The sequence below is a fragment of the Streptomyces sp. NPDC046821 genome (assembly GCF_040645335.1).
Lineage (GTDB): Bacteria > Actinomycetota > Actinomycetes > Streptomycetales > Streptomycetaceae > Streptomyces.
On the sequence record NZ_JBEYYB010000025.1, the window covers coordinates 1 to 55,437 of the forward strand.

The following is a 55,437-nucleotide window of genomic DNA, read 5'->3' on the forward strand; positions in this document are numbered from 1 at the left end:
CTGTTGAGTTCTCAAGGAACGGACGCTTCCTTTGTACTCACCCGAACCTTGTTCGGGCTTTCCTCCGGGCAGTTTCCCTTCGGTCTTGCGTTTCCAACTCTACCAGACTGTTTTCCGTTCCGTTCCCGGTTCGGAATTCATTTCCGGTGGCCGTTGGGGGCCTTTGCCTTTCGGCGTGTTCACTACGTTAACCGATTTCCCGGGACTCGCATAATCGAGGCCTGCGGATTCAAATTCAGACATGCGGACATGCTGAATAAGCCCCCGCCAAGGGGAAGTCGTAGGTAGTGGTTTGGCCGTTCACGGGTCCGACAGATTGTCGTAACCGGGTTGAGCGGCTCGGGCCACATTACGGACCTCCACATAGGTGCGTCAAGTTGAGCGACGGCGTGGCGTGTGGGGTCGATATGGGCTCACGGTCGGGTCGTTGACGGCCCAGAAGCGCCAGGGGTGGACGCCGCCCTCGCCGGAGACTCCCGTGCGGGGGCCGTTCCTCACCTGGTCGCGCGGTGTGGGGGTGCCGGTGAGGATCGCGAGCGGGGCGTCCGGGGAGGCGCAGACGTCCGTCCCGTTCAGTACCCGGTCCACGTCGAGGGCGGTGGCCAGGCGGGCCGGGCCCTTGGCCAATTCTTTGTCGTTTCTGGCTGATTGTCGGCGTTTGCGCGCGAGGTCGGCGCCCTTGGTGATCTCTCCGGCGCGGAGCAGGACTCCGCTCGCGGTGTCCTCGGGGCCGCACACCAGGTTCAGGCAGTGCCACATGCCGTAGGTGAAGTAGACGTACGCGTGTCCGGGCGGGCCGAACATGACGCCGTTGCGGGCGGTGCGGGAGCGGTAGGCGTGGGAGCCGGGGTCGTCCGGGCCGGCGTACGCCTCTACTTCTGTGAGGCGCAGTTCGATCGGGCCTTCGGGGGTGTTGCGTACGAGGACGCGCCCCAGGAGATCGGGGGCGACCTCCAGTACAGGTCGGTCGAAGAAGTCCCGTGTGAGGGGCGTACGGTCAGTGGCCGCGATCATGCCGGACGAGGGTAGTGCAACGGAGATGCGGGTGGGTCGCGCGGAACCGGCGGGCTGTCTGTCGCGTTGGTAGAGATCAAGGGTCACCGCAGGAAGAGACGGGCCACAGGGTGTGGCACGGGGAGGAGTGGCGTACATGGGGTTCAAGCGGCTGCTGGCGAGTCTGGGCGCGGGCGGGGCGTCGGTCGAGACGGTGCTGACCGAGGTCAACGTGGTGCCGGGTGGCGTTGTCCAGGGTGAGGTGCGGATCCAGGGCGGATCCGTGGACCAGGACATCGAGGGGCTCTCGGTCGGGCTGCAGGCGCGGGTCGAGGTCGAGGGTGGTGACCACGAGACCAAGCAGGACATCGAGTTCAACAAGGTGCGTCTCGGTGGGGCGTTCCAGCTGCAGGCGGGCGCGGTGCACGCAGTGCCGTTCGGGCTCGAGATCCCGTGGGAGACGCCGGTCACGACGATCGACGGACAGCAGCTGCGCGGCATGAACATCGGTGTGACGACGGAGCTGCAGATCGCGCGCGCCGTGGACTCCGGTGACCTCGACCCGATCAACGTGCACCCGCTGCCGTCGCAGCAGGCGATCCTCGACGCCTTCATCGGGCTCGGTTTCCGCTTCAAGAGTGCGGACATGGAGCGTGGGCACATCCGGGGGACGCGGCAGAGGCTGCCGTTCTACCAGGAGATCGAGTTCTACCCACCGCAGCAGTACCGCGGGCTGAACCAGGTGGAGCTGAGCTTCGTGGCGGACGACCGCGAGATGGACGTCGTCCTGGAGATGGACAAGAAGCCGGGGCTGTTCAGCGAGGGCAGCGACACGTTCCGGTCGTTCGTCGTGGGGCATCACGACTTCCAGGGGACGGACTGGTCGGCGTATCTGCACCAGTGGCTTTCCGAGGTCGGCAGCAAGCGGAACTGGTTCTGAGCCGAGGGGTGTGTGGTGGCCGGTGGCGGTGTGGGGCCGTCGCCGGCCGGGCTGAGGCATAGGCTCGGCTCCCAGAGTTTTCGCCGATCAGGAGGTGCCGACGTGACCGACCTCAAGAGGCCGCCGCTTCCCCATGACTTCCATCCGCAGGTGCCGTCGTTCACGGTGGCGAGCGAGGACGTCCAGCCGGGGGCGGTGCTCAAGGACGCTCAGGTCTACGCGGCGGGGAACACCTCGCCGCAGCTGCGGTGGGAGGGCTTCCCCGCGGAGGCCAAGAGCTTCGCGGTGACGTGCTTCGACCCTGACGCGCCGACGGGCAGTGGCTTCTGGCACTGGACCGTGTTCGACATCCCGGCCTCGGTGACCGAGCTGCCGGCCGGTGCGGGCAGCGGCGCGTTCAAGGGGCTCCCGTCGGGTGCGGTGCAGGTGCGCAACGACTACGGGTCGAAGGATTTCGGGGGTGCCGCGCCGCCGCCCGGTGACCCGGCGCACCGTTATGTGTTCACGGTGTACGCGGTGGATCAGGAGAAGCTGGGTCCCGATTCGGATGCCTCGCCGGCGGTCGTCGGGTTCAATCTGCGCTTCCACACACTGGCGCGTGCGCAGGTGATCGCGGAGTACGCGGCTCCGGCAAGTTAGCGTTCATCGGCTGTTAGCCCGTCCCCGGTCATTTGGTGACCGGGGACGGGCATTTTTTATTGCGTTGTCCATCGCGGCGTGCGCGGCCAGAGTTGGTCCCAGCCCGCCGCTGGGTGGGCCGGGGACGTACGGGAGGTGGGCGAGATGCGGGACACGCTGGTACTGAACGCCAGCTTCGAGCCGTTGTCGACGGTGACGTTGAACCGGGCCGTCGTGCTGGTACTGCAGGACAAGGCCGTCGTCGAGCAGGCCCACCCCGGACTCCGTGTGCGCGCGGCCGCCGTGGACATACCGGTGCCGCAGGTGATCCGGTTGTGCCGGTATGTACGAGTGCCGTTCCGAAGACGCGCTCCGTGGTCGAGGCGGGGTGTCCTGGTGCGTGACCAGCACCGGTGCGCGTACTGCGGGAAGCGGGCGACGACTGTGGACCACGTGGTGCCGCGGTCGCGGGGTGGCGCTGACTCCTGGCTGAATACGGTCGCCTCGTGCGCGGAGGACAACCACCGCAAGGCGGACCGGACGCCGGAGCAGGCGGGGATGCCGCTGCTGCGGGAGCCGTTCGAGCCGACGCCGGCGGACGCGATGCTGCTGACGCTCGGCAAGTCGGAGCGGGACGCGCTGCCTGCCTGGCTGTCTCGTACGGCGGCTGCTGCCTAGCGGGCAGCGTACGGAAAGCGGAAGAGCCCGCCTCCGGGGTTGCCGGGGCGGGCTTCTTCGTAGGGGGAAGCGTCAGTCGATGGGGGGCTGTTCGCGGCGCGGGGCGGCGACGGGGGCCGAACCTCCGCCCAGCGAGCCGAAGTTGCCCATGGCGCCGGACAGGCCCTTGAGGGCGTCGCCGATCTCGCTGGGAACGATCCAGAGCTTGTTGGCGTCGCCCTCGGCGATCTTCGGGAGCATCTGGAGGTACTGGTAGGAGAGCAGCTTCTGGTCGGGGTCACCGGCGTGGATGGCCTCGAAGACCGTACGGACGGCCTGGGCCTCGCCCTCTGCGCGCAGGGCGGCGGCCTTGGCCTCACCTTCGGCGCGCAGGATGGCGGACTGCTTCTCACCTTCGGCGGTGAGGATCTGCGACTGGCGGATGCCTTCGGCGGTGAGGATCGCGGCGCGCTTGTCGCGGTCGGCGCGCATCTGCTTCTCCATCGAGTCCTGGATGGAGGTGGGCGGCTCGATCGCCTTGAGCTCGACGCGGTTGACGCGGATGCCCCACTTGCCGGTGGCCTCGTCGAGGACGCCGCGCAGGGCCGCGTTGATCTCCTCGCGGGAGGTGAGGGTGCGCTCCAGGTCCATGCCGCCGATGATGTTGCGCAGCGTGGTGACCGTCAGCTGCTCGATGGCCTGGATGTAGCTGGCGACTTCGTAGGTCGCGGCGCGGGCGTCGGTCACCTGGTAGTAGATGACGGTGTCGATGTTCACGACCAGGTTGTCCTGGGTGATCACCGGCTGGGGCGGGAAGGGGACGACCTGTTCGCGCAGGTCGATGCGGTTGCGGATCGAGTCTATGAACGGGACCACGATGTTGAGTCCGGCGTTCAGTGTTCGTGTGTAGCGGCCGAAGCGTTCGACGATCGCCGCGCTCGCCTGCGGGATGACTTGAATGGTCTTGATCAGGGCGATGAAGACCAGCACCACCAGAATGATCAGGACGATGATGATCGCTGACATCGCGTCTCCCGTACCCTTCGGCCGTCGTAATTCCCGGCGGGTCCCGCCGGAAGATCTAGAGGATCTTGCTGGTCGAGTCTGTCAGAACGGGCTCTGCGGCGTGGGGAGTTCAAGCCACCTCCCCGAACGCCTCACCATGATCACACGATGATGACCGTGGCTCCCTCGATGTCGACGACGTCGACCTGCCGGCCCGGCTCGTAGCTCTCGGCCCCGTCGAGGGCGCGGGCGGACCAGATCTCTCCGGCCAGCTTGATGCGGCCGCCGTTGCCGTCGACCCGTTCGACGACGACGGCCTGTTTGCCCTTCAGCGCGTCGATTCCGGTGGCGAGCTCCGGTCGTTGGGTCCTGTGGCGGTTGGCGACGGGCCGTACGACGGCGATGAGCGCGACCGAGACGGCTACGAAGACGAGGACCTGCGGGACGAGGCCGCCGCCGAGGGCGGCCGTCACGGCGCCCGCGACGGCTCCGGCCGACAACATGCCGAACTCCGGCATCGCGGTGATGACCAGCGGGATTCCGAGCGCGGCCGCGCCGACCAGCCACCACACCCATGCGTTGATGTCTGCCACATGGTCATGGTAGGACCACGGCCCTTCGCGGGACAGAGGGCCGTGGGACGGGCGGACGGGGCGTCAGCCGAGCGGGAGGCCCTGCGCGCTCCAGCGTTCGCCGCGCTGCTCGACGACGAGCGGGAGGCCGAAGCAGAGCGAGAGGTTACGGGACGTCAGCTCAAGCTCCAGGGGGCCGGCGGCGAGCACCTTGCCCTGGCGGATCATGAGGACGTGGGTGAAGCCGGGGGCGATCTCCTCGACGTGGTGCGTGACCATAATCATCGAGGGGGCGATCGGGTCGCGGGCGAGGCGGCCGAGGCGGCGCACCAGGTCCTCGCGGCCGCCGAGGTCGAGGCCGGCGGCGGGCTCGTCGAGGAGGAGGAGCTCGGGGTCGGTCATCAGGGCGCGGGCGATGAGGGTGCGCTTGCGCTCGCCCTCGGAGAGCGTGCCGAACTTGCGCTCGAGGTAGTCGCTCATGCCGAGGCGGTCGAGGAAGGCGCGGGCGCGCTGCTCGTCGATGTCCTCGTAGTCCTCGTGCCAGCCGGCGGTCATGCCGTAGGCGGCGGTGAGGACGGTCTGCAGGACGGTCTGGCGCTTGGGGAGCTTCTCCGCGAGCGCGATGCCCGCGACGCCGATGCGCGGGCGCAGCTCGAAGACGTCGGTGCCGGGCTTGCCGAGGGTCTCGCCGAGGACGGTGGCGGTGCCCTGGCTGGGGTAGAGGTAGCTGGACGCGACGTTCAGGAGGGTCGTCTTGCCCGCGCCGTTCGGGCCGAGGATGACCCAGCGCTCTCCTTCCTTGACCGACCAGGAGACCTGGTCCACCAGAGCCCGGCCCTCGCGGACCACGGATACGTCCTCCAGCTCCAGTACATCGCTCATGAGCGCGTTGTCTCCCATTGCAGTCTCGGCTGTCGCGTGCGTCTGTGGACGCATTCCCCAGGGGAAAACCTACGCCACCGGCCGACCGGTCCTCTCCATCGGCCGGTATTTAGGGTGGGGCCCATGCTTTCGGAACCACGCTCAGGTCGGCTGGCCGCATGGGGAAATGCCATGCTTGCCGGGTTTGTCGCTCCCGATGACGCGGCGCTCGCCATAGTGGGCGAGGACGCGGTGCACCGGGTGGAGGGGTTGCCGGGCGAGTCGGGGCCCGTGGGGCTGACGCTCGCCCTCGGGCGGCTGCGCGCGCTGGGGGCGACCGGGCTACGGGTGGCGCTGCCCGCGCCGGGGCATCCGCTGGGGCTGAGCGGTCCGCCCGAGTTCAACGCGCGCGCCCTCGAGGCCGAGGAGGCCGTCGTGTGTCATGGCGCCGCGCTGGGGCTCGTGCCCGAGGTGTACGAGGCCGGGCCCGACGGCGACGTCCATGTCGAGGTCGTCTGGCACTGCCTGCCCGTACGGGAGGCTCCGCCGGCCGATGTGCCGTCCCTCGGGGAGGCCGAGCGGGAGCTGGCGGAGGCGCTGCGGGACGCGACGGCCGTGCTGTCGCGGCTCGACGTGGCCGGTTCGGGGCCGGTGGCCGAGGCGGCGGTGGACGCGTACCGGGCGCGGGCGGAGCGGGGGCGCGAGGTGCTCGCGCCGGGCTATCCGCCGCGTGCGGTACGGGTGTTGGAGCTGGCGCAGCGGGTCGGGCTGCTGATCTCGGTGGCGTACGAGAGCGGGCACGGCGGGGCGGTGAGCGCGTCGGAGATGGCGGCTCGGGCGGAGGCGCTGCGGCCGGTGGAGCGGACTGCGCGGCGGGCGCAGGTTGCTGCGTACAACTCTTTTGTGGAGGAGAGGGAGCGCGGCGGGCGGTGATGGGCGCGGCGGGGGTGCGGGGGTGCGGGGGTGCGCTCGGGGCTCGCATGGCGGCGGCGCCGAGTACCCCAGCGAGGGAGCGCTCCGTGCCGGGCTGTGTGGCTGGGCGAGGCGCCGAAAGGGCCCCGCGGACTCGTGTCCGTGGGGCCCTTTCTGAGGGGGGCTCAGTTGTTGGCGGCCTGGTTGCCGAAGGCCGGGTTGAGGCCGCCGATCAGGGTGCCGGTGTTGCCCGAGACGTTGACCGGGACGTGGACCGGGACCTGGGCCTGGTTGCCCGAGCCGACACCCGGGGACTTGACGGCCGCGCCGGCCGCGTCCGAGTCGGCGAAAGCGGCTCCGGCGGAAGCGCCCGCGGCGATACCGGCGACGGCGACGGCCAGGGCGGCCTTCTTGGCGATGTTCATGAGAAGTATTCCTCCAGCTATGACGATGCGTACCCCGGCCAGGGGGACGCTCGCTGTGAAACGTGCAGGTGGGACGGATGACACGGGCGGAGACGGGGATGCGCCCGATCGGATGATCAACTCGACTGCCGACCCCGGGGGAAACGGAGGGAAAACCAACCGGCCCCCGGTGGATACCGGGGGCCGGAGGTCGCTGACGGACGCTGGGTCTACGTCAGTGGTTGACGGCGAGGTTGCCGAAGGCCGGGTTCAGCAGGCCGATGACGTTCACGGTGTTGCCGCTGACGTTGACCGGGATGTGGACCGGCGCCTGGATCACGTTGCCCGAGACGACGCCGGGCGAGTGCACGGCCTGGCCGCCCGCGTGCGCGTCCGTGGCGGAGGCCATACCGGCACCGGCGGCCACCAGACCACCGGCAACCATGGACACGGCCGCGATCCTGTTCAGCTTCTTCACTTCTTGACCCTCCTAGGCGATCACCGCGACGAGACCGCCGCAGCACGCACTGGAGAACGCCGGAGCCTCCGGCAGGTTGCGCCATCCGGGGGACATACACCCGACGGTATGAATCTCAGCCTGGAGCGGAACCTTCCGTATTTTCATTCCGGAACCCCTGTCACCAGGAGTCCGGGACGCCCTCGGTCAGCCGGCCGCCCCATGCCGTACCGCCCAAAGCGCCGCCTGCGTGCGGTCCGACAGGTCGAGCTTCATCAGGATGTTCGACACGTGGGTCTTGACCGTCTTCTCGGAGAGGACGAGCGCACGGGCGATCTCCCGGTTCGAACGGCCGTCCGCGATCAGGCCTAGCACCTCGCGCTCCCGCTCGGTGAGCGAATTGCCTCTCCCCTGACCGCCGTTGGTCTCCTCCTGGGAGAGCAGCGCGCCGGCCACCTCGGGCTGGAGCAGCACGTGGCCCGCGTGCACGGAACGGATGGCACCGGCGAGGGCGTCCGGGTCGATGTCCTTGTAGACGTATCCGGCGGCGCCCGCGCGCAGGGCAGGGACGACGGTGCGCTGTTCGGTGAAGCTCGTGACGATGAGTACGCGCGCGGGGTTGGCCAGCTCGCGGAGGCGGCGCAGGGCCTCGACGCCGTCCATCCCGGGCATCTTGACGTCCATCAGGACGACGTCCGGCTTCAGCTCCTCGGTACGGGCGACGCCCTCGGCGCCGTCCGACGCCTCCCCCACGACCTCGATGTCGTCCTGGACCTCGAGGAACGTGCGCAGCCCCCGCCGGACGACCTGGTGGTCGTCGACCAGGAGCACCCGGATCCTGTTGTCACCCACCGGGGACCTCCATCTCGATCGTGGTGCCCTTGCCGGGCTCCGATTCCACCGTCAGAGCGCCGCCCACGCCACTGGACCGGTCACGCATCGAGACGAGGCCGAGGTGGCGGCCCGCGTGCCGTACGCCTTCCGGGTCGAAGCCGCGGCCGTCGTCGGTGACGCGCAGGACGGCTCCGGGGCCGCGCTTGCCCAGTGTCACGTGGACGTGCTCGGCGCCCGAGTGGCGCAGGGCGTTGTGCAGGGCCTCCTGGGCCACGCGGAGGATGGCCTCTTCCTGGGCGGCGGGCAGGGCGCGTATGCCGTCGCAGTCGAAGGTGACGTGTGCCGAGTGGGCGCGGTCGAGGACCTGGCTCTGCGTGCGCAGGGTGGCGATGAGGCCGTCCTCGTCGAGTGCGGCGGGGCGCAACTCGACCACTGCGGCGCGGAGTTCGTCGGCGGCCTCGGCTGCCAGCTCGGCCACGTGGTGCAGTTCGCCCTTGGCGCGGGAGGGGTCGCGGTCGACGAGGGCGGTGGCGGCCTGGGCGGTGAGGCGCAGCGAGAAGAGCTTCTGGCTGACGGCGTCGTGCAGTTCGTGGGCGAGGCGCGAGCGCTCCTCGGCGATGGTGAGTTCGCGGCTGCGCTCGTACAGGCGGGCGTTGGTCAGGGCGATGGCCGCGTGCTGGGCGAGGATCGTGAGGAGTTCCTCGTCGTCCTCGGTGAAGCCGCAACTCCCTTGCGGCTTCGGGCACTTCTTGTTGGCGAGGAAGAGGGCGCCGATGACCTCGTCGCCGTCGCGGATGGGCAGGCCGAGGAAGTCGGACATGTCGGGGTGCGCGTCGGGCCAGCCCTCGAAGCGCGGGTCCTGGCGCACGTCGGCCAGGCGCTCGGTCTTCGCGTCGCGGAGCATCGCGGCGAGGATGCCGTGCTGGCGCGGGAGCGGGCCGATGGCCTTCCACTGGGCGTCGCTGACTCCGTCGACGACGAACTGGGCGAAGCCTCCGTGGTCGTCGGGCACCCCGAGGGCCGCGTACTCGGCGTCGAGCAGCTCTCGGGCCGACGCGACGATCGTCTTGAGGACGTCGCGCACCTCGAGGTGTCTGCTCATGGCCAGCAGCGCGGAGCTCACCGCGTACAGGCCGGATCGTGGGCCGTGACTCATGTGTTCACGGTACCGGCGGGGGGTGACAGTGCGTATCGGGCGCGTGGCGGCCGCCGCCTAGGACGGTGGGCCTAGGCCGAAGGGCCCCCGTGAGCTGCGGCCGTCGTACGAGGCGCCGGGGGCAGGGGCGTTCCTACGTTGGAGGCATCGAAGCACGTACGGCTCAAGGGTGGCCCGAACGGGCCCGAGGGGACGGATGTCATGCCGGTGGCGATCATCACGGGGGCATCGAAGGGGCTGGGCCGCGCGCTCGCCGTGGCTCTCGCGAGGCGGGGCTGGGATCTGGTGCTGGATGCCAGGTCGGGGCCGGGGTTGCGGGACGCGGCGGAGGAGCTGGAGAAGTACGGGACGCGGGTGGCGGCGCTGCCCGGGGATGTCGCGGACGCGGGGCACCGGGCGGATCTGGTGCGGGCGGCGCGCGGGTTCGGGGGTCTGGATCTGCTGGTGAACAACGCGAGCGCGCTGGGGGCCGAGCCGCTGGTGCGGCTTGACGCTCTTCCTCTGGAGGGGCTGCGGCGGGCCTTGGAGGTGAATGTCGTGGCGGCGCTCGGGCTCGCGCAGGAGGCGCTGCCGCTGCTCCGGGAGGCGGCGGCGGGGGCGGTCGTCGCGCTGAGTTCGGACGCGTCGGTGGAGGCGTACGAGACCTGGGGCGGTTACGGGGCCTCCAAGGCGGCGCTCGACCATTTGTCCGCGGTGCTGGCGGTGGAGGAGCCGGGGCTGCGGGTGTGGGCGGTGGATCCGGGGGACATGCGGACGGATCTCTACAGGTCGGCGGTGCCGCTGGACGACGACTCGGACCGGCCGCTGCCGGAGTCGGTGGTGCCGGCGTTCCTGCGGCTGCTCGACGAGCGGCCGGACAGCGGGCGGTTCGCGGCCTCCTCTCTTATGGAGGCGCTGTGACGCTCGCCGTGCGGGTCCCGGAGGAGCTGTCGGCCCGCGTGCCCGCCGAGCAGCGCGGGCCCGGCCTGGGCAGGGACTCGGTGCGGCTGCTCGTGTCGCGCGGTACGGAGGTCACGCACCGGACGTTCACCGAGCTGCCGGGTGAGCTGCGGGCCGGGGACCTGCTCGTGGTCAACACCTCCCCGACGCTGGCCGCCGCGGTCGACGGGCGGATCGGGCACGCGCGCGTAGTGGTGCATTTCTCGACGCGGGGTGATGACGGGCGCTGGGCGGTGGAGCTGCGGGACCCGGACGGGCGGGGGACGACGCGTCCACGCGCGGGCGGCCCTGAGGGGACGGTGGCCGTGCTCCCCGGTGGCGTGCGCCTGGTGTGGGAGGAGCCGCTGACGGTCGGCGGGGCGCGGCTGTGGTGGGTGCGGGTCTCAGGGGACGTGCCCGCGCTGATGCGGAGGCACGGCAGGGCGATCCGTTACTCCTATACAGAGCGCGATCAGCCGCTCTCCGTCTATCAGACGGTGTTCGCGCTGCCGTACGCGGACGGGGTGGGGAGCGCGGAGATGCCGAGTGCTTCCCGGCCCTTCACGGCGCGGCTCGTGGCGGAGCTGGTGAGCCGTGGGGTGCAGTTCGCGCCGGTCACGCTGCATACGGGGGTGGCGTCGGTCGAGTCGCACGAGCCGCCGTATCCGGAGCGGTTCGAGGTGCCGGAGGCGTCGGCGCGGCTCGTCAACGCGGCGCGGGCGGGCGGCGGGCGCGTCGTGGCGGTGGGGACGACGGCGGTGCGGGCCGTGGAGTCGGCGGCGGGGCGGGACGGGGTGGTGCGGGCCGCCGCGGGCTGGACGGACCTCGTGGTGACGCCGGAGCGGGGGGTGCGGGTGGTGGACGGACTCCTCACCGGGCTGCACGAGCCCGAAGCATCACATCTGCTGATGTTGGAGGCTATCGCCGGACACAACGCCATGACCTGCACATATGCGGAAGCATTGCGACATCTCTACCTGTGGCATGAGTTCGGGGACGTCCATCTGATACTTCCTGAAAATTCCGGACACGGAGCGCATTGCAATGGCAACCGATTGTGAGATTGCCGTCAGCGCTGTGTGAGGCCGCGCATAGGACGCACGTCACGTACGAAGGCCGATAGTGGATGAGCCGCGGGCAGCGGCACCGGGGCGGGAGGGGGGTGTGGAGCCCCGGCGTGGGACCTGATCCACTATCCGGCTTCGTACGTCACACCTTTGCCACAGAATTTTGCGGCCGCTAAGAATTGCCCTCGTTGCTCGACAGCGTGGGCCTGCACTTACCCACGGAGTTCATGACCGAAACATGAACGGTTCCCCCCTGGGCCGGCGAGCGACTTCCCCGAACAAAGAGGTCCCTCCGCCATGCGCAAGCCCAGCATTCTCGGTCCCAGTCAGCTGACGAAGACCCACAAGTACTCGATCGCCGGTGTCGCCACGCTCGGCGCCGCTGCCCTCGCGTTCACGCTGGTGCCGGGCGGCAACACCCACGCCCAGGCGGAGACGGTCCACACCGCTCCGGTCGCCTTCCAGGCCAACGCCGGCGCCCCCCAGATCAAGGACGTGCACGCCAGCGTCACCAGCCAGCTCGCCAAGGCCGACCAGCAGGCCCAGGACGCGGCCGCCAAGGTGAAGGCCGCGCAGGACGCCGCCGCGAAGAAGGCCGCCGACGTGGCCGCCGCCAAGGCCAAGGCCGACGCCGCCGCGAAGGCCGAGCAGGACCGCCAGGTCAAGGAGGCGGCCAGCCGCGCCGCCGCCCGCAAGCCGGTCTACGCGAACAACCTCGACGGCTGGATCAAGGAGTCCCTGGACATCATGAAGTCCAAGGGCATCCCGGGCTCCTACAACGGCCTGCACCGCAACATCATCCGTGAGTCCTCGGGCAACCCGAACGCCATCAACAACTGGGACATCAACGCGATCAACGGCATCCCGTCGAAGGGCCTGCTGCAGGTCATCCCGCCGACCTTCGCCGCGTACCACGTGGCCGGTACGTCCTGGAACATCTACGACCCGGTCGCCAACATCACCGCCGCCGCCAACTACGCCGCGGACAAGTACGGCTCGATGGACAACGTGAACAGCGCTTACTGAGACTCCTCCGGGGCCTCAGGGTCTTCGTGAACGCCGAAGGGCGGCACCCCGTGCGGGGTGCCGCCCTTCACGCGTACGCGGGCCGTGTTACTTGCGCATGACCTCGGGCTCGTGGCGGCGCAGCAGGCGCGCGACCGCGAAGCCGCAGACGACGCCGAGGAGGATCAGGACGGTGAGGTTGAAGCCCCACTGTCCGGCCGAGTGCTCCCACAGCGGGTCCAGGTTGGTCGGGTCCTCGCGGTCCCACGGCGGCATGAGGTGCGACAGGTCGAGCGTCGCGCCGGCGCCGGCGATGGCCCAGCGGGACGGCATCAGCCAGCCGACCTGCTCGAGGCCGGGCGAGCCGAAGACCTGGAACAGGACGCCGGTGAAGACGACCTGGACGATCGCGAACATGACCAGGAGCGGCATCGTCTTCTCGGCGGTCTTCACCAGCGAGGAGATGACCAGGCCGATCATCATCGACGTGAAGCCGAGCCCGATGATCACGATGCAGAGCTCGACGGCCGGCGGCATGATCAGGCCCTCGGCGGGCAGGTCACGCGGGAAGAAGCCGATGGCGCAGATGATCACGCCCTGGATGGCCGTGACGACGCCGAGCACGATCACCTTGGACATCAGGTACGCCGAGCGGGACAGGCCGGTGGCCCGTTCCCGTTCGTAGATCACGCGTTCCTTGATCAGCTCACGTACGGAGTTGGCGGCGCCGGAGAAGCACATGCCGACCGCGAGGATCAGCATGATCGTGCCCGCGGTGCTGTTGAACCGGGCCGGCGGTGTCGGCGGGGCGAGGCCGAAGTCGGCGGGGATCACCGTACTGACGAAGCCGAGGACCGCCGGCAGGATCACCATCAGGCCCATGAAGCCCTTGTCGGACGCGATCACCGACGTGTAACGGCGGATCAGGGTCCACAGCTGCGAGCCCCAGGCCTGCGGCTTGGGGGGCTTCAGCGCCTGCGGCGCCGGGTTGTGCACGGGCTGCGGGGCGACGGCGTCGATGTCCGCGGCGTACATCTGGTAGTGCTGCGAGCCCTTCCAGCGGCCCGCCCAGTCGTAGTCGCGGTAGCTCTCGAAGGCGGAGAAGACGTCGGCCCAGGTGCTGTAGCCGAAGAAGTTCAGGGCCTCCTCGGGCGGGCCGAAGTAGGCCACGGAACCGCCGGGCGCCATCACGAGGAGCTTGTCGCAGATCGCCAGCTCGGCGACCGAGTGCGTGACGACGAGGACCGTGCGGCCGTCGTCGGCGAGGCCGCGCAGCAGCTGCATGACGTCGCGGTCCATGCCCGGGTCGAGGCCGGAGGTCGGCTCGTCCAGGAAGATCAGGGACGGCTTGGTGAGCAGCTCCAGGGCGACGGAGACGCGCTTGCGCTGACCACCCGAGAGCGCGGTGATCTTCTTGTCCTTGTGGATGTCGAGCTTGAGCTCGCGCAGCACCTCGTCGATGCGGGCGGCGCGCTCGGACTCGGCGGTGTCGCCGGGGAAGCGGAGCTTGGCCGCGTACTTGAGGGCCGTGCTGACCTTCAGCTCCTTGTGCAGGATGTCGTCCTGCGGGACCAGGCCGATGCGCTGGCGGAGCTCCGCGAACTGCTTGTACAGGTTGCGGTTGTCGTAGAGGACGTCGCCCTGGTCGGCGGGCCGGTAGCCGGTCAGCGCCTTGAGCAGGGTCGACTTTCCGGAGCCGGACGGGCCGATGACGCCGATCAGCGACTTCTCCGGGACGCCGAAGGTGACGTCCTTGAGGATCTGCTTGCCGCCGTCGACCGTCACCGTCAGGTGGCGGGCCGAGAAGGAGACGTCACCGGTGTCGACGAACTCCTCGAGGCGGTCGCCGACGAGGCGGAACGTCGAGTGGCCGACGCCGACGATGTCGTTCGGGCCGAGGAGCTGCGAGCCGCCCTTGGCGATCGGCTGGCCGTTGACGTACGTGCCGTTGTGCGAGCCGAGGTCGCGGATCTCGAAGCGGCCGTCGGGCGTCGCGTGGAACTCGGCGTGGTTGCGCGAGACCTGGAGGTCGGAGACGACCAGCTCGTTCTCGAGCGCACGGCCGATCCGCATCACGCGGCCGAGGGCCAGCTGGTGGAACGTCGTGGGGCTGCGGTCGCCGCCGTGGCCCGACGGAGCCCCCGCGGCGCCGCCGGCCCCCTGCTGGGGCGGGATGTTCTGGGCCTGCTGCGGCTGCTGCCAGCCCTGCTGGGCGGGCGCCTGCTGCTGCGGTGCGCCCTGGGCCCAGCCCGCGTCGGCGCCCTGCGGCGCGGCGTACGGCTGCTGGGCCTGCTGCGCGTGGGCCTGCGGCGCCTGCTGGGCGGCGGCCACCGGGGCGCTGCCGGACAGGTTGACCCGCGGGCCGTCCGTCGCGTTGCCGAGGTTCAGCGCGGACCCCGGGCCGATCTCCATCTGATGGATCCGCTGGCCCTGTACGAAGGTGCCGTTGGTGGAGCCGTGGTCCTCGATGACCCAACTGCGCCCGCCCCAGCTGATCGTGGCGTGCCGCCAGGAAACCCTGGCGTCGTCGATCACCACGTCCCCCTGCGGATCACGTCCGAGGGTGTACGGCCTGGACGGATCGAGCGTCCAGGTCCTTCCATTCAATTCCAGTACGAGTTCCGGCACTCCAGCCCCAACTGAGTTGTCCCCCGAGCTAGCCCCCGTCTTGGGGAGTCTAGGGATGTCGAACATCGTGGGGAACTATTTCAGGAGGAACCCCCTGACCGAAAGTCGGGCCCTGGACGGGGCTTGTGAAGACGGCGTATGTGCTTGCGCTCCCGCTTAGTTGGCTGGGGGAAATTGCGCCGGAGAGTATTAAGCACCATCAAGTACCTATTGATCGTGCGGAAATGGGACATCTGGCATATCAGGCCGGCCGGCACGCCCACCACCATCCCGGCACCGTCCCGGCGAACGTCCAGCTCACGGCGGCGCCAGGGGCTTCGGCCGCCGGGGGCGGATTCTGTTCGTCCGCTCGCTCGACGGCGGACACCATTGCCGTAATAGGGGTGCACGGGCGCGCGACCCCGTCCGGAGGCGTCTCACTTTTCGGACCGGACTGCGCGCAAACATGCGTCGGCAGCGATATCCCGCCGTCTTCGCCCCGCTTCCGGCGGTGCCGGGAGGGCACGCCGGGGCGGATCACGACCTCATCACGATTGGCAGTGGGGGTGAGGCGACCGGTGGGTTACCTGAGGGTTTACGGCGGTGCACCGACACGTTCACCGATGGGTTCGCCGTCGGGAGAACGGGTCTCATAACGCACCGCGCGCGACGAACCGGCCGGTCGGAAGGGGTGCGGGACGTGTCCGCCACACGGACCTCCACCGCGCCGATGGACGCGGGCCGGTTAACGTGGGAAGCACCATGAGTGCCTCGCAGCCCCCTCACACCGCCGACGTCCCGGTCGAAGTTCCGGAGAACGTCCCGACGCTCCTCGTCAAGATATTCGGCAAGGACCGCCCCGGTATCACCGCCGGGCTCTTCGACACCCTCGCCGCCTACTCCGTCGATGTCGTCGACATCGAGCAGGTCGTCACCCGTGGCCGCATCGTGCTGTGCGCCCTGGTCACGGCCCCGCCCTCCGGCCTCGAAGGCGACCTGCGGGCCACGGTCCACAGCTGGGCGGACTCCATGCGGATGCAGGCCGAGATCATCTCGGGCATCGGCGACAACCGCCGGCGCGGGCTCGGCCGCTCCCTCGTCACCGTGCTCGGTCACCCGCTCACCGCGGAGACGACGGCCGCCATCGCCGCAAAGATCACCGCCACCGGCGGCAACATCGACCGTATCTTCCGGCTCGCGAAGTACCCAGTGACCGCCGTCGAGTTCGCGGTGTCCGGCACCGAGACCGAGCCGCTGCGGACCGCCCTGGCCACGGAGTCGGCGGCGCTCGGCGTCGACGTCGCCGTCGTCGCGGCCGGACTGCACCGGCGCGCGCAGCGCCTCGTCGTGATGGATGTCGACTCGACGCTCATCCAGGACGAGGTCATCGAGCTCTTCGCCGCCCACGCCGGGTGTGAGGACAAGGTTGCCGAGGTCACCGCCGCGGCGATGCGGGGCGAGCTCGACTTCGAGCAGTCCCTGCACGCGCGCGTGGCCCTGCTCGCCGAACTCGACGCCTCGGTGGTCGAAAAGGTCCGCAGCGAGGTCCGGCTCACCCCGGGCGCCCGCACCCTGATCCGTACGCTGAAGCGCCTCGGCTACCAAGTGGGCGTCGTCTCCGGCGGGTTCACGCAGGTCACGGACGACCTGCAGGAGCGGCTCGGGCTCGACTTCGCCCAGGCCAACACGCTGGAGATAGTGCACGGGAAGCTGACCGGCCGGGTCACCGGCGAGGTCGTGGACCGTGCGGGCAAGGCGCGTCTGCTGCGCCGCTTCGCCGCCGAGGCCGGGGTGCCGCTCGCCCAGACCGTGGCGATCGGTGACGGTGCCAACGACCTGGACATGCTGAACGCGGCGGGGCTCGGTGTCGCCTTCAACGCGAAGCCCGTGGTCCGCGAGGCCGCGCACACCGCGGTGAACGTGCCGTTCCTCGACACCGTGCTGTACCTGCTCGGCATCACCCGCGAAGAGGTCGAGGCGGCGGACGCGCACGAGGAGGACTGAGCCGGCGCTGGGGCTACGCCCGGTCGACGCCCACGTGGGCCGAACTGCGCCGGGCGCCGCCCACGAGGGCTGAGCCCGCGCAACCCCTGAGCCCGTTCGCCGCGCACCCCGTCACCGCCACACGCGCACCCTCACCGCCACACGCGCACCGTCACCGATGCGATGCGACGGGCCCCGGTATCCCTGCGATACGGGGGCCCGTCGGCGCATCTATGGGCGGGCCTGCGCAGCCCTGCGGACTACTTGGACGGTGCCCAGTACTCGACGAGCGTGGCCGAGCCCGGTTCGACGGACTTCCACGTACCGCTGAAGGTCAGGACCGCGAACGCGGAGGTCGGGAAGCCGCGGCGGGTCATCCGCTCCCCCGCGTCACCCTCCACCTGCCCCGCGAGAACTTCGGCGAGCCCCTGGATGCCGGGGTTGTGGCCGACGAGCACCGCGTTCCGCACGTCGTCAGGGGTCTCGTTCAGTACGGCGATGAGCTCGCCGGGCGAGGCCTCGTAGATCCTTTCCTCGTACACGGTCCTGGGCCGGTGGGGCAGCTCGTGGACGGCGAGCTTCCAGGTCTCGCGGGTCCTGGCGGCGGTGGAGCACAGGGCGAGGTCGAGGTCGATACCGGAGTCTGCGAGCTTGCGGCCTGCGACGGGGGCGTCCTTGCGTCCCCTCTCCGCGAGCGGCCTCTCATGGTCGGAGACCTGGGGCCAGTCCGCTTTCGCATGTCGGAAAAGGACAATCCTGCGGGGTTCTGCGGCGCTCATGGGTCCCAGCTTCGCACGAAACCGGCCACGAGGCGCAGGGAGTTGACGTGCTCAACCCTGCCCGGGTGAACATCCAGCGAAGCCGCTCACGGAGCCGTGTGGAGCACCGCCTGCTGGATGCGGGCGAGGATCTGGCCCACTCCCGCGCCGCCGGCGGCGTGGGCGTCGGCCGGGTTGAGTATCAGGAGCAGAAGGGCGGCGAACGTGATCGTCGGCAGGGCGATCGCCCACCACGGGAGCCTGATGTCGACGCTGCCCGGTCGCGCCGGGTGAGGCCGGGTGTGCGTAGCGGTCGACATGACGCCTCCGGGTCTTCGAGCTGGTCGGTGCCGTGATCGCGGTGTTCGCGGTCACATCTCGAAGGTACGGAAGCCGGAGCCCTCAACCCATCCGGTGATCCACCCAGTTGACCCTGAGACTTGCCCCCTAGGGGATGGTGGGGCCAGCACCAGAAATCCCCGGCCACGAGGGGCCGGGGACAAGGGTCACGCAGTGGTGGCCCGGGCGGCGGCCACCGTGATCACGGTGAGGCGATCGTGGCGATGACCGCGATGACGACGGTGATGGCCAGCATCGCGCCGAGCACCATGAGGAGTTTCTTCTGGCCGTTCTGGGGGTTCGGCTCGAGCACAGGCGACATGCGGCCAGTCTCGCACCCTTTGCCCCGGCTTCCGGCGGCGGGGTGGCCCCATCGGCCACCCCGCCGGCCGCCCCGCCCGCGACGGTCAGCCCGCGGTGGCGGGAACCAGCTCGTCCTCGACCGTACGGTTCCGGCCGGCGAAGACGCCGACGATGATCTGCGGCACCATGAGCGCGGCCATCATCGCGATCGGCAGGCCCCAGCCGCCGCTGTGCTGGTAGAGGACGCCGACGAGCAGCGGGCCGGGGATCGAGATCAGGTAACCGGTGGACTGGGCGAAGCCGGAGAGCTTGACGACGCCGGCGCCGGTGCGGGCCCGCATACCGATCATGGTGAGGGCCAGCGGGAAGGAGCAGTTGGCGATGCCGAGCAGGACCGCCCAGAGCCAGGCGCCGGAGGCCGGGGCGAAGTACAGGCCCGCGTAGCCGGCCAGACCGCAGACGCCGAGGAAGACCACCATCGGGGCCTGGCTGGGGAGCCGGGCGGCGACACGGGGGATGACGAAGCCGAGCGGGACACCCATGACCATGCAGACGGCGAGCAGCACACCGGCGGTCGAGGCGGAGACCCCGGCGTCACGGAAGATCTGCGCCATCCAGCCCATGGTGATGTACGCGGCGGTGGCCTGGAGGCCGAAGAAGAAGGCGAGTGCCCAGGCGGTGCGGCTGCGGGCCATGCGGAGGCCGCCGGCCTCGGCGCCTTCGGCGGGCGCGGCCTCGACCGGTGCGGCCTGGGCCTCCTGCGTGCCCTTCTTGTTCCGGACCAGCGGGAGCCACGGCACCACGGCGGCGGCGCCGAGCAGGGCCCACACCGCGAGGCCGATCTTCCAGCTGCCGCCGAGGGCGTTGGTCACCGGGACGGTGATGGCGGCGGCCGTCGAGGTGCCCGCGGCCAGGGCCATCGAGTAGAGACCGGTCATGGAGCCGACGCGGTCGGGGAACCAGCGCTTGACGACGACCGGCATGAGGATGTTGGCCAGCGCGATACCCATCAGGGCGAGCGCGGTGGCGGCCAGGAAGCCGACCGTGTTGCCCGTGAAGGGGCGGATGACCAGGCCGACGGCGATGGCCGCCATGCCGAAGCAGACGACGGCGGCGGGGCCGAAGCGCTTGGCGAGCCGGGGCGCCGTCACGCCGAAGATCGCGAAACAGAGCGGCGGTACGGAAGTGAGGACACCCGCGACGCTGCCGCTCATACCGAGCCCGGAACGCACCTCTTCGAGGAGGGCGCCGAGGCTGGTGACGGCGGGGCGCAGGTTCAGAGCCGCGAGGACGATGCCCACCATCATCAGACGCACGGTCCACGTGGTCCTGGAGGCGGTTTTCGCTTCGGGTGCGGCTGCGGGTCGTAGGGGCGTCTTCGTCATCGTCGTGGTTTCCTCACTGGCCATGAGTCCATCATAGATTCATGGGATGATTGGGTGTCCACTCGAGAGCGCGTCACACTGGTCACATCACAACGTGCGCACTCGCCCGCTATTCATCCGATACCGACACATACCTACCAAGGACCGTCATGTCGCTGACCTCCCCCAGGCGCTCGGCTCTCTCCGAACAGGTCATCAACGAACTGCGCGCCCAGATCTCCTCGGGCGAGTGGCCGGTCGGCTCACGCATCCCGACCGAGCCCGAGCTGGTCGAACAGCTCGGCGTCGCCCGTAACACGGTGCGTGAGGCCGTGCGCGCGCTCGCGCACAACGGTCTGCTCGACATCCGGCAGGGGTCGGGCACCTATGTCGTCGCGACCAGCGAGCTGGCGGGCGTGATGCAGCGCCGTTTCGCGGACGCGGACCCCCGGCACATCGCCGAGCTGCGGTCGACCCTGGAGTCCAGCGCCGCGAGCCTCGCCGCGCAGCGCCGTACCGAACGCGACCTCAAGCAGCTCGACGCGCTGATGGTGCGCCGTGAGGAGGCGTGGGAGTCGGGTGACGCGGAGGCGTTCGTGACGGCCGACTCGACCTTCCACCTGGCGGTCGTCGCCGCGTCGCACAACGACGTGATGACGGCGATGTACGCGGACCTGGGCGAGGTCCTGCGGGAGGCCCTGCGAGATGACGTGGGCGAGCGCCTGTCGCCCGAGAACCACATGGACCACACGGTTCTGCTCGACGCGATCCGGTCGGGCGACGCCGAGGTGGCCGCGGCGGAGGCGGCCCAGTACCCGTTCCTGTGCGGCCCGAAGCCCGCGGGCCAGTGACCCGTACGCGATACGACAGGTAAAAACCGGAACGCAGGACGCCCCGCCCCCCGCTCAGCGCGGGGAACGGGGCGTCAGCCACGTAAAGGCGATAAAGCCGATCAGGCGCCGATCGCGTGCAGGCCGCCGTCGACGTGGATGATCTCGCCGGTGGTCTTCGGGAACCAGTCGCTCAGCAGGGCGACGATGCCGCGGCCGGCCGGCTCCGGGTCCTCCAGCTTCCACTCCAGCGGGGAGCGGCTGTCCCAGACGGCGGCGAGCTCGCTGAAGCCGGGGATCGACTTCGCGGCCATCGAGCCGAGCGGACCGGCCGAGACCAGGTTGCAGCGGATGTTCTGCTTGCCCAGGTCACGCGCCATGTAGCGGCTGGTGGCCTCCAGGGCGGCCTTGGTCGGGCCCATCCAGTCGTACTGCGGCCAGGCGAACTGCGCGTCGAAGGTGAGGCCGACGATGGACCCGCCCTCGGTCATCAGCGGCAGCAGCGCCATGGTCAGCGACTTCAGGGAGAAGGCCGAGACGTTCATGGCGGTGGCCACGGACTCGAACGGCGTGTTCAGGAAGTTGCCGCCGAGCGCGTCCTGCGGCGCGAAGCCGATGGAGTGCACGATGCCGTCGAGCTTGTCGCCCAGGTGCTCACGGACCTGGCCCTCCAGGCGGGCGAGGTGCTCGTCGTTCGAGACGTCGAGCTCCAGGACCTTGACCTTGTCGGGCTGGGGCAGCTTCTTGGCGATGCGCTCGGTCAGCGTCGGCCGGGGCCAGGCGGTGAGGATGATCTCCGCGCCCTGCTCCTGGGCCAGCTTCGCGGCGTGGAAGGCGATGGAGGACTCCATCAGCACACCGGTGATGAGGATCTTCTTGCCCTCGAGGATTCCAGCCATGGTGATCAGTGACCCATTCCCAGTCCGCCGTCAACGGGAATGACGGCTCCAGTGATGTACGAGGCCTCGTCCGAGGCGAGGAACCGCACCGTCGCGGCGATCTCCTCCGGCTGCGCGTAGCGGCCCAGCGGCACCTGCTTGACGATGCCCTCGCGCTGCTCGTCGGTGAGCGCCTTGGTCATGTCGGTGTCGACGAAACCGGGCGCGACGACGTTGAAGGTGAGGTTGCGCGACCCGAGCTCACGGGCGAGGGAGCGCGCGAAACCGACCAGACCCGCCTTCGACGCGGCGTAGTTCGCCTGACCGGCGGAGCCGAGCAGGCCGACCACGGAGGAGATCAGCACGACGCGGCCCTTCTTGGCGCGCAGCATTCCGCGGTTGGCCCGCTTCACGACGCGGAAGGTGCCGGTGAGGTTGGTGTCGAGGACGGACGTGAAGTCCTCCTCGGACATGCGCATGAGGAGCTGGTCCTTGGTCACGCCGGCGTTGGCCACGAGGACCTCGACGGGACCGTGCTTCTCCTCGATCTCCTTGTAGGCCTGCTCCACCTGCTCGCTGTCGGTGATGTCGCACTTGACGGCGAGGAAGCCGGCCTTCTCCAGCTCGGCGGCGTCGCCCGAGCGGTACGTGATCGCGACCTTGTCGCCGGCGTCGGCGAAGGCACGGGCGATGGCGAGGCCGATGCCCCGGTTTCCTCCGGTGACGAGAACCGAGCGGCTCAACGGATCACCCTTTCCATAGCGGGTCTGGTACGTCGAAAACCTATCGGTACCACCAGGCATCCGGAGAATCGGCCACCGACAGTGGCGCCGGACAGTCGCTGTCGGGTCCCTACAGAAAAATGTGGCCCCCGGGGCCGCCGACGCGACATGATCGGAGCTGACGGGTGCCCGCGTCCCGGGGGCGTCCGGTGTCCGAGGCTCCTGACAGCGCTCCACACAAGGGAGACATCCGTGCCCCATACGATCGATGAAGCCTTCACGGCACTGCCGCTGCGGGCCCTCGCCGATGCCGCGCTGGCCCGCGCGCGGGCCCTCGGCGCCGAGCACGCGGACTTCCGCCTGGAGCGGGTGCGCAGCGCGGCCTGGCGGCTGCGGGACGCGCGGCCCGCGGGCTCGTCGGACACGACGGACCTGGGGTACGCGGTACGGGTCGTGCACGGCGGGACGTGGGGCTTCGCGTCGGGCGTGGACCTGACGATGGACGCGGCGGCGAAGGTGGCCTCGCAGGCGGTGGCGATGGCGAAGCTGTCGGCGCAGGTCATCAAGGCGGCCGGGTCTGACGAGCGGGTCGAGCTGGCCGCGGAGCCGGTGCACGCGGAGAAGACGTGGGTGTCCGCGTACGACATCGATCCGTTCTCGGTGCCGGACGAGGAGAAGGCCGGGCTGCTCGCCGACTGGAGCGCTCGGCTGCTCGGGGCCTCCGGGGTCGACCATGTGGACGCGTCGCTGCTGACGGTGCACGAGAACAAGTTCTACGCGGACACGGCGGGGACGGTCACGACGCAGCAGCGCGTGCGGCTGCACCCGGAGCTGACGGCGGTCGCGGTGGACGGGTCGAGCGGTGAGTTCGACTCGATGCGGACGCTCGCGCCGCCGGTGGGCCGGGGCTGGGAGTACCTCACCGGGACCGGCTGGGACTGGGAGCGTGAGCTGGCCGTGATCCCCGAGCTGCTCGCCGAGAAGATGCGGGCGCCCAGCGTGGAGGCGGGCCTGTACGACCTGGTCGTCGACCCGTCGAACCTGTGGCTGACGATCCACGAGTCGATCGGCCACGCGACCGAGCTGGACCGGGCGCTCGGCTACGAGGCGGCGTACGCGGGCACGTCGTTCGCCACGTTCGACCAGCTCGGGAAGTTGCGGTACGGCTCCGAGATCATGAACGTGACGGGTGACCGCACCGCCGAGCACGGTCTCGCGACCATCGGCTACGACGACGAGGGCGTGGCCGGGCAGTCCTGGGACCTGGTCAAGGACGGCACGCTCGTCGGCTACCAGCTGGACCGGCGGATCGCGAAGCTGACGGGCTTCGACCGGTCGAACGGCTGCGCCTACGCGGACTCCCCCGGCCATGTGCCCGTGCAGCGCATGGCGAACGTGTCGCTCCAGCCGGACCCGGGCGGCCTGTCGACGGAGGACCTGATCGGGGGCGTCGACCGCGGGATCTACGTCGTGGGCGACCGGTCCTGGTCGATCGACATGCAGCGGTACAACTTCCAGTTCACGGGTCAGCGCTTCTACCGCATCGAGAACGGCCGCCTGACCGGTCAGCTGCGCGATGTCGCGTACCAGGCCACGACCACCGACTTCTGGGGTTCGATGGCAGCGGTCGGCGGGCCGCAGACGTACGTCCTGGGCGGCGCGTTCAACTGTGGGAAGGCCCAGCCGGGCCAGGTGGCGGCGGTGTCGCACGGCTGCCCGTCCGCCCTCTTCAAGGGCGTGAACATTCTCAACACCACGCAGGAGGCCGGGCGATGATGAGCTCTCGTACGAACAAGCCGCACGAGATCGTCGAGCGGGCCCTCGACCTGTCCACGGCGGACGGCTGTGTGGTCATCGCCGACGAGCACTCGACCGCCAATCTGCGCTGGGCGGGCAACGCGCTCACGACGAACGGCGTGACGCGCGGGCGCACCCTGACCGTCATCGCGACCGTCGACGGCAAGGAGGGCACGGCCTCCGGTGTCGTCTCCCGTTCGGCCGTGACGGCGGCCGACCTCGAACCTCTGGTGCGGGCGGCCGAGGCCGCGGCCCGGGGCGCCGCCCCCGCGGAGGACGCCGGTCCGCTGGTCACCGGGGTGCCGCACTCCCCCGACTTCACGGACGCGCCGGCCGAGACGTCGTCGGCGGTCTTCGCGGACTTCGCGCCCGCCCTCGGCGAGTCCTTCGCCCGCGCCCGGGCAGGCGGCCGCGAGCTGTACGGCTTCGCCAACCACGAGCTCGTGTCCAGCTATCTCGGTACGTCGACGGGCCTGCGGCTGCGCCACGACCAGCCGAACGGGACGCTGGAAGTCAACGCCAAGTCCCCGGACCGGACGCGCTCGGCGTGGGCAGGCCGCTCCACGCGTGACTTCAAGGACGTCGACCCCGGCACCCTCGACGCGGAGCTGGCGCGGCGCCTCGACTGGGCGCGCCGCCGCATCGAGCTGCCCGCGGGCCGCTACGAGACGCTGCTGCCGCCGACCGCCGTCGCCGACCTGCTGATCTACCAGCTGTGGTCAGCTGCGGCCCGGGACGCAGCCGAGGGCCGTACGGTCTTCAGCCGGCCCGGCGGCGGGACGCGCGTCGGCGAGCGGCTGACGGAGCTGCCGCTGACGCTGCGCAGCGATCCGAACGAGCCGGGCCTCGAATCGGCGCCGTTCGTCCTGGCGCACGCCTCCGGGGACAGCGCCTCCGTCTTCGACAACGGGCTGCCGCTCGCGCCGACGGACTGGGTGCGCGAGGGCGAGCTGGCGCATCTGACGACGACCCGGCACAGCGCGGGCCTGACCGGTCTCCCGGTGGCCCCCGCGATCGACAACCTGATCCTGGACGGCGGCGAGGACCGCTCCCTCGACGAGATGGTGGCGGCGACCGGGCGCGGGCTCCTGCTCACGTGCCTCTGGTACATCCGCGAGGTCGATCCGGCGACGCTGCTGCTGACCGGGCTGACCCGCGACGGCGTGTACCTGGTGGAGGACGGCGAGGTGGTCGGCGAGGTGAACAACTTCCGGTTCAACGAGTCGCCCGTCGACCTGCTGGGGCGCGCGGTGGAGGCCGGGCGGACGGAAAAGACGCTGCCCCGCGAGTGGAGCGACTGGTTCACTAGAGCGGCGATGCCGGCTCTGCGGGTGCCGGACTTCAACATGAGCTCGGTCAGCCAGGGCGTCTGACGTCCCGGGCACGGCCGTAGACTGGCGCGTACCCATCAGCACTTCTCGAGGAGACACACGACCGTGACGGACATCGTCGACGAGCTGAAGTGGCGGGGCCTGTTCTCCCTGTCCACCGACGAAGATGCACTGCGCAAGGCGCTCGCGGACGGTCCCGTCACGTTCTATTGCGGCTTCGACCCGACCGCGGCCTCCCTGCACGTCGGCCACCTGGTCCAGGTGCTCACCGTCCGCCGGCTCCAGCAGGCGGGGCACCGTCCGCTGGCGCTCGTCGGCGGGGCCACGGGCCAGATCGGTGACCCCCGGCCGACGGCCGAGCGCACCCTGAACGACCCGGAGACGGTCGCGAACTGGGTGAACCGGCTGCGCTCGCAGATCGAGCCGTACCTGTCCTTCGAGGGCGAGAACGCCGCGGTCATGGTGAACAACCTGGACTGGACGGCCGGCATGTCGGCCATCGAGTTCCTGCGCGACATCGGCAAGCACTTCCGCGTGAACAAGATGCTCACGAAGGACTCGGTCGCCAAGCGCCTGGAGTCCGACCAGGGCATCAGCTACACGGAGTTCAGCTACCAGCTCCTCCAGGGCATGGACTTCCTGGAGCTGTACCGGCGCTACGGCTGCACGCTCCAGCAGGGCGGGTCCGACCAGTGGGGCAACCTCACGGCCGGTCTCGACCTGATCCACCGCCTGGAGCCGGACGCCGCCGTGCACGCGATGGCGACGCCGCTGATGGTCAAGGCGGACGGCACCAAGTTCGGCAAGTCCGAGAGCGGCGCCGTCTGGCTCGACCCGGAGATGACGACGCCGTACGCGTTCTACCAGTTCTGGCTGAACGTGGACGACCGGGACATCTCGACGTACATGCGGATCCTGTCCTTCAAGTCCCGTGCGGAGCTTGAGGAGCTGGAGAAGGTGACCGAGGAGCGGCCGCAGGCGCGGGCCGCGCAGCGGGCGCTCGCCGAGGAGCTGACGACGCTGGTGCACGGCGCCGACCAGTGCGCGGCCGTGATCGCCGCGTCCAAGGCGCTGTTCGGCCAGGGCGAGCTCGGTGAGCTGGACGAGGCGACGCTCGCGGCGGCGCTGTCCGAGCTGCCGTCCGCGAAGGTCGACGAGCTCGGCACGGTCGTCGACCTGCTCGCCGAGGTCGGTCTCGTGGCGAGCAAGTCGGCGGCGCGGCGCACGGTGAAGGAGGGCGGCGCGTACGTGAACAACGTGAAGGTCGCCGCCGAGGACGCCGTGCCGGCCCGCGAGGACCTGCTGCACGGGCGCTGGCTCGTGCTGCGCCGTGGCAAGAAGAACCTGGCGGCGATCGAGGTCGCCGGCGCCTGAGCGCACAGCTGAGAAGGGCCCCGCAAAGGGCCAGACACGCGAAAAGGGCGGTCCCGCGCCTGGTGGTGCGGGGCCGCCCTTTTTCGCGTCTGTCTCATGCGCGCTGCTTGCCGCCCCTCATCGCCACCCAGGCCATGTCGCCGACCCACACGATGAGCACGGCTCCGGCGAGCTGGAGCACGTGCCGGGTCCAGTCGATGCCCCTGGTGTCGTTGACGCCGATCCAGGTCGCCACCGTGTTGCCCACCACGCTGCCGAGGATGCCGAAGATCACGGTCAGCCACAGAGGGATCTGCTGCTTGCCGGGAATGATCGCCTTCGCGATCAGGCCGAGCACGAGACCCACGATGATCGCCCATAACCAGCCCATGTCGTCCCTGCCTCCTCTGCGGCGCGCCGTGCGCATCTGGGCTCAGTCTCGGCCGGTCCGCCATATGCCGCATGTCGTACGCATCCGTACGACGGACGGCCGTAAAGGGTGCGTCCATGTGGGCCGGACCCGGTCTCTGACGTGGGCGGGGCCGGGCGTACGGTGGAAAGAGGCGGACCGGGGAGAGTCCCGCCACAGGCTGGCAGGTGGTGGATTGTGATGCGGAAGCAGAGCAGCGGCGAGGTCTTCCGGATCACCGGTGCGAGGCAGGGCCTCGCGGACGACGTCCGGGGCCGGCAGCGTCGCTATGTCATCTCGATGTCGATCCGCACGGTGGCGGTGATCCTCGGCGCCTCGCTGTGGAACGTCGAGCGGGTGGTCGCGATCGTGGCCCTGGTGCTCGGTCTGACGCTCCCTTACATCGCCGTCGTGATCGCCAACGCGGGCCGGGAGAACGCCTCTTCGCTCCCGTCGACGTTCGTGCGCACGCCGACGCGGCCGATGCTCACGCCGCCCGACGAGACCGGCGCGAAGGAACCCGGCGACGGCGACGCGGCCGGGACACACCACGAGGAGCGGCACGACCACACCCCCGACCGCACCTGACCACCGACTATCGGCGAAGCTCAAGAAAAGCTCAGATGAATCATGAACTTCAGGTGCCGGGCGGACGGTCCCCCATGACATACTTCGTACGCGCTCCGCATCCCCCGTCGGAGCGACAGACCGACGCCGGGCAGCTCCCCCCGTGGCTGCTCGGCGTCGCCTTGTTCGGGGCCTTGTCAGACGTAGTTGGTGGCCTTACCCGTGAGTGACGAAACCCCGATCTGTTCCGCCAAGGGCTGTCGTGCAGACGCCGTCTGGGTGCTCGCGTGGAACAACCCGAAGCTGCACACGCCGGACCGGCGCAAGACGTGGCTCGCATGCGAGGAGCACCGCGAGCATCTCTCCCAGTTCCTGGGGATTCGCGGATTCCTCAAGGACGTGGTGGCCCTCAAGGACTGGGACGGCTGACCCGTCCCTCCCCCGGCCGGCCCGTCCCCGTAAGCCGCAGATCGCGGACTCAGCCGCCGATCGCGGACATCGGGCGCTCGGGCTGGAGGAACGTCGGGTCGTCCAGACCGGAACCGGCCTTCTTGCCCCACATCGCGAGCTTCCAGATGCGGGCGATCTCTTCGTCCCCGCTGTCCGAGCGCAGGGCCGCGCGCAGGTCGGTCTCCTCGGTGGCGAAGAGGCACGTGCGGACCTGTCCGTCGGCGGTGAGCCGGGTGCGGTCGCAGGCCGAGCAGAACGGACGGGTGACGGAGGCGATGACGCCGACGCGGTGCGGTCCGCCGTCGACCACCCAGCGCTCGGCCGGGGCGGAGCCCCGCTCCTCGGAGCCCTCGGCCGTGAGGTCGAAGCGGGTCCGCAGGGACGCCAGGATGTCTCCGGCGGTGATCATGCCGTCACGCTTCCAGCCGTGCTGGGCGTCGAGGGGCATCTGCTCGATGAAGCGCAGCTCGTAGTCGTGCTCGACGGCCCAGGCCAGCAGGTCGGGGGCCTCGTCGTCGTTGAGCCCCGGCATCAGGACGGTGTTGACCTTGACGGGGGTCAGGCCGGCTTCGCGGGCGGCTTCGAGGCCCTCGATGACGTCCTTGTGGCGGTCGCGCCGGGTGAGGGTCTTGAAGACGTCGGGGCGCAGGGTGTCGAGCGAGACGTTGACCCGGTCGAGGCCGGCGGCCTTGAGGGCGGCGGCGGTGCGCTTGAGTCCGATGCCGTTCGTCGTCAGGGACATCTTGGGGCGGGGCTCCAGCTGGGCCACGCGCTCCACGATGCCGACGAGGCCGGGGCGGAGCAGGGGCTCGCCGCCGGTGAACCGGACGTCCGTGATCCCGAGCCGGGTGACGGCTATCCGGACGAGCCGGACGATCTCGTCGTCCGTGAGCAGGTCGGGCTTGGCCAGCCACTGCAGGCCCTCTTCGGGCATACAGTACGTGCACCTCAGATTGCACCGGTCGGTCAGTGAGACGCGGAGATCGGTGGCCACTCGGCCGTAGGTGTCGATGAGCACGAGGGCCCCCTCTCTTTCGCGGATCAATACCCTTCGAGACTACGTGATGGCTCCGACATCACGTCCCGCCCGATCCCACGGGAGCGGGACGGCCGCGTCGTAGGTCCCTACGACACAGGGCGGCGCGGCCGTCCGGATCCCCAGGTCAGTGCGCTCCCGTACCGGTGAGGGAGCGGACCTCCAGCTCGGCGTACTTGGCGGGGTCGGCCTTCTCCTTGGACAGGAGGGTGCCGAGCCAGCCGAGCAGGAACCCGACGGGGATCGAGATGATGCCGGGGTTCTCCAGCGGGAACCAGTGGAAGTCGACGCCCTTGAACATGGACGTCTTCGGGTTGCCGGACACGACGGGCGAGAACAGCACCAGGAAGACGGCCGTGAAGAGGCCTCCGTAGATCGACCAGAGCGCGCCCCGGGTGGTGAAGCGCTTCCAGAAGAGGCTGTAGAGGATCGTCGGCAGGTTGGCGGAGGCGGCGACCGCGAAGGCGAGGGCGACCAGGCCCGCCACGTTCAGGTCGCGGGCGAGGGCGCCGAGGCCGATGGAGACGATGCCGATGAAGACGGTCGCCCAGCGGGCCGCCTTCATCTCCTCCTTCTCCGAGGCGTTGCCCTTCTTGATGACGTTCGCGTAGATGTCGTGCGCGAACGAGGAGGACGAGGCGAGGGTGAGGCCCGCGACGACCGCGAGGATCGTGGCGAACGCGACCGCCGAGATCGACGCGAGGAGGATCGCGCCCCACGACGAGTCGACGCCGCCGAGGTGCAGCGCGAGGAGCGGCGCCGCGGTGTTGCCCGCCGGGTTGGAGGCGATGATCTCGTCGGGCTTGATGAGGGCGGCGGCGCCGAAGCCGAGGGCGATGGTCATCAGGTAGAAGGCGCCGATGATGCCGATCGCCCAGTTCACGGACTTACGGGCGGCCTTCGCCGTGGGGACCGTGTAGAAGCGGATCAGGATGTGCGGCAGGCCTGCGGTGCCGAGGACGAGCGCGATGCCGAGCGAGATGAAGTCGATCTTCGACGTCGGGGTGGCGCCGTACTTGAGGCCGGGCTCCAGGAACGCGGCGCCCTTGCCGCTGTTGGAGGCGGCCTTGCCGAGCAGGTCGGAGACGTTGAAGTTGAACTTCAGCAGGACCAGGAAGGTGAGCAGGATCGTGCCCGCGATGAGGAGCACGGCCTTGACCATCTGGACCCAGGTGGTGCCCTTCATGCCGCCGATCGTGACGTACACGATCATCAGGACGCCGACGAGGGCGACGATGCCGACCTTGCCCGCGTCGGACGTGATGCCGAGCAGCAGCGAGACGAGGACGCCCGCGCCCGCCATCTGCGCGAGCAGGTAGAAGATCGAGACGACGATCGTGGAGGTGCCGGCGGCGGTGCGGACGGGGCGCTGGCGCATCCGGTACGCGAGGACGTCGCCCATCGTGTAGCGGCCGGAGTTGCGCAGGGGTTCGGCGACCAGGAGCAGGGCGACGAGCCAGGCGACGAGGAAGCCGATGGAGTAGAGGAAGCCGTCGTAGCCGAAGAGGGCGATGGCGCCGGCGATGCCGAGGAACGAGGCGGCGGACATGTAGTCGCCGGAGACGGCGAGGCCGTTCTGGAAGCCGGTGAACTGGCGGCCGCCCGCGTAGAAGTCGGCGGCGCTGCGGGTCTGGCGGCCCGCCCAGACGGTGATCACCAGGGTGGCGAGGACGAACACCGCGAACAGCGCGATGATCAGCGGCCGGTGCTGCGTCGCCTCACCGGCGGCGAGTACCTGCGTGACTGCGCGGCTCATGCGCCGTCCTCCATCCGGGACTTGATCGCCTCGGCCCTCGGGTCGAGCTTGGTGGCGGCGTGGCGGGAGTACCACCAGGCGATGAGGAACGTGGTCAGGAACTGGGCGAGGCCCAGCACGAGCGCGACGTTGATGTTGCCGAAGACCTTGGTGCCCATGAAGCCGCCCGCGTAGTTCGACAGCAGGACGTACAGCAGGTACCAGGCGATGAAGGCGACGGTCAGCGGGAACGCGAACGAGCGGTGCGCGCGGCGCAGTTCGGCGAATTCCGGGCTCTCCTGCTCCGCGACGAATTGCGCCGTGGAGGGCGGTGCGGGGCGGGTGCCGGGGCCGCCTTTCGACGGTGGCGGGGCATCGGTGGCCACGGAGTCTCCTCGCGGTACGGGTGCGGCGGGTTCAGCGGACATGGTGGTTCTGGGACCTCACAGTGACGTGGATCACGCGGGCCGGGTGGCGATGGTAGGGCCGCCCGACGTGATCCGACAGGGGGCGTCGGTCGTGGTCGTGCCCCCTGATCAACGGCACGGGGACACGGGCGCGCCGGTTCAACTCCCTTACCGGGTCATGCGATTTCTTGGGGAATTCATTGCTGGCCTGCGAGGACCCGGGATACGTTCACCCCTGCACCACGCGTCACGCATCTGCCCGGGCACCACTGTGTTCGGGCTTTTCCATATACGACGGATGATGTGGAGATCCCATGGCTCATCTGCGCTCCAGACGCCGCGCCGCTCTCACCCTGCCGCTCGGCCTCGCCCTCACGGCCTCCCTCGGCTTCCTGCCGGGTGCGGCGTCGGCGGCCCCCGCCGACTCCCCCGCCCAGGCGGCCAGTTCGGTCTCGGCCGACGGTCCGGCGCTCGCGTACGCCGTGAACACCGGGACGGACGAGCGGACGCTCGCCTCCGTGAAGAAGGCGATCGGCGCAGCCGGCGGCACCGTCGTCGTCTCGTACGACAAGATCGGTGTCATCGTCGCGCACTCCTCGAACCCGGACTTCGGGAAGACGATCCGCGCGGTCAAGGGTGTGAGTTCGGCGGGTGCGACGCGTACGTCGCCGCTGGTCGCCGCAGGCACGACCGACGAGGGCGCGCCCAAGGCCCTGTCGAAGGCGCAGGCCAAGGCCCTTGCCACGCAGGCCACTTCGGGTGAGGAACCGCTCGAGGCCGACCAGTGGGACCTGCGGGCGATCGGCGCGGACAAGGCCGCGAAGATCAACCCGGGCAGCCGCAACGTGACGGTCGGCGTCATCGACACCGGCGTGGACGACACGCACCCGGACCTCGCCCCGAACTTCTCGGCGTCGCAGTCCGCGAACTGTGTCGGCGGCAAGGCGGACACCTCGCCCGGCGCCTGGCGCCCGTACAACCCGACCACCGACTACCACGGCACGCACGTCGCCGGTGAGATAGCCGCGGCCCGTAACGGGATAGGCGTCGCCGGGGTGGCACCCGGCGTCAAGGTCGCGGGCATCAAGGTGAGTGACCCGAACGACGGCCTGTTTTACCCGGAGAACGTGGTCTGCGCCTTCGTGTTCGCCGCCGACCACGGCATCGAGATCACGAACAACAGCTATTACGTGGACCCCTGGCTCTACAACTGCATGGACGACCCGGACCAGAAGGCCATCGTCGACGCGGTGAACCGGGCCCAGCTCTACGCCCAGAAGAAGGGCACCCTCAGCCTGGCGTCGGCCGGCAACTCCAACGACGACCTGGACTCGAACGCGATCGTCGACGACTCCAGCCCCGACGACGCGACGCCGGTCAACCGCACGATCGACCCGCACAAGTGCTTCGACATCCCGACGCAGCTCCCCGGTGTCGTCACGGTCAGCGCGACGGGTCCGTCGAACGCCAAGTCGTACTACTCCAGCTACGGCAAGAACGTCATCGACATCGCCGCACCCGGTGGCGACAAGTACAAGATCGCCGACACCCCGTCGAAGAACGGCCGCATCCTGTCGACGATGCCGGGCGGCCAGTACGGCTACCTCCAGGGCACGTCGATGGCGTCGCCGCACGCCGCCGGTGTCGCCGCGCTGCTCAAGTCGGCGCACCCGAACGCCACTCCGGCCCAGCTCCAGGCCCTCCTCAAGGCGCAGGCCGACAACCCGGGCTGCCCGAGCGAGCCCTACGACGGTGACGGCGACGGCGTCGTCGACGCCACGTGCGTGGGCGGCAGCCGCGTCAACAGCTTCTACGGCTTCGGCATCGTGGACGCGCTGGACGCCGTGACGAAGTGAAGTAGCCCCGCACGCAAGGCAGTTGGAAGGCACGGGGGCGGCATCGATCTGCCGCCCCCACCCCTGGACCCGAACGATTCCCTGGAGACACCATGACGGCGCCTCTCGCGCGCTCCCGCACCCTCCGCCGTTCCATAGCCGTCCCGGCCGGGATGGCTCTCGCCACGGCCCTCGCGTTCCTGCCGAACGTGACCGCGTCGGCTGCCGACCACGCCACGCAGGCGACCCCTGCCGCGACGGACGGCCCCGCTCTCAGCTATGTCGTCAACGTGGCCTCCGACGAGGGCAGTTCGGCGGCCGTCCAGCGTGAGATCACCAAGGCCGGCGGCACCGTCGTCATCGCGTACGACAAGATCGGCGTCATCGTCGCGCACTCCTCGAACCCGGACTTCGCGCAGACGATCCGCAAGGTCCACGGGGTCGACTCGGCGGGCGCCACGCGCACCGCGCCGCTGCCCGCCCAGTCGACCGGTGACGTCGGCACGCCGAAGACGCTGACGGCTGCGGAGGTCGCGGCCGCCGGCGAGCAGGCCGCGCCCGGCCAGGACCCGCTGGAGCCGTTGCAGTGGGACCTGCCGGCCATCAAGGCCGACAAGGCCCACGAGAAGACCCTCGGCAGCAGGGACGTCACCGTCGCCGTGCTCGACACGGGCGTCGACGACACCCACCCGGACATCGCGCCGAACTTCGACCGCGCGGCGTCCGCGAGCTGTGTGTCGGGCAAGCCGGACACGTCGGACGGCTCCTGGCGTCCGACCGCCGCCGAGAGCCCGCACGGCACGCACGTCGCCGGTGAGATCGCGGGCGCCAAGAACGGCGTCGGCATCACGGGTGTCGCCCCCGGCGTGAAGGTCTCCGGCATCAAGGTGGGCAACCCGGACGGCTTCTTCTACACGGAGGCCGTGGTCTGCGGCTTCATGTTCGCGGCCGAGCACGGCGTGGACGTGACCAACAACAGCTATTACACCGACCCCTGGAACTTCAACTGCAACGACGACCCCGACCAGAAGGCCCTGATCAAGGCCGTCTCGCGGGCCTCGCTCTACGCGGAGAAGAAGGGCGCCGTGAACGTCGCGGCGGCCGGCAACGAGAACAACGACCTCGCGTCGCACGAGCTCACCGACCCGGTGAGCCCGAACGACTCGACGCCGGGCGACCGCGTGATCGACCCGCACAACTGCCTCGACATCCCGACCCAGCTCCCGGGCGTCGTCACGGTCGCGGCGACGGGCGCCAAGGGTCTCAAGTCGTCGTTCTCCAACTACGGTCAGGGCGTCATCGACATCGCGGCTCCCGGCGGCGACTCGACGAAGTACCAGACGCCGGACGCGCCCGCCGTCTCCGGCCTGATCCTCGGCCCGGTGCCGGGCGGCAAGTGGAGCTACATGGCCGGTACGTCGATGGCGTCCCCGCACGTCGCCGGCGTCGCCGCGCTGATCAAGTCGACCCACCCGAACGCCTCCGCGGCGGACGTGAAGGACCTCCTGTACGGGCAGGCCGACGCGACGCCGTGCACCGACCCGTACGACATCAACGGCGACGGCAAGATCGACGCGGTGTGCGTGGGCGGCAAGGGCAACAACGGCTTCTACGGGCACGGCATCGCCGACGCGCTGGACGCGGTGACGAAGTAGTCGTGGTACGCGGTTGGGGGCGAAGGCAGGTCTTCGCCCCCAACCGCCTTTTCCTTACAGGTCAGTTGGCGATGAGGACCTTGAGCGCGGTGCGCTGGTCCATCGCCTTGTAGCCGGCGGGGACGCCTTCGATACCGACCGTCAGATCGAAGACCGGGGACGGGTCGAGCGTCCCGTCGAGGATGTCCGGCAGCAGCTCGGGGATGTACGTCCGCACGGGCGCGACGCCGCCGCGCAGGGCGATGTTCCGGTCGAACAGGACCGTGAGGTCGAGTCCGGTGGCGCTGCCGTGCGGTACGCCGACGAAGCCGATGGCGCCGCCGTCCCGGGCGATGTTCACGGCCGTACGCATGGACTGCTCGGTGCCTACGGCCTCGATCACGGCTCGGACGCCCTGGCCGTGGGTCAGGTCTCGGACGGCCTCTACGGCTTCGGCTCCGCGCTCCGCGACGACGTCGGTCGCGCCGAAGCGGCGCGCGAGGTCGGTGCGTGCCTCGTGGCGGCCGAGGGTGACGATCCGTTCGGCGCCGAGCCGCCTCGCCGCGAGCACCGCGCACAGGCCGACGGCTCCGTCACCGACGACGGCGACCGTGGAGCCCTCGCGCACGCCCGCGCCGAGCGCGGCGTGGTGGCCGGTGCCCAGGACGTCGGAGAGCGTGAGCAGGGCGGACAGGAGGCGGTCGTCGGAGGCGGCGTCGGCGGGCAGTTCGACGAGGGTGCCGTCGGCGAACGGGACGCGGACCGCTTCCCCCTGGCCGCCGTCGTAGCCGACCGCGCCCCAGAATCCGCCGTGCTCGCAGGACGTGGTGAGCCCTTCGGTGCAGTAGTCGCAGACGCTGTCCGACCACATGAAGGGGGCCACGACCAGGTCGCCGCGCCGGACGGTCTCCACCTCGGAGCCCGTCTCCTCGACGATGCCGAGGAACTCGTGCCCGATGCGCTGGCCGGGTTTGCGGGCCGATCCGCCCCGGTAGGCCCACAGGTCGCTGCCGCAGATGCACGCGCGCAGGACCCTGACGACCGCGTCCGTGGGGAGCTGGACGACGGGCTCCGGCACATCCTCCACGCGCACGTCGAACGGGGCGTGGATGGTGGTGGCGCGCATCAGCGGGGGTCCTTCGTGCGGGTCACGGGCGCCACCGGCGGATCGCGTGCATCGCGTACGGGGCACCTCAGGTCGGCGTCGGGCGCCTTTCACGGTACGCCGCCGCCTCGCCGGTCGGCGCGCTCACGGCCTCCAGGGAGCCGCGCGCCAGGAGGTACTGGGCGGCGATGTAGGTGAGCATCACCCAGAAGTCGGGGCGCGGGAGCTGCGGCCAGTGGGCGACGCCGGTCGCGATGAGGGTGTCGGACAGCAGGAACAGCGCACCGCCCAGCCCGGCCGTACGGCCCAGGCGCGACGAGCCGTAGGCCATCGCGGTCAGGAGCAGGCTGTATCCGGCGACGGGCCCGCGCATGTCGGCCGGCAGGTCGGGCCACAGGAGCGTCACGGTCGTGACGAGCGCGACGGCGTACGCGGCGGCGAGCAGCACGCCACGCGCGCGTGGCGTGCCCGCGCGCTTGAAGAGCACGAGGTAGCAGACGTGCCCGGCGGCGAAGGACCCCATCCCGGCGAGGAACGCGATGTCGGCGTGGAGGAGCAGCAGCACGTCGCCGCCCCAGCCGAACAGCAGGGCGGCGGTCAGCAGCCGTGGACCACCACGCACGACGACGTACGCGGCGAGCAACGGCATGAGCAGCGGCTTCGCCACTAGGTGCGGGGTGCCGGTGCCTGCGAGGAGGGCGACCAGGTCGACGGCGGTGACCAGGGCGAAGGCGGCCAGGAGGAGGCGGGCGGCGCGGTGACGGGCGGGTGACTCCACTCGCGGCCCCGCCACCGAGGCCGAGGCCGCCGTCACGCCGCGCCCTCGGTGGCCGTCTCCGGCGCCCCGACCGGACCCGTCCCACCCTCCGCCGCCAGGGCCGGCTTCGGCTGCCACCCCGGCCCGCCGAACACCCGGCCGCCGCGCTCGCGCCAGCTGGTGGCCGCCTTGAGGTCGCGGGCGATGGCGACGTACTCGTGGGTCGCGACCCTCAGCGGGTTGTACGTGTTGATGTTCTTGGTCAGGCCGTACACCGGGCGCTCCGTCTCGGGCACGAACGTTCCGAAGATCCGGTCCCAGATGATCAGGATGCCGCCGTAGTTGCGGTCCAGGTAGCCGCCCTGGGAGGCGTGGTGGACGCGGTGGTGGGACGGCGTGTTGAGGACGAACTCGAAGGGCCGGGGCAGCTTGCCGATGCGCTCGGTGTGGATCCAGAACTGGTACACGAGGCTCACCGACGACAGGAACGCGACCGCCGCCGGGTGCACGCCGCACGCGACGAGCGGCAGGTAGAACGGCCACACCGTGAGCGTCGTCCACGGCTGGCGCAGCGCGGTCGAGAGGTTGAACTTGCGGCTGGAGTGGTGCACGACGTGGCAGGCCCACAGGAGGCGGATGACGTGGTGCTCGCGGTGCGACCAGTAGTAGAAGAAGTCCTGCGCGAGCAGCATCAGCGGGATCGTCCACCACAGGACGGGCACGCGCAGCGGCGTCAGCTCGTAGACCGCCGTGTAGATCGCGACGATCGGGATCTTCCACAGCAGGTCGAAGACGAGGCTGCCGAGCCCCATCCCGATGCTCGTCGCGGCGTCCTTGGTCTCGTAACCTGCGGCGTCGTCATCGGGATGGACTCGTACGCTCACGATCTCCAGGACGGTGAGCAGTACGAAGGCCGGGATCGACCAGAGGACGACATCGGGCAGGTTCGGCGACATGTCTGCACCGTAGAGCCACGGGTCGGCGAGGGCTAGGGGGTGTTACCGACAAGTATTACCGAAGGTAATGCTCGCGTTATTGGCGCCTTCCGCCATTGATCTACGCGCCCTCCGTGCTTCCAGGAGCAGGCCGATCTCCGAGACGGCCGCACTTCAGGAGTCCCGTCACACCCCGGCCGCCCCCAGCAGCGACCCCGCCCCGTACGTCACGGCCATCGCGAGCGCCCCGCCGGCCATGTTGCGCAGCACCGCGGGCCGCACCGCCGCCGAGCCCATCCGGGCACTGCTCCACCCGGTGAGGGCGAGCGCGGCGAGCACGGAGACCACCGTGACGGGCAGCCGCCAGGCGCTCGGCGGCAGCACGATCGCGAGCAGCGGGAGCAGCGCGCCGACCGTGAAGGCGAAGAAGCTCGCCCAGGCGGCGTGCCAGGGGTTGGTGAGCGCGTCGGGGTCGATACCGAGCTCCACGCGCGCGTGCGCCCGCAGCGCGTCCCGTTTCGTGAGCTGCTCGGCGGCCTCCCGCGCGACCTCGGAGCTGAGGCCGCGGTCCTCCAACAGGCCGGTCAGCTCGGCGAGTTCGGCCTCCGGTTCCTCGCGCAGCTCCTGCTTCTCCTGGGCGAGCGCCGCCTTCTCGGAGTCGCGCTGGGTGGACACGGAGACGTACTCCCCCGCGGCCATCGACATGGAGCCGGCGAGGAGTCCGGCGAGGCCCGCAGTCAGGAGTGCGCTCCGGTTCTCGGTGACGCCGGCCACGCCGACGACGAGTCCGGCGGTGGACACCACCCCGTCGTTGGCGCCGAGCACGGCGGCGCGCAGCCAGTTGAGCCGCGCCCCGAGCGCGCCGCCGTGGGCCTCGTCGTGCGCTGCGTCGTTCGCGTCGTCAGTCACCGGACGAGCATCGCACCCCGCGTGTCACCAGATCCGAACCGACCCTCCAATGGCGAACACCGGGCTGGTCGCGTCCTTGGGCGGCTCCTTGAGGGGTTCGTCCAGTTCCTTGACGGTCGGTCCGACGCGGGCGGCGATCGGGTCGAGCAGGGCGAGGTCGAAGCCGTAGACGCGGGCCGCGTTGCCGCCCACCATGGCCTCGATCTCGTCGCGCGGCACCCCCGCGTACGCGAACCGCAGCCCCTCGCGCGTGTACGGGTACGTGCCCTCGTCGTGCGGGTAGTCGCTGCCCCACATGATCTTGTCGAGGCCGATCCGGTCGCGCAGGGGCACCTCGTGCGGGCGCATGAAGCTGGCCCCCACGTAGCAGTTGTCCCGCCACACCTCGGACGGCCTGTCGCCCATCGAGTCGGCGAGGCCCACGCCGAACTTGGCCTCCGCCGTGGCCGCCCGCGTCGACGCGGCCACGAGACGCCCGTGGTAGTAGTCCAGCATGTCGAGGACGCCGGGGATCCAGCCCGAGCCCTGTTCGGTGAGGACGAGCTTCAGGTCCGGGTGACGGCGGAACGCGCCGCCGAAGACCAGGTGCCACAGGGCGCGGTGCGAGAACCACGTCGTCTCCACCATGAAGACGGCGCGCGCGGCCGGTTCCTCCCCCAGCGGCGGGGACGCCGATCCAGCGTGGTGGTTGACCGGCACCCCGAGTTCGGCGCAGGCGGCCCAGATCGGGTCGTACGCCGCCGAGTGGAGTTCGGGCAGGCCCGAGCCCGGTGGCGTGCCGGGGAGCAGGAGGCCGCCCTTGAGCCCTGCGGCCGCGGCCCATCTGATCTCCTTGACGGCTTCGTCGACGTCGTTGAGGAGGATCTGGAAGACGCCCGCCCGGCGCCCGGGGGCGGCGGCGCAGAAGTCGGCGAGCCAGCGGTTGTGCGCGCGCAGGCCCGCCCAGCGCTGCTCGAACTCCTCGCGCGTCGGCGCCGGGGCCATCAGCGCGGCGGAGGGGAAGAACGGCGGGATCGTGTTCGGGAAGACGACCTCCGCGACGATTCCGTCCGCTTCGAGTTCGGCGAGCCGGCGGTCCGAGTTCCAGTTCCGGTCGGCGGTGTCCGCGAGCAGATCCGCGTACGGATTGACGTACGTGGCCGCCCACGCGTCGAAAGCGTCGTGGTGACGGGACGCCAAGTAGGGCCGGTAGTCGAGGAGATCGGCACCGGCGTGGCAGTCGGCGGAGATGACGGTGTAGCGGTTGTCCGGTGCGGTCGTGCCGTCCGGTGTGGTGCTGGCGTCCGGTCCGGTCATGGCGTCACCCCGAGCGTCGGGAAGTCGTGGTCGGTCAGCCAGTGGCGGCCCACGTCGCGCGAGCGTGCCCAGGAGGCCTCGACGGCGCTCTGGTCGGCGTCCTGCCCGAGGTCGGCCGGGGTCGGCCCGATCCGGCGGGCGAGCGGCGCCAGCTTCCCGGTGTCGAAGCCGAACACCTCGGCGGCGGCGAGCCCCAGCATCCGGCGCGTCTCGGCCACCGGGATGTCGTGGAACGTCTTCCGCAGCCACGTGCGCGTGTCGGGCCAGGTGCCCTCGGGGTGCGGGAAGTCGCTGCCCCAGAGGATGTTGTCGACGCCGATCTCGTAGCGCTGGGCGAGCTCGCGGCGCTTGGTGTTGGTGGCGCAGATGAACACCTGGCGGTCCAGGTACTCGTGCGGCGGACGCTTCAACTCCGCGAACGGGGAGAGCTTCTTGCCGCCGTGGGCGCCCAGATAGAGCCGGTCCATGAACCAGAGCAGGTTCGGCAGCCACCAGCAGCCCGACTCGGCGACCCCGAACTTCAGCCCGGGGTGGCGCTCGAACACCCCCGACCAGAGCAGGAACCACAGCGGCCGGGCCGGCCACCAGGTCACCTCGCTGACGTAGATGCCCAGGTGGTCGCCGTACTCGTGGCGCGGCGCCGCCCCCGAGTGCGTCACGACCGGCATCTGGCACTCGGCCGCCGCCGCCCACACGGGGTCGTAGCGGCTCGCGTGGTACGGGTCGTGGTCGACCCACATGGACGGGATCATCAGGGCGCCGAGGCCGGACTCCTTGGCCCGGTGCACCTCGGCAACGACCTTGTCCGGGTCGGCCGTGATGGGCAGCAGGGCGACCCCGCAGTGCCGTTCGGGGTTCTCGGACACGAAGTCGGCGAGCCACCGGTTGTGCGCCTGCGCGCCCGCCATGCCGAGGTCGGGGTCCTGGTCCCCGGAGAGCCCGAGGCCCACCCCGAAGGGCGCGGCCGTCCGGCTGTCCACGGCGTCCGCGTCGGGGAAGACGACCTCGGCGGCCACCCCGTCGCCGTCCAGCTCCTTGAGGCGCTGCGCGGTGTCCCAACCGCCGCGCAGCCCTTCCTCGTTGTCCTGGAACCACTTGGCGGCGAACGCGTCGTTGCGGATGCCGAGCCGCGTCGCCTCCGCGCGGCGGGCGTCGCGCTCCCCGAGGAAGTCGTCGAAGGCCCGGTGGAAGCGGCTGTCCAGATAGGGCCGGTACTCCTCGGTGGGCAGCCCGGCGTGGCAGTCGGAGGAGATGATCAGGTACGGGTCGTGCACGGATTCCTGGTCGGTCATCACACGTCCCTCAGTCGAGAATGAAGCTCTCCAGATACGCCGGGTTCGCCCGGTCCAGCATCGACCGCGACCTGGCCTTGATCTGCCGGTCGCTGTGCTCGCTCTCGGGCAGCAGCCAGAAGCGGTCCGCCGCGATGCCCTCGGCCACGAGGTCCGCGACCTGCTCGACGGGCGTGAACTCGACCTCGTGCCCCGCCTCCTTCATCGCCGCCTCCCACTTGTCGAGGCTGCGGTACGGGGTTTTGCGCGGCCGCTCCTTGGCGTACCGGTCGGGCCGGTTGCGGTGCGACTCCCACAGGCCGGTACGGAGCATGTGCGGGCCCGGGAAGAGGACGGAGGCGCCCACGCGCGCGTGCTCCGCCCGCAGATGCGCGTACAGGGACTCCGTCATGGTGACGACGGCCGCCTTGGTGACCGCGTACACGGAGGCGGTGGGCAGTGGGGCGATGCCGCCGTCGCCGGAGGACGTGTTGACGATGTGGCCGGGCTCGCCGCCCTCGATCATGCGTGGGACGAAGGCCTGGATGCCGTGGAAGACGCCCCACACGTTGACGGAGAACGCCCACTTCCAGTCGTTGGGTTCGTGCTCCCACATGCGTCCTTCGGCGCCGGAGCCGACACCCGCGTTGTTGCAGAGCACATGGACGGCGCCGAAGCGGTCGTACGCGTCGTCGGCGAGGGCCATGACCTGGTCCCGTTCGCCGACGTCGACCACGCGCGCGTGCACGGTCGCGCCGTCCTCGCGCAGGCCGGCGGCGGCCTTCTCCAGAGCGGACTCCTCGACGTCGGCGAGGACCACCTTGAGGCCGTCCGCCGCGAACCGGCGCGCCATGGCGAGCCCGATCCCGCTCGCGGCTCCCGTGACGACGGCCACCTGTCCCGCTTCGAGCCGCATCAGACGCTCCCCTCGGGCGGCCCGTCGAGGATCTGCGCCGGGTCGTCGTAACGCTGGTGGATGTACGGCAACAGAGCCTCGGCGCTGACCCGTTCGACGACCTTGCCGGTCTGGTCGGTGGTCTTCTCGCCGATGGTCAGCTCTACGAGGGTGCGCACCGGAAGGTCGGCCACCGGGTCGTACATGGACTCGCGCAGGACCACGTCTCCGGTGAGCTGCTCCAGCTTGCGGACCTTCTCGTTGCGTACGCAGTGCACGAGGACCGGCTCCACGTCGAAGCCCGAACCGTCCACCGCGGGAAGGAACTTGAAGTAGAAGTCGGTCTTGCGGGCGGGCTCGGGCAGGGGCAGCGGGCCGCTCACGGCGCCGCGCACCTCGACGAAGGCGATGCCGTGCCGGGCGAGCGCGGCGTGCACCATGAGGCCGTTGCGCTCGACGGTCACCTCGCCGAGTTTCTTGGGCTCGCCGAACACCTCACGGCCGCCGATCAGGGCCCGTTCGTGGGTCATCGGCATGACGAGCGGATACCAGCCCTCCACGCCGCCGTGCTCCGCGGCGACGGCGACCGAACCCGCGCCGAGCGGGTAGCCGGGCAGGTCGACCTGGCTGATGTTGGCCCGAACCAGCGGGCGGGCGGTGGGTTTGAGGGGCGGCGGGAGGACGGCCGCGACGGCGTCCGGGTCGCTCTCCCAGACGGCCACCACACCGGTGGACCAGATGTCGGGAAGCTTCGAGCTGGCGGTGCGCGAGGCGGCGATCTCCGCCTCTGTGCGCGCTCCGTATCGAATGCGTGCCATGTCGTATCACCCTTCGTCGGCGCTCAGTCGCGCGGACTTGTGTGGACGGACGTGCACTTGCGGGCTGCTCTGTAACACAGTTACAACAGACCTCGTGAAGGGTAAAGACACGCGCACCCGACTCGACCGGGAACAGGTCCTCGACGTCGCCGCGAAGCTGGTGAAGCAGCAGGGCCCTCAGTCACTGACGATGCGCAAGCTCGCCGCCGAGCTGGGTACCGCCGTCACCTCGATCTACTGGCACGTCGGCAACCGCGAGTCGCTGCTCGAAGCCCTCGTCGAGCGCACCGTCGCCGACCTCGGGGAGATCCGCCCGCGCGGCGCCACCCCCGAGCAGCGCGTGGCCTCCGTCGCGCGCGCCCTGCGCCGTCAGCTGCGGGATCATCCGCATCTGGTCGCGATGGTCCACGAACGCGGCCTGACCGAGCGGATGTTCCTCCCCGCCCAGCAGGCCCTCGTACGCGAGGTGCACGCCGCCGGGCTCCGCGGCAGCCGCGCGGCAGGTGTCGTACGGGCCGTGCAGTTCCATGTCGTCGGCCATGTCTTGGTGGAGCGCCAGCGTGAGCGGTCGCCCGCGCAGCGGCCCGGCGAGGAGGAGCTTTGGGACACCGGGACGGCGCAGGGCGATGCGGCTCTCGCCCGCGCGCTCAGCCGCCCGGCCGACCCGGACAAGGTGTTCGACGCGTCCGTCAGGGCACTCGTGGCAGGGCTGTTGCGGACGTAGGGGACATAACACCCAATGGGGCGTGGGGTGCCGGGCGGACCGGGCGTCAGAACTGTCAGCCGTGGCCCGTATCCTCAGGGACCATGCTCGAAGACCAGACGACCGCCGCGTCCGCCGATCCGTGGCCGGCCGCGTATCCGCAGGGATACGCGGTCGTCGACGTGGAGACCACCGGCCTCTCCCGGGACGACCGGATCATCTCCGCGGCCGTCTACCGGCTCGACGCCCGGGGCGAGGTCGAGGACCACTGGTACACGCTGGTCAACCCCGAGCGCGACCCGGGCCCCGTCTGGATCCACGGCCTGACGAACGACGTGCTCGAAGACGCGCCCCTCTTCAAGGACATCGCCGAGGAGTTCGCGGCCAAGCTCGACGGCCGCGTGCTCGTCGCGCACAACGCGGTCTTCGACTGGTCGATGATCGCCCGTGAGTACGCGCGCGCGGAGCGCACCGCCCCGGTCCGCCAGCGCCTGTGCACCATCGCGCTGTCCAAGGAACTCGCGCTCCCCCTGCCCAACCACAAGCTGGAGTCCCTCGCCGCGCACTTCGGCGTCGTGCAGCGCCAGGCGCACCACGCGCTCGACGACGCGCGCGTGCTCGCCGAGGCGTTCCAGCCGAGCCTGCGGGCGGCCGCGAGCAGTGGCGTACGGCTGCCGCTCCTGGAGTGCCGGCCGCTCACGGAGTGGACGGACGGCGCGGCCCGCATCGGCCGTCAGGCGTCGGCGCCCTCGTCGTCCGGGCCATACGGCGGAGGCAGCGGCGGCTGGCGCCCCTCACGCAAGCGGCCGGCGTGTCCGCACCCGAACCCCGGACGGTACGAACCGGGCAAACCGCTCAAGCAGGGCATGAGGGTGGCGTTCTCCGGGGACACCTCCGTGGACCGCGAGCTGCTCGAGGACCGCGCCTTCGAGGCCGGGCTCCACATCGCGACGAGCCTGTCCCGGCTCACCAGCCTCCTCGTCACGAACGACCCCGACTCGTACACGTCGAAGGCCGTCAAGGCGAAGCAGTACGGGACCCCGGTGATCGACGAGGCGGCCTTCGGGCAGCTCCTGCGAGACGTCGCCCCCGCGTCAGACGGGTGAATTGCGCGGCGACTCGCCCGCCCGCCGCTCGCCCCGCACGCCCTTGGCACCCAGTCTGTGGCGCATGGCACGTTGTGAGGTCTGCGGAAACGACTACGGGATGTCCTTCGAGGTGCACGCGCAGGGCGCGGTGCACGTCTTCGACTGCTTCTCCTGCGCCATTCACCGCATGGCGCCGATCTGCGAGCACTGCCGGTGCCGCGTCATCGGCCAGGGAGTCGAGGTCGACGGGCGCTGGTTCTGCGGGGCGCACTGCTCCCGCGCGGAGGGGAAGGTGGGCATCGTCGACAAGGTCTGACCCGCTGCCCGCGACCCCCTCGGGTCCACCCCCGTGATGTCACCCCACGACCGAGTTGTACGGTCGTGGGGTGTACCGCTTCCTGTTGTCCCGGCAGTGGGTGATCCTCACCCTCATCACCCTGCTTCTCATCCCCACGATGATCGAGCTGGGCTTCTGGCAGCTGCACCGTCACGAGCACCGGGTCGCGCAGAACAAGCAGATCGGTGACGCGCTCGCCGCGAAGCCGCTGCCGGCCGAGCAGCTCACCTCCCCCGGCAAGCCCGTTCCCAAGGCCGAGATACACCGCCGGGTCTTCGCGAAGGGCACGTTCGACACCGCGCACGAGGTCGTCGTGCGGCGCCGTACGAACGTCGACGAGCAGGTCGGCTACCACGTCCTGACCCCGTTCGTCCTCGACGACGGCAAGGTGCTCCTCGTCAACCGCGGCTGGATCCCGGCGGACGGCGCGCAGACCGCGTTCCCCAGCATCCCGGCGCCCGTGCGCGGCGAGACCACCGTCACCGGCCGCCTCATGGCCGACGAGACGACCGCGGCGAGCGGCATCAAGAACATCCAGGGGCTTCCGGACCGTCAGATCATGCTGATCAGCAGCGGCCAGCAGGCCAACGCGCTCGGCAAGCAGGTGCTCGGCGGCTTCATCGAGCAGACGGCGCCGGAACCGAAGGGCGACACGCCCCAGCTGATCCCGGCCCCCGACCACAGCGACATCGGCCCGCACATGGCGTACGCGGTGCAGTGGTGGCTGTTCTCCGCCGGTGTGCCCGTCGGCTGGATCGTCCTGGTCCGCCGCGAGCGCCGGGACCGCACGGAGGCGGCTGCGGCAGAGGAAGCGCCGGCGGGGCCCGAGCCGGCCACGGTGTGATCCACCCCGTGTGATCCACCCTGTGTGAGGCCGCCCCGCCTCGCGCTCACTCGCCCGGCCCCCGGCGGGATTGGCGGACCGGTCCGCCGGGAACCCGGCTCACGTGCACCGACCCCTTGAGGACTACGCGCTCATCGGCGACCAGCAGACGGCCGCCCTCGTCTCCCGCGGCGGCTCCGTCGACTGGCTCTGCCTCCCCCGCTTCGACTCGCCCGCGTGCTTCGCGTCACTCGTCGGCAGCGACAACAACGGCCACTGGCGGCTCGCCCCGAAAGGCGCGGGCGACTGCACCCGCCGCTCCTACCGCCCCGGCTCCCTGATCCTCGACACCGAGTGGGACACCGACGAGGGCAGCGTCCGGGTCACCGACCTGATGCCTCAGCGCGACCGGGCCCCCGACCTCGTCCGCGTCGTCGAGGGCCTGAGCGGCCGCGTCACGATGCGCGGCACCCTGCGGCTCCGCTTCGACTACGGGTCGATCGTGCCGTGGATGCGGCGGGCCGACGGCCACCGCGTCGCCGTCGCGGGGCCCGACTCGATGTGGCTGCGCAGCGAACCCGCCGTCCGTACCTGGGGCAAGGACCTCACCACCCACGCCGAGTTCACCGTCGAGGAGGGCGAGAAGGTCTCCTTCGTACTGACCTGGCACCCGTCCCACCAGCCGCGCCCGGCACTGGTCCACCCGCTCGACTCGCTGCGGCGCTCCCTCGACGAGTGGCAGGAGTGGTCGGCACGGTGCCGCTACCAGGGCCCGCACCGGGACGCCGTCCTGCGCTCCCTGCTCACCCTGAAGGCCCTGACGTTCGAGCCGACCGGCGGGATCGTCGCCGCGCCCACGACGTCGCTGCCCGAGGAGCTGGGCGGCGTCCGCAACTGGGACTACCGGTACTGCTGGCTGCGCGACTCGACGCTCACGCTCGGCGCGCTCATGTCGGCCGGCTACCTCGACGAGGCCAAGGCGTGGCGGGACTGGCTGTTGCGCGCGGTCGCGGGCGACCCGGCGGACCTGCAGATCATGTACGGGCTCTCGGGCGAGCGCCGGCTGCCCGAGATCGAACTGCCGTGGCTCGCCGGATACGCCGGCTCCTCGCCCGTGCGCGCGGGCAACGACGCCGTGCGCCAGCTCCAGCTCGACGTGTACGGGGAGGTGATCGACTCGCTCGCCCTGGCACGGCTGGCGGGAATGCCGTCCGAGCCGCACGCGTGGCGGCTCCAGCTGGCCCTCGTCGAGTTCCTGCGCACCGCCTGGCGCCGGCCCGACCAGGGGCTGTGGGAGGTGCGCGGGCCGCGCAGGCACTTCGTGCACTCCAAGGTGATGGCGTGGGTGGCGGCGGACCGCATCGTGCGGGCCATGGAGGACGACGACACCCTCGCGGGCGACCTGGACGCCATGCGGCAGCTGCGCGACGACATCCACCGTGACGTGATCGAGCGCGGATTCGACGCCGGGCGCAACACCTTCACGCAGTACTACGGCTCGACCGAGCTCGACGCCTCGCTGCTGCTCATCCCCCGCGTCGGCTTCCTGCCGCCCGACGACCCGCGCGTGATCGGCACGGTCGAGGCCATCCGCGACGAACTCACGGAGAACGGCCTCGTGCGCCGCTACAGCGCCGAGGCGAGCGGCCTCGACGGTCTCCCGGGCCGCGAGGGAACGTTCCTCGTCTGCTCGTTCTGGCTCGCCGACGCGCTCCACATGACCGGGCACACAAAGGAGGCCCGGGAGCTGTTCGAGCAGCTCGTGGCGGCCAGTAACGACGTGGGGCTGCTCGCCGAGGAGTACGACCCGGTGTCCGGGCGCCTGCTCGGGAACTTCCCGCAGGCGTTCAGCCACATCGGCCTGGTGGGGACCGCGCTCACCTTGTTCGGTACCGGCGAGACAGGACAAGGGCCGGGCGAGGCAGGATAGGGCCATGGATCTTGGACTGAAAGACCGTGTCTACGTCGTCACCGGAGCCACCCGGGGCCTCGGCAACGCCGCCGCGCGTGAGCTCGTCGCCGACGGGGCGAAGGTGATCATCACCGGGCGGGACGAGAAGAGCGTGGCCGAGGCCGCGGACGCGCTCGGCGAGAACGCCGTCGGCGTCGCCGCCGACAACGCCGACCCGGACGTCGCGGGCCGTCTCATCGCGGCGGCGCGCGAGAACTTCGGCGGCTTCGACGGCGTACTGATCAGCGTCGGCGGGCCGGCCCCCGGGTTCCTCGCGGACAACACCGACGAACAGTGGGCGTCGGCCTTCGAGTCGGTGTTCCTCGGCGCGGTGCGGCTCGCGCGCGCGGCGGCGGCCGCGCTGGGCGAGGGCGGCGTCATCGGCTTCGTCCTGTCCGGTTCCGTGCACGAGCCGATCCCCGGCCTGACCATCTCCAACGGTCTGCGCCCCGGGCTCGCCGGCTTCGCGAAGTCCCTCGCGGACGAGCTGGGTCCGCGCGGCATCCGCGTCGTCGGGCTGCTCCCCGCACGCATCGACACGGACCGGGTCCGTGAGCTCGACGGGCTCTCGGCCGACCCGGAGGCGACCCGCGCCGCCAACGAGGCGCGCATCCCGCTGCGCCGCTACGGCAAGCCGGAGGAGTTCGGGCGCGCCGCCGCGTTCTTCCTGTCGCCCGCCGCGTCGTACCTCACCGGTGTGATGCTCCCGGTGGACGGCGGCCACCGGCACGGTTTCTGATACCGGACCGCGCTAACTCACGCGCTCCGCACGGTGCTTGACCGCGCGGAGCCGCACCTCGGCCGGCAGGGCGGTGAGGTGGGCGGAGCCCTTCGCGTGGCCCAGGGCCTCCTCGCTGAGCTGGCGCAGGGCCGCAGCGGGCTCCGCGTGCGGTTCGAGGAGCATGGCCATGCGGACCCGGGGTGCGGTGCGCCGCCCGGTCAGCATGGCCCCCGCCCGCGCGACGCCGTCGAACGACTCGGCCTCGGCGGCGAGCACCCCTTCGAGCGCGCGGCCGCGCAGCAGCGCGACCTCGCCGTCCCCGGAGTCGACGACGACCTCGGAGAGCCGGCGCCGCCGCAGCTGCGCGACCAGCCACCACAGGGCGAGCAGCACGACGACGGCGAGCACGGCGATGACGACCGGCCACCACCAGCCCTCGCCGCGCCACCGCAGGCGGTCCGCCCGGCTCAGCAACACGTCGTGACGCCCTTCGTAGATCCACCAGGACGGCGGTGTCACGCCGAGCCCGACGGCGAGGACGGATCCGCCGAAGATCAGGAGGATCAGGCCGGCCAGTCCGACGACGATCCGGTTCACGGTCCTGAGCACGGGCTCACCCCTTCTTCCCGGGCCGCACCACCCGCACCGAGAGCGCGGGCGGCACGGCGAGCCCGAGCCCGTCGACGGCCCGGCCGATCACGGTGTCCAAGTCGGCGCGTACGTCGTCGAGTTGGCGGAAGTGCGAGACGGCCCGCACCTCGGCCTTGCGGCGTTTCACGCGGACCCGCACGGACTGCACGCCCGACACCTCCATGGCCCGGTCCCGCAGCACCATCGCGGCGGCGTCCCGGTGCAGTCCGGCCCGTACGTCGGTGTGGGCGCGGCGCATCGTGAGGACGGCGCGCAGTCCGGGCGTCACGGCGAGCACGACGAGCCAGAGCCCGAGGGCGGCGGCCACTCCGGCGCCGGTCAGCACCCATACGTCGTTAAGGGGGCGCTGGGCGAGTTCGTTGGCAAGGGAGCGGCGCCACTGCATCGCGGGGTGCCCGGCGCGCACGGAGGCGATGTCGTACAGCAGGATTCCGGCGCCGCCCACGAGGACGGCCGCGACCAGTGCCGCCGGGATGCGCCGCGGTGACCAGAAGCGGCCGTCGGCGCGGTGGCGGTGCGGCGGCTGCCCCTCGTAGGTGGCCGCTGAGCCCGACTGGTCGAACCCGCCGGGCGGCCCGTCCGCCTCCCGCTCGACGACGGGCAGGGGCTGTGTGGGCTCGCTCATCGGGTCCTCCGCCGTTCCGCGTCGCGCTCGTGCTCCGAGTGCAGCCGCTCCACCTGAACGGTCACCTCGGGCACCGCCATCCCCGCCAACTCCCTTACCCGTTCGATGACTTGGCGACGCACGGCGGCACACTGCGCGCCGATGTCGACGGGGTAGTCCAGTTCGAGACTGATCCGGACGCGGGCGGCGGCGACGGGGGTCCCGTCCGGCCGGGCGGTGTCGATGGACCGGGAGAGGACGGCGACGGTGGCGTGCGGGCGCGCCCGGTCGGCGGGCACGGCTGGCAGCGCCTCACGGGCCGCCTGGGCGGCGATCTTGGCCACGACCCGGTCGGCGATCCGGGTCGCGCCGCGCTCGGCGGGCGCGACCAGCGTCGCCACCGGTCACCGCCGCCGGTCGCCGCGACTGCGGAAGAAGTCGCCGGGCTCCAGGTCTCCCTCGAAGAACCGGCCGACGACGAATCCGACGGCACCGAGCGCCGCCACCAGGAGGAAGGCCCCGAATCCGCCGAAGTATCCGGCGAATGCGAGTGCCATGCCGGCGATCATGCCGACCACGGCCAGGTTCATCGAGTGCGCCTCCTCAAGGGCGAGCTCGCGGGCGGATGCTTACTGGAGCCTGCTCTCCGGTTCCTCTTCCTCTTCGTCGGGCAGCTTCACGTCGCTCACCGCGATGTTGACCTCGACGACCTCCAGGCCCGTCATGCGCTCGACGGCCGCGACCACGTTCTCGCGCACGTCACGGGCCACGTCGGAGATCGAGACGCCGTACTCCACGACGATCTCCAGGTCGAGCGCGGTCTGCAGTTCGCCGACCTCGGCCTTCACGCCCCGCGACACGGACTTGGTGGATCCGCCGGGCACCCGGTCACGGACCGCTCCGAAGGTGCGGGACAGACCGCTGCCCATCGCGTGGACGCCGATCACGTCGCGGGTCGCGAGGCCGGCGATCTTCTCGACCACACCGTCGGCGATCGTGGTGCGCCCTCGCGTGCCCGGGGATCCGCCGCCCCGCCTGGTCACGCCTGCCTTCCCCCCGGTTGCCTCACCCTGCTTCTCTACGGTGTCGGTCATCGCGGGCCGTCCCTCTCGAAGTGGTTCAGGTGGTTCTCCGGGATTTCTGCTCTTTCGTTCCACACTAAGTGCGCTTGCCCGGTCGCGCGCCAGGGGTGCGGCAGGCTGGGGTAATGAGCGCTGACCGATGGACGCAGGCAGTACGACACCAGCTCGGCCTGGGCAGGCTGGTACCGCTGGGAGGGCCACGTGACGGCGCCTGGCTCTCCGAGTCGGCGGCGCGCCCGGCCCTGCGCCGCGCGGTGCGGTCGGTGCCGGGAGTACGGCTGGGAATCCTGCGCCTCGAACTCGCCGACCCGCACGGCAGATACGAGGCGGCGGTGCCGGCACCGCCGAGCGCGCTGCCGCCGGGGCCGCTGAGAATCGTCGCCGAGTGCGCGGCGGCCCCGGACGAGCCGCTGCCCGCGGCGGCGGCCCGGCTGCGCACGGCCCTGTCGGACGCGGCCGCCGAGCGCCTGGGCCTCGACGTGGTGGAGGTCGATCTGAAGGTGACGGCGCTGCTCGACACCGACACCGGTACGCCCGAGGCGGCGGAATCAGGCCCTGAGCAGGACGCTTCCGAGGAGGCCGGGAGTACGGAGGCCGCGGCGGACAGCGACGAGCGGCGCGCCGGCCAGGCCGCGCTCGGCGTGTCCGGAGTGGCCGCTCTGACCGGGGCGCTCGGCGGCCTCGGGCGCGCGGTGCACATCGAGGAGCAGCCGGGGCACGCGGCCGCCATGCCGCGCCGCCATGTGCGGATCGAGGTGGCCGTGTCGGGCGGGCGCCGGGTGCTCGATGTGACGCGGGACGTGCGCACGGCGGTCTCGGCGGCCCTGGCGGATCATCCGTCGGTGGCCGTCCTGGTGACCGCCGTGCGCTGAGGGTGCCCGTGAACCGGGGCGTGCGTCAGTCGCCGAGTCCCGCGAGGTCGCGCAGCCGGCGCCCCTGCGCGGCACGCTCGGCGGCGCGCTGCTCCTCGTACGAGCGCGTGGCGGCGCCCTGGAGCAGGGCCTTGGTCTCGATGACGGCGTCGCGGGGCGCGGCGACGAGTGCCCCGGCGAGGTCGCGCGCGGCGTCGTCGAGCTGGTCGGCGGGCACGACGAGGTTGGCGAGGCCCATGGCGGCGGCCTCGTCGGCGTGGACGTAGCGGCCGGTGACGCAGATCTCCAGGGCGCGCGCGTATCCCACGAGGGAGACGAGGGGGTGCGTGCCGGTGAGGTCGGGCACCAGACCGAGGCTGGTCTCACGCATGGAGAACTGCACGTCCTCGGCGACGATCCGCAGATCGCAGGCGAGGGCGAGCTGGAAGCCGGCCCCGATGGCATGGCCCCGCACCGCGGCGACGGTCACGATGTCGCTGCGCCGCCACCAGGTGAACGCGTCCTGGTACTCGGCGATGGTGTCGTCGAGCACGGCGTCGGAGCCGCGTGCCAGGTCGATGAAGGACGGTTCGCCGTCGAATCCCTCGGGCGTGAACGCCTGACGGTCGAGGCCCGCGGAGAACGAGAGGCCCTCCGCGCGCAGCACGACGACGCGCACGCTGCCCGGCAGGGACTTCCCGGCGTCCACCAACGCCCGCCAGAGAGCGGGACTTTGGGCGTTTCGCTTGTCCGGGTTGGTCAGCGTCACCGTGGCGACACAGTCGTCGACGGTGAGACGGACCCCGTCCTTGTCGAGTACCGGCGCGAGCGAGCCGGATCCGCTCTTGAGCGAAGCCATGTGTGCCTCCGATGGTGTGCGCAGTCGGCCGAGGGCGCCTCGACGCCCTGGGAACTACTGCACAGTAACCAACCGGACGGTCGGCGGACCGACCGGGTGGTCACCATCGGAGCTCGTGCTGCCCGTCAGCCGGCCGCGGTCGCCTTCTTGCCGCGTGTGGCCCCGCCGCGACCTCGCAGCGTGACACCCGACTCACTGAGCATCCGGTGGACGAAGCCATACGAGCGGCCGGTTTCCTCGGCCAGCGCTCGGATGCTCGCACCGGAGTCGTACTTTTTCTTCAGGTCTGCCGCGAGCTTGTCGCGCGCGGCGCCGGTCACCCGGCTGCCCTTCTTCAGAGTCTCGGCCACCCGTGCCTCCTCATGGGAAGTGCGCCTCTGGACTTCTCATGATCACCCCTCCCGGGCTTCCTGGCCACCCATTCGGCAAGGTCCGTACGACGAGGTTGGACGCACGGGGAGGAGACGGGTCGGACGGAACGAGAAGTTCCGGGCGCTCCGCGTCGGGAGCCCGTCCCGGGGCCCGCCACGAAGGTCCAGGTCAGCACCCCTGCCTCTGGCACATGAGCCTCGGACGTCAACACGGCGATGACATCCGCGCAGGCGCACCGGGGCACTAGGCGATCTCACTCAGATGACGGATCACGGGTCGGCCGAATGATCCATAACGAGTGGATCATTCTTTCGATCAAGACGCGCTGACGGCCGACCGTGATCGTCAAGGAGCTCCGGCCGGATCATGGGCCGGGGTCTCGCGGAGCGTCAGGCGAGGCTGACCAGGTCCGCGTAGTCCGGGCCCCACAGGTCCTCGACGCCGTCGGGCAGCAGGATGATGCGCTCCGGCTGGAGCGCCTCCACGGCGCCCTCGTCGTGCGTGACGAGGACGACCGCGCCCTTGTAGGTGCGCAGCGCGCCGAGGATCTCCTCGCGGCTGGCCGGGTCGAGGTTGTTGGTGGGCTCGTCGAGGAGCAGGACGTTCGCGGACGACACGACGAGCGTGGCGAGCGCGAGACGGGTCTTCTCACCGCCGGAGAGCACCCCGGCCGGCTTGTCGACGTCGTCACCGGAGAACAGGAACGAGCCGAGCGTCTTGCGCACCTCGACCAGGTCCAGGTCGGGGGCGGCGGAGCGCATGTTCTCCAGGACGGTGCGCTCGGGGTCGAGCGTCTCGTGCTCCTGCGCGTAGTAGCCGAGCTTGAGGCCGTGGCCCTCGATGACCTCGCCCGTGTCGGGCTTCTCGGCGCCGCCGAGCAGCTTGAGCAGGGTGGTCTTGCCGGCACCGTTGAGGCCGAGGATGACGACGCGCGAGCCCTTGTCGATGGCCAGGTCGACGTCGGTGAAGATCTCCAGGGAGCCGTACGACTTCGACAGGCCCTCGGCCATGAGCGGCGTCTTGCCGCACGGGGAGGGGTCGGGGAAGCGCAGCTTGGCGACCTTGTCGGAGACGCGGACCGCCTCGAGGCCCGCGAGCAGGCGGTCGGCGCGCTTCGCCATGTTCTGCGCGGCGACGGTCTTCGTGGCCTTGGCGCGCATCTTGTCGGCCTGCGAGTTGAGGGCCGCGGCCTTCTTCTCGGCGTTCTGGCGCTCGCGCTTGCGGCGCTTCTCGTCGGCCTCGCGCTGCTGCTGGTAGAGCTTCCAGCCCATGTTGTAGACGTCGATCTGCGAGCGGTTCGCGTCCAGGTAGAACACCTTGTTGACGACCGTCTCGACGAGGTCGACGTCGTGGGAGATCACGATGAAGCCGCCGCGGTACGTCTTGAGGTAGTCGCGCAGCCAGACGATCGAGTCGGCGTCGAGGTGGTTCGTGGGCTCGTCGAGGAGCAGGGTGTCCGCGTCGGAGAAGAGGATGCGGGCCAGCTCGATACGGCGGCGCTGACCGCCGGAGAGCGTGTGCAGGGGCTGGCCGAGCACGCGGTCCGGGAGGTTGAGCGCGGCGGCGATGGTGGCGGCCTCGGCCTCGGCGGCGTAACCGCCCTTGGTGAGGAACTCCGTCTCCTGGCGCTCGTACTGCTTCAGCGCCTTCGCGCGCGTGGCGCCCGTGCCATTGGCGATGCGCTGCTCGTTGTCGCGCATCTTCTGGATCAGGGTGTCGAGGCCGCGCGCGGACAGGATGCGGTCGCGGGCCAGGACGTCGAGGTCGCCGGTGCGGGGGTCCTGCGGGAGGTAGCCGACCTCGCCGGAACGGGCGATGGTGCCGCCGGCCGGGATGCCCTCGCCGGCGAGGACCTTGGTGAGGGTGGTCTTGCCGGCGCCGTTGCGCCCGACCAGGCCGATGCGGTCGCCCTTGGCGATGCGGAAGTTGGCGTTCTCGATGAGGATGCGGGCGCCGGCGCGCAGTTCGATGCCGGATGCGGTGATCACGGGGAGGTACTCCAGGAAACGGATTAACGGCGGATTGACGGGGCGAGGGCCGGTCGGCGCCGCTAAACCACCCAGAGAAGGAACGTCATACGGAGCAGTTTAACGGTGGGATGCAAGCGTTTATGCCGGGGCGGACGGCCGCGCCAGGGTGCGGTGCGACACGTTCCGGTGAGCCGGGGGTCGCTCGCGGGGCGGATTGTCGGTGCCGGGTGCAAGTCTGGTGAAGGCAGCACTTCCCCAGCGGGTGATGAAGGAGTGAGCACGGTGAGCGGTACGAAGGGCACGCAGGGTCCGAGCCTCTTCCCGACGTTGCTGTACGCCGACGCGAAGGCCGCGATCGAGCAGCTGACCTCGGCCTTCGGCTTCACGGCCGCCGCGGTGCACGAGGGCGACGGCGGCATGGTGGCGCACGCCGAGCTGACGTTCGGGAACGGCGCGGTGATGCTCGGTTCGAAGGGCCGCGGCGGCCCCTTCGACCAGGCGATGAAGGGCTCCGGCACGGCCGGTGTCTATGTCGTCGTCGACGACGTGGACGCCCATCACCGCCGGGCCGTCGAGCACGGCGTGGAGATCCTCATGCCCCCGACGGACCAGGACTACGGCTCCCGCGACTACATGGCGAGAGACGCCGAGGGCAACGTGTGGTCCTTCGGCACGTACGCCCCCGAGATCTGATCCCGGGGG

General features: G+C 70.6%; 59 protein-coding genes. 24 read left to right on the forward strand and 35 right to left on the reverse strand.

Annotation, left to right across the window (positions count from 1 at the left end; translation table 11 throughout):
- Positions 1-372: 372 nt before the first annotated feature.
- A complete protein-coding gene (locus tag ABZ893_RS34630) occupies positions 373-1,014 on the reverse strand; it encodes a DNA-3-methyladenine glycosylase (RefSeq protein WP_361412045.1) in 642 nt (213 codons plus the stop codon).
- Positions 1,015-1,150: 136 nt separating this feature from the next.
- Here ABZ893_RS34630 and ABZ893_RS34635 point away from each other — a divergent pair, with 136 nt between their 5' ends.
- From ABZ893_RS34635 to ABZ893_RS34645, 3 genes are all read left to right on the forward strand, one after another.
- On the forward strand, positions 1,151-1,933 hold the full coding sequence (locus ABZ893_RS34635; protein WP_361412047.1) for a sporulation protein: 783 nt from the start codon (positions 1,151-1,153) through the stop codon (positions 1,931-1,933).
- Between the two features lie 102 nt (positions 1,934-2,035).
- Complete coding sequence (locus tag ABZ893_RS34640) at positions 2,036-2,572, forward strand: YbhB/YbcL family Raf kinase inhibitor-like protein (protein ID WP_361412049.1); 537 nt, start codon at positions 2,036-2,038, stop codon at positions 2,570-2,572.
- A gap of 144 nt (positions 2,573-2,716) precedes the next feature.
- The gene (locus ABZ893_RS34645; RefSeq protein ID WP_361412051.1) at positions 2,717-3,229 is read left to right on the forward strand and encodes an HNH endonuclease; all 513 of its coding nucleotides are present in this window, start codon (positions 2,717-2,719) and stop codon (positions 3,227-3,229) included.
- Between the two features lie 72 nt (positions 3,230-3,301).
- Here ABZ893_RS34645 and ABZ893_RS34650 read toward each other — a convergent pair whose 3' ends face one another.
- The 3 genes from ABZ893_RS34650 to ABZ893_RS34660 form a co-directional block, all read right to left on the reverse strand.
- Positions 3,302-4,234 carry an SPFH domain-containing protein gene (locus tag ABZ893_RS34650; RefSeq protein ID WP_361412053.1) on the reverse strand — a complete coding sequence of 311 codons (933 nt, stop codon included), beginning with the start codon at positions 4,232-4,234 and terminating at the stop codon, positions 3,302-3,304.
- A 140-nt stretch (positions 4,235-4,374) separates the two neighbouring features.
- Positions 4,375-4,806 carry an NfeD family protein gene (locus ABZ893_RS34655; protein ID WP_361412055.1) on the reverse strand — a complete coding sequence of 144 codons (432 nt, stop codon included), beginning with the start codon at positions 4,804-4,806 and terminating at the stop codon, positions 4,375-4,377.
- Positions 4,807-4,869: 63 nt separating this feature from the next.
- Positions 4,870-5,667, reverse strand: a complete 798-nt coding sequence (locus ABZ893_RS34660) for an ABC transporter ATP-binding protein (RefSeq protein ID WP_361412057.1) — start codon at positions 5,665-5,667, stop codon at positions 4,870-4,872.
- Between the two features lie 123 nt (positions 5,668-5,790).
- On the opposite strand from ABZ893_RS34660, the gene ABZ893_RS34665 reads away from it, so the two are divergent.
- Positions 5,791-6,579: a hypothetical protein gene (locus ABZ893_RS34665; RefSeq protein WP_361412059.1), complete on the forward strand. Its 789-nt coding sequence runs from the start codon at positions 5,791-5,793 to the stop codon at positions 6,577-6,579.
- Positions 6,580-6,743: 164 nt separating this feature from the next.
- Here ABZ893_RS34665 and ABZ893_RS34670 read toward each other — a convergent pair whose 3' ends face one another.
- The 4 genes from ABZ893_RS34670 to ABZ893_RS34685 form a co-directional block, all read right to left on the reverse strand.
- Positions 6,744-6,983: a chaplin gene (locus ABZ893_RS34670; RefSeq protein ID WP_361412061.1), complete on the reverse strand. Its 240-nt coding sequence runs from the start codon at positions 6,981-6,983 to the stop codon at positions 6,744-6,746.
- Positions 6,984-7,197: 214 nt separating this feature from the next.
- Positions 7,198-7,440: a chaplin gene (locus ABZ893_RS34675; RefSeq protein WP_361412063.1), complete on the reverse strand. Its 243-nt coding sequence runs from the start codon at positions 7,438-7,440 to the stop codon at positions 7,198-7,200.
- A gap of 186 nt (positions 7,441-7,626) precedes the next feature.
- A complete protein-coding gene (locus tag ABZ893_RS34680; protein ID WP_361412065.1) occupies positions 7,627-8,271 on the reverse strand; it encodes a response regulator transcription factor in 645 nt (214 codons plus the stop codon).
- The gene (locus tag ABZ893_RS34685; protein WP_361412067.1) at positions 8,264-9,409 is read right to left on the reverse strand and encodes a GAF domain-containing sensor histidine kinase; all 1,146 of its coding nucleotides are present in this window, start codon (positions 9,407-9,409) and stop codon (positions 8,264-8,266) included. Before ABZ893_RS34685 ends, ABZ893_RS34680 begins: the two co-directional genes overlap by 8 nt.
- Positions 9,410-9,610: 201 nt before the next feature.
- Between ABZ893_RS34685 and ABZ893_RS34690 the strand changes: the two genes are divergently transcribed.
- From ABZ893_RS34690 to ABZ893_RS34700, 3 genes are all read left to right on the forward strand, one after another.
- Entirely contained in the window at positions 9,611-10,309 is a 699-nt protein-coding gene (locus tag ABZ893_RS34690) for an SDR family oxidoreductase (RefSeq protein WP_361412165.1), read from the forward strand.
- Complete coding sequence (locus ABZ893_RS34695) at positions 10,306-11,388, forward strand: S-adenosylmethionine:tRNA ribosyltransferase-isomerase (RefSeq protein WP_361412069.1); 1,083 nt, start codon at positions 10,306-10,308, stop codon at positions 11,386-11,388. The genes ABZ893_RS34690 and ABZ893_RS34695 overlap by 4 nt, the downstream gene beginning before the upstream one ends.
- A 303-nt stretch (positions 11,389-11,691) precedes the next feature.
- Positions 11,692-12,420 (forward strand): transglycosylase SLT domain-containing protein, encoded by a 729-nt coding sequence (locus tag ABZ893_RS34700; protein ID WP_361412071.1) that lies wholly within the window; start codon positions 11,692-11,694, stop codon positions 12,418-12,420.
- Positions 12,421-12,507: 87 nt separating this feature from the next.
- Here ABZ893_RS34700 and ABZ893_RS34705 read toward each other — a convergent pair whose 3' ends face one another.
- The gene (locus ABZ893_RS34705; RefSeq protein ID WP_361412073.1) at positions 12,508-15,027 is read right to left on the reverse strand and encodes an FHA domain-containing protein; all 2,520 of its coding nucleotides are present in this window, start codon (positions 15,025-15,027) and stop codon (positions 12,508-12,510) included.
- 741 nt (positions 15,028-15,768) lie between these two features.
- On the opposite strand from ABZ893_RS34705, the gene serB reads away from it, so the two are divergent.
- The gene (serB, locus tag ABZ893_RS34710) at positions 15,769-17,010 is read left to right on the forward strand and encodes a phosphoserine phosphatase SerB (RefSeq protein WP_361412075.1); all 1,242 of its coding nucleotides are present in this window, start codon (positions 15,769-15,771) and stop codon (positions 17,008-17,010) included.
- 239 nt (positions 17,011-17,249) lie between these two features.
- Here the strand turns inward: serB and ABZ893_RS34715 are convergent, their stop codons facing one another.
- From ABZ893_RS34715 to ABZ893_RS34730, 4 genes are all read right to left on the reverse strand, one after another.
- Positions 17,250-17,768 carry a histidine phosphatase family protein gene (locus ABZ893_RS34715; RefSeq protein ID WP_361412077.1) on the reverse strand — a complete coding sequence of 173 codons (519 nt, stop codon included), beginning with the start codon at positions 17,766-17,768 and terminating at the stop codon, positions 17,250-17,252.
- 86 nt (positions 17,769-17,854) lie between these two features.
- Positions 17,855-18,067, reverse strand: a complete 213-nt coding sequence (locus ABZ893_RS34720) for a hypothetical protein (protein WP_361412079.1) — start codon at positions 18,065-18,067, stop codon at positions 17,855-17,857.
- Positions 18,068-18,288: 221 nt separating this feature from the next.
- Positions 18,289-18,408 carry an SGM_5486 family transporter-associated protein gene (locus tag ABZ893_RS34725; protein ID WP_361412081.1) on the reverse strand — a complete coding sequence of 40 codons (120 nt, stop codon included), beginning with the start codon at positions 18,406-18,408 and terminating at the stop codon, positions 18,289-18,291.
- Between the two features lie 85 nt (positions 18,409-18,493).
- On the reverse strand, positions 18,494-19,798 hold the full coding sequence (locus tag ABZ893_RS34730) for an MFS transporter (RefSeq protein ID WP_361412083.1): 1,305 nt from the start codon (positions 19,796-19,798) through the stop codon (positions 18,494-18,496).
- A 125-nt stretch (positions 19,799-19,923) separates the two neighbouring features.
- On the opposite strand from ABZ893_RS34730, the gene ABZ893_RS34735 reads away from it, so the two are divergent.
- Positions 19,924-20,604, forward strand: a complete 681-nt coding sequence (locus tag ABZ893_RS34735; protein WP_361412085.1) for a FadR/GntR family transcriptional regulator — start codon at positions 19,924-19,926, stop codon at positions 20,602-20,604.
- 101 nt (positions 20,605-20,705) lie between these two features.
- Here the strand turns inward: ABZ893_RS34735 and fabI are convergent, their stop codons facing one another.
- Both fabI and fabG read right to left on the reverse strand, forming a co-directional pair.
- Entirely contained in the window at positions 20,706-21,482 is a 777-nt protein-coding gene (gene fabI / locus ABZ893_RS34740) for an enoyl-ACP reductase FabI (protein ID WP_361412087.1), read from the reverse strand.
- A gap of 5 nt (positions 21,483-21,487) precedes the next feature.
- Positions 21,488-22,204, reverse strand: a complete 717-nt coding sequence (fabG, locus tag ABZ893_RS34745) for a 3-oxoacyl-[acyl-carrier-protein] reductase (RefSeq protein WP_361412089.1) — start codon at positions 22,202-22,204, stop codon at positions 21,488-21,490.
- A 231-nt stretch (positions 22,205-22,435) separates the two neighbouring features.
- Here fabG and ABZ893_RS34750 point away from each other — a divergent pair, with 231 nt between their 5' ends.
- The 3 genes from ABZ893_RS34750 (at position 22,436) to tyrS (ending at position 26,685) form a co-directional block, all read left to right on the forward strand.
- Entirely contained in the window at positions 22,436-23,959 is a 1,524-nt protein-coding gene (locus ABZ893_RS34750; RefSeq protein ID WP_361412091.1) for a TldD/PmbA family protein, read from the forward strand.
- On the forward strand, positions 23,959-25,353 hold the full coding sequence (locus ABZ893_RS34755) for a metallopeptidase TldD-related protein (RefSeq protein WP_361412167.1): 1,395 nt from the start codon (positions 23,959-23,961) through the stop codon (positions 25,351-25,353). The genes ABZ893_RS34750 and ABZ893_RS34755 overlap by 1 nt, the downstream gene beginning before the upstream one ends.
- Before the next feature lie 63 nt (positions 25,354-25,416).
- Positions 25,417-26,685 carry a tyrosine--tRNA ligase gene (gene tyrS / locus ABZ893_RS34760; protein WP_361412093.1) on the forward strand — a complete coding sequence of 423 codons (1,269 nt, stop codon included), beginning with the start codon at positions 25,417-25,419 and terminating at the stop codon, positions 26,683-26,685.
- Between the two features lie 94 nt (positions 26,686-26,779).
- Here the strand turns inward: tyrS and ABZ893_RS34765 are convergent, their stop codons facing one another.
- Positions 26,780-27,055, reverse strand: a complete 276-nt coding sequence (locus tag ABZ893_RS34765) for a GlsB/YeaQ/YmgE family stress response membrane protein (RefSeq protein ID WP_361412169.1) — start codon at positions 27,053-27,055, stop codon at positions 26,780-26,782.
- Between the two features lie 219 nt (positions 27,056-27,274).
- Between ABZ893_RS34765 and ABZ893_RS34770 the strand changes: the two genes are divergently transcribed.
- Positions 27,275-27,661: a DUF3099 domain-containing protein gene (locus ABZ893_RS34770; RefSeq protein WP_361412095.1), complete on the forward strand. Its 387-nt coding sequence runs from the start codon at positions 27,275-27,277 to the stop codon at positions 27,659-27,661.
- A 201-nt stretch (positions 27,662-27,862) separates the two neighbouring features.
- Positions 27,863-28,069 (forward strand): hypothetical protein, encoded by a 207-nt coding sequence (locus ABZ893_RS34775; protein ID WP_361412096.1) that lies wholly within the window; start codon positions 27,863-27,865, stop codon positions 28,067-28,069.
- A gap of 49 nt (positions 28,070-28,118) precedes the next feature.
- On the opposite strand, the gene moaA is transcribed toward ABZ893_RS34775, so the two are convergent.
- The 3 genes from moaA to ABZ893_RS34790 all read right to left on the reverse strand — a co-directional run bounded on the left by moaA (position 28,119) and on the right by ABZ893_RS34790 (position 31,247).
- Positions 28,119-29,108, reverse strand: coding sequence for a GTP 3',8-cyclase MoaA (gene moaA / locus ABZ893_RS34780; RefSeq protein WP_361412097.1), 990 nt, complete (start codon positions 29,106-29,108; stop codon positions 28,119-28,121).
- A 145-nt stretch (positions 29,109-29,253) separates the two neighbouring features.
- Positions 29,254-30,882, reverse strand: coding sequence for a cation acetate symporter (locus ABZ893_RS34785; protein WP_361412099.1), 1,629 nt, complete (start codon positions 30,880-30,882; stop codon positions 29,254-29,256).
- Entirely contained in the window at positions 30,879-31,247 is a 369-nt protein-coding gene (locus tag ABZ893_RS34790; RefSeq protein WP_361412101.1) for a DUF485 domain-containing protein, read from the reverse strand. Before ABZ893_RS34790 ends, ABZ893_RS34785 begins: the two co-directional genes overlap by 4 nt.
- A gap of 335 nt (positions 31,248-31,582) precedes the next feature.
- On the opposite strand from ABZ893_RS34790, the gene ABZ893_RS34795 reads away from it, so the two are divergent.
- Positions 31,583-33,124 (forward strand): S8 family serine peptidase, encoded by a 1,542-nt coding sequence (locus ABZ893_RS34795; RefSeq protein WP_361412103.1) that lies wholly within the window; start codon positions 31,583-31,585, stop codon positions 33,122-33,124.
- A gap of 92 nt (positions 33,125-33,216) precedes the next feature.
- A complete protein-coding gene (locus tag ABZ893_RS34800) occupies positions 33,217-34,758 on the forward strand; it encodes a S8 family serine peptidase (protein WP_361412105.1) in 1,542 nt (513 codons plus the stop codon).
- A gap of 61 nt (positions 34,759-34,819) precedes the next feature.
- Here the strand turns inward: ABZ893_RS34800 and ABZ893_RS34805 are convergent, their stop codons facing one another.
- From ABZ893_RS34805 to ABZ893_RS34840, 8 genes are all read right to left on the reverse strand, one after another.
- Entirely contained in the window at positions 34,820-35,863 is a 1,044-nt protein-coding gene (locus ABZ893_RS34805) for a zinc-dependent alcohol dehydrogenase family protein (RefSeq protein ID WP_361412107.1), read from the reverse strand.
- Between the two features lie 67 nt (positions 35,864-35,930).
- Positions 35,931-36,620 carry a lysoplasmalogenase gene (locus ABZ893_RS34810; protein WP_361412109.1) on the reverse strand — a complete coding sequence of 230 codons (690 nt, stop codon included), beginning with the start codon at positions 36,618-36,620 and terminating at the stop codon, positions 35,931-35,933.
- Between the two features lie 32 nt (positions 36,621-36,652).
- Positions 36,653-37,555 (reverse strand): sterol desaturase family protein, encoded by a 903-nt coding sequence (locus ABZ893_RS34815; protein WP_361412111.1) that lies wholly within the window; start codon positions 37,553-37,555, stop codon positions 36,653-36,655.
- A 165-nt stretch (positions 37,556-37,720) separates the two neighbouring features.
- Positions 37,721-38,443, reverse strand: a complete 723-nt coding sequence (locus tag ABZ893_RS34820; protein ID WP_361412113.1) for a VIT family protein — start codon at positions 38,441-38,443, stop codon at positions 37,721-37,723.
- Between the two features lie 24 nt (positions 38,444-38,467).
- Entirely contained in the window at positions 38,468-39,739 is a 1,272-nt protein-coding gene (locus ABZ893_RS34825) for an amidohydrolase family protein (RefSeq protein ID WP_361412115.1), read from the reverse strand.
- On the reverse strand, positions 39,736-41,031 hold the full coding sequence (locus ABZ893_RS34830; RefSeq protein WP_361412117.1) for an amidohydrolase family protein: 1,296 nt from the start codon (positions 41,029-41,031) through the stop codon (positions 39,736-39,738). Before ABZ893_RS34830 ends, ABZ893_RS34825 begins: the two co-directional genes overlap by 4 nt.
- A gap of 10 nt (positions 41,032-41,041) precedes the next feature.
- Entirely contained in the window at positions 41,042-41,926 is an 885-nt protein-coding gene (locus tag ABZ893_RS34835) for an SDR family NAD(P)-dependent oxidoreductase (protein ID WP_361412119.1), read from the reverse strand.
- Positions 41,926-42,723 carry an acetoacetate decarboxylase family protein gene (locus ABZ893_RS34840; protein ID WP_361412121.1) on the reverse strand — a complete coding sequence of 266 codons (798 nt, stop codon included), beginning with the start codon at positions 42,721-42,723 and terminating at the stop codon, positions 41,926-41,928. Before ABZ893_RS34840 ends, ABZ893_RS34835 begins: the two co-directional genes overlap by 1 nt.
- Positions 42,724-42,817: 94 nt before the next feature.
- On the opposite strand from ABZ893_RS34840, the gene ABZ893_RS34845 reads away from it, so the two are divergent.
- The 6 genes from ABZ893_RS34845 (at position 42,818) to ABZ893_RS34870 (ending at position 48,364) form a co-directional block, all read left to right on the forward strand.
- Positions 42,818-43,447 (forward strand): TetR family transcriptional regulator, encoded by a 630-nt coding sequence (locus tag ABZ893_RS34845; protein ID WP_361412123.1) that lies wholly within the window; start codon positions 42,818-42,820, stop codon positions 43,445-43,447.
- Positions 43,448-43,530: 83 nt separating this feature from the next.
- Positions 43,531-44,532 (forward strand): DEDDh family exonuclease, encoded by a 1,002-nt coding sequence (locus ABZ893_RS34850; RefSeq protein ID WP_361412125.1) that lies wholly within the window; start codon positions 43,531-43,533, stop codon positions 44,530-44,532.
- A 64-nt stretch (positions 44,533-44,596) separates the two neighbouring features.
- Positions 44,597-44,830, forward strand: coding sequence for a hypothetical protein (locus tag ABZ893_RS34855; protein ID WP_361412127.1), 234 nt, complete (start codon positions 44,597-44,599; stop codon positions 44,828-44,830).
- A gap of 70 nt (positions 44,831-44,900) precedes the next feature.
- Positions 44,901-45,695 (forward strand): SURF1 family protein, encoded by a 795-nt coding sequence (locus ABZ893_RS34860; protein WP_361412129.1) that lies wholly within the window; start codon positions 44,901-44,903, stop codon positions 45,693-45,695.
- Between the two features lie 103 nt (positions 45,696-45,798).
- Entirely contained in the window at positions 45,799-47,604 is a 1,806-nt protein-coding gene (locus ABZ893_RS34865; protein WP_361412131.1) for a glycoside hydrolase family 15 protein, read from the forward strand.
- 4 nt (positions 47,605-47,608) lie between these two features.
- The gene (locus ABZ893_RS34870; RefSeq protein WP_361412133.1) at positions 47,609-48,364 is read left to right on the forward strand and encodes an SDR family oxidoreductase; all 756 of its coding nucleotides are present in this window, start codon (positions 47,609-47,611) and stop codon (positions 48,362-48,364) included.
- 12 nt (positions 48,365-48,376) lie between these two features.
- Here the strand turns inward: ABZ893_RS34870 and amaP are convergent, their stop codons facing one another.
- The 5 genes from amaP to ABZ893_RS34895 are packed head-to-tail and all read right to left on the reverse strand — an operon-like array spanning position 48,377 to position 50,695.
- Positions 48,377-48,955: an alkaline shock response membrane anchor protein AmaP gene (amaP, locus tag ABZ893_RS34875; RefSeq protein ID WP_361412135.1), complete on the reverse strand. Its 579-nt coding sequence runs from the start codon at positions 48,953-48,955 to the stop codon at positions 48,377-48,379.
- A gap of 4 nt (positions 48,956-48,959) precedes the next feature.
- Complete coding sequence (locus tag ABZ893_RS34880; protein WP_361412137.1) at positions 48,960-49,622, reverse strand: DUF6286 domain-containing protein; 663 nt, start codon at positions 49,620-49,622, stop codon at positions 48,960-48,962.
- Positions 49,619-50,002, reverse strand: a complete 384-nt coding sequence (locus ABZ893_RS34885) for an Asp23/Gls24 family envelope stress response protein (RefSeq protein ID WP_361412139.1) — start codon at positions 50,000-50,002, stop codon at positions 49,619-49,621. Before ABZ893_RS34885 ends, ABZ893_RS34880 begins: the two co-directional genes overlap by 4 nt.
- A gap of 3 nt (positions 50,003-50,005) precedes the next feature.
- On the reverse strand, positions 50,006-50,191 hold the full coding sequence (locus tag ABZ893_RS34890) for a hypothetical protein (RefSeq protein ID WP_361412141.1): 186 nt from the start codon (positions 50,189-50,191) through the stop codon (positions 50,006-50,008).
- Between the two features lie 39 nt (positions 50,192-50,230).
- The gene (locus ABZ893_RS34895) at positions 50,231-50,695 is read right to left on the reverse strand and encodes an Asp23/Gls24 family envelope stress response protein (RefSeq protein WP_361412143.1); all 465 of its coding nucleotides are present in this window, start codon (positions 50,693-50,695) and stop codon (positions 50,231-50,233) included.
- Positions 50,696-50,808: 113 nt separating this feature from the next.
- Here ABZ893_RS34895 and ABZ893_RS34900 point away from each other — a divergent pair, with 113 nt between their 5' ends.
- Positions 50,809-51,555, forward strand: a complete 747-nt coding sequence (locus ABZ893_RS34900; protein WP_361412145.1) for a nucleopolyhedrovirus P10 family protein — start codon at positions 50,809-50,811, stop codon at positions 51,553-51,555.
- A 25-nt stretch (positions 51,556-51,580) separates the two neighbouring features.
- Here ABZ893_RS34900 and ABZ893_RS34905 read toward each other — a convergent pair whose 3' ends face one another.
- The 3 genes from ABZ893_RS34905 to ABZ893_RS34915 form a co-directional block, all read right to left on the reverse strand.
- Positions 51,581-52,393, reverse strand: coding sequence for an enoyl-CoA hydratase/isomerase family protein (locus tag ABZ893_RS34905; protein WP_361412147.1), 813 nt, complete (start codon positions 52,391-52,393; stop codon positions 51,581-51,583).
- A 125-nt stretch (positions 52,394-52,518) separates the two neighbouring features.
- Positions 52,519-52,743 carry a helix-turn-helix domain-containing protein gene (locus ABZ893_RS34910; protein WP_189492003.1) on the reverse strand — a complete coding sequence of 75 codons (225 nt, stop codon included), beginning with the start codon at positions 52,741-52,743 and terminating at the stop codon, positions 52,519-52,521.
- Positions 52,744-53,154: 411 nt separating this feature from the next.
- Positions 53,155-54,753 carry an ABC-F family ATP-binding cassette domain-containing protein gene (locus tag ABZ893_RS34915; RefSeq protein WP_361412149.1) on the reverse strand — a complete coding sequence of 533 codons (1,599 nt, stop codon included), beginning with the start codon at positions 54,751-54,753 and terminating at the stop codon, positions 53,155-53,157.
- 264 nt (positions 54,754-55,017) lie between these two features.
- Between ABZ893_RS34915 and ABZ893_RS34920 the strand changes: the two genes are divergently transcribed.
- Complete coding sequence (locus ABZ893_RS34920) at positions 55,018-55,428, forward strand: VOC family protein (protein ID WP_361412151.1); 411 nt, start codon at positions 55,018-55,020, stop codon at positions 55,426-55,428.
- Positions 55,429-55,437 lie beyond the last annotated feature (9 nt).

Coding starts and splice junctions, on each gene's coding strand:
- ABZ893_RS34830 (WP_361412117.1), bottom strand. CDS start 41,031: ATGACCGACCAGGAATCCGTGCACGACCCGTACCTGATCATCTCCTCC.
- ABZ893_RS34670 (WP_361412061.1), bottom strand. CDS start 6,983: ATGAACATCGCCAAGAAGGCCGCCCTGGCCGTCGCCGTCGCCGGTATC.
- ABZ893_RS34730 (WP_361412083.1), bottom strand. CDS start 19,798: ATGGCCAGTGAGGAAACCACGACGATGACGAAGACGCCCCTACGACCC.
- ABZ893_RS34645 (WP_361412051.1), top strand. CDS start 2,717: ATGCGGGACACGCTGGTACTGAACGCCAGCTTCGAGCCGTTGTCGACG.
- ABZ893_RS34895 (WP_361412143.1), bottom strand. CDS start 50,695: ATGACCGACACCGTAGAGAAGCAGGGTGAGGCAACCGGGGGGAAGGCA.
- ABZ893_RS34825 (WP_361412115.1), bottom strand. CDS start 39,739: ATGACCGGACCGGACGCCAGCACCACACCGGACGGCACGACCGCACCG.
- ABZ893_RS34795 (WP_361412103.1), top strand. CDS start 31,583: ATGGCTCATCTGCGCTCCAGACGCCGCGCCGCTCTCACCCTGCCGCTC.
- ABZ893_RS34785 (WP_361412099.1), bottom strand. CDS start 30,882: ATGAGCCGCGCAGTCACGCAGGTACTCGCCGCCGGTGAGGCGACGCAG.
- ABZ893_RS34855 (WP_361412127.1), top strand. CDS start 44,597: ATGGCACGTTGTGAGGTCTGCGGAAACGACTACGGGATGTCCTTCGAG.
- ABZ893_RS34685 (WP_361412067.1), bottom strand. CDS start 9,409: ATGAGTCACGGCCCACGATCCGGCCTGTACGCGGTGAGCTCCGCGCTG.
- ABZ893_RS34835 (WP_361412119.1), bottom strand. CDS start 41,926: ATGCGGCTCGAAGCGGGACAGGTGGCCGTCGTCACGGGAGCCGCGAGC.
- ABZ893_RS34700 (WP_361412071.1), top strand. CDS start 11,692: ATGCGCAAGCCCAGCATTCTCGGTCCCAGTCAGCTGACGAAGACCCAC.
- ABZ893_RS34900 (WP_361412145.1), top strand. CDS start 50,809: ATGAGCGCTGACCGATGGACGCAGGCAGTACGACACCAGCTCGGCCTG.
- ABZ893_RS34770 (WP_361412095.1), top strand. CDS start 27,275: ATGCGGAAGCAGAGCAGCGGCGAGGTCTTCCGGATCACCGGTGCGAGG.
- ABZ893_RS34650 (WP_361412053.1), bottom strand. CDS start 4,234: ATGTCAGCGATCATCATCGTCCTGATCATTCTGGTGGTGCTGGTCTTC.
- ABZ893_RS34635 (WP_361412047.1), top strand. CDS start 1,151: ATGGGGTTCAAGCGGCTGCTGGCGAGTCTGGGCGCGGGCGGGGCGTCG.
- ABZ893_RS34890 (WP_361412141.1), bottom strand. CDS start 50,191: ATGAACCTGGCCGTGGTCGGCATGATCGCCGGCATGGCACTCGCATTC.
- ABZ893_RS34800 (WP_361412105.1), top strand. CDS start 33,217: ATGACGGCGCCTCTCGCGCGCTCCCGCACCCTCCGCCGTTCCATAGCC.
- ABZ893_RS34880 (WP_361412137.1), bottom strand. CDS start 49,622: ATGAGCGAGCCCACACAGCCCCTGCCCGTCGTCGAGCGGGAGGCGGAC.
- ABZ893_RS34720 (WP_361412079.1), bottom strand. CDS start 18,067: ATGTCGACCGCTACGCACACCCGGCCTCACCCGGCGCGACCGGGCAGC.
- fabI (WP_361412087.1), bottom strand. CDS start 21,482: ATGGCTGGAATCCTCGAGGGCAAGAAGATCCTCATCACCGGTGTGCTG.
- ABZ893_RS34690 (WP_361412165.1), top strand. CDS start 9,611: ATGCCGGTGGCGATCATCACGGGGGCATCGAAGGGGCTGGGCCGCGCG.
- ABZ893_RS34850 (WP_361412125.1), top strand. CDS start 43,531: ATGCTCGAAGACCAGACGACCGCCGCGTCCGCCGATCCGTGGCCGGCC.
- ABZ893_RS34735 (WP_361412085.1), top strand. CDS start 19,924: ATGTCGCTGACCTCCCCCAGGCGCTCGGCTCTCTCCGAACAGGTCATC.
- ABZ893_RS34840 (WP_361412121.1), bottom strand. CDS start 42,723: ATGGCACGCATTCGATACGGAGCGCGCACAGAGGCGGAGATCGCCGCC.
- ABZ893_RS34815 (WP_361412111.1), bottom strand. CDS start 37,555: ATGTCGCCGAACCTGCCCGATGTCGTCCTCTGGTCGATCCCGGCCTTC.
- ABZ893_RS34870 (WP_361412133.1), top strand. CDS start 47,609: ATGGATCTTGGACTGAAAGACCGTGTCTACGTCGTCACCGGAGCCACC.
- ABZ893_RS34665 (WP_361412059.1), top strand. CDS start 5,791: ATGCTTTCGGAACCACGCTCAGGTCGGCTGGCCGCATGGGGAAATGCC.
- ABZ893_RS34765 (WP_361412169.1), bottom strand. CDS start 27,055: ATGGGCTGGTTATGGGCGATCATCGTGGGTCTCGTGCTCGGCCTGATC.
- ABZ893_RS34715 (WP_361412077.1), bottom strand. CDS start 17,768: ATGAGCGCCGCAGAACCCCGCAGGATTGTCCTTTTCCGACATGCGAAA.
- serB (WP_361412075.1), top strand. CDS start 15,769: ATGAGTGCCTCGCAGCCCCCTCACACCGCCGACGTCCCGGTCGAAGTT.
- ABZ893_RS34805 (WP_361412107.1), bottom strand. CDS start 35,863: ATGCGCGCCACCACCATCCACGCCCCGTTCGACGTGCGCGTGGAGGAT.
- ABZ893_RS34905 (WP_361412147.1), bottom strand. CDS start 52,393: ATGGCTTCGCTCAAGAGCGGATCCGGCTCGCTCGCGCCGGTACTCGAC.
- ABZ893_RS34755 (WP_361412167.1), top strand. CDS start 23,959: ATGAGCTCTCGTACGAACAAGCCGCACGAGATCGTCGAGCGGGCCCTC.
- ABZ893_RS34725 (WP_361412081.1), bottom strand. CDS start 18,408: ATGTCGCCTGTGCTCGAGCCGAACCCCCAGAACGGCCAGAAGAAACTC.
- ABZ893_RS34660 (WP_361412057.1), bottom strand. CDS start 5,667: ATGAGCGATGTACTGGAGCTGGAGGACGTATCCGTGGTCCGCGAGGGC.
- ABZ893_RS34630 (WP_361412045.1), bottom strand. CDS start 1,014: ATGATCGCGGCCACTGACCGTACGCCCCTCACACGGGACTTCTTCGAC.